The organism is Streptomyces sp. NPDC028419, assembly GCF_055565515.1.
On sequence record NZ_JBVHUE010000034.1, the window covers coordinates 55,620 to 100,310 of the forward strand.

44 protein-coding genes, 1 tRNA gene and 4 pseudogenes (1 of these 49 cut by a window edge) are annotated in these 44,691 nt (G+C 70.4%); 23 read left to right on the plus strand and 26 right to left on the minus strand.

Going from position 1 to position 44,691, the window contains the following annotated elements:
* The 4 genes and pseudogenes from ACZ4UB_RS31710 to ACZ4UB_RS31725 all read left to right on the plus strand — a co-directional run.
* Positions 1-82: the 3' end of a hypothetical protein gene (locus tag ACZ4UB_RS31710; RefSeq protein WP_468075504.1), read on the plus strand. It extends 134 nt beyond the left edge of the window; the window shows 82 of its 216 coding nt (coding positions 135-216); the start codon falls outside the window, past its left edge; it ends in the stop codon at positions 80-82.
* 159 nt (positions 83-241) lie between these two features.
* A complete protein-coding gene (locus tag ACZ4UB_RS31715) occupies positions 242-1,240 on the plus strand; it encodes a hypothetical protein (RefSeq protein WP_468075506.1) in 999 nt (332 codons plus the stop codon).
* A 117-nt stretch (positions 1,241-1,357) separates the two neighbouring features.
* Positions 1,358-1,583 (plus strand): annotated as a pseudogene (locus tag ACZ4UB_RS31720) (Tn3 family transposase); the annotation flags it as partial.
* 114 nt (positions 1,584-1,697) lie between these two features.
* Positions 1,698-2,405, plus strand: a complete 708-nt coding sequence (locus ACZ4UB_RS31725; protein WP_468075508.1) for a Tn3 family transposase — start codon at positions 1,698-1,700, stop codon at positions 2,403-2,405.
* Positions 2,406-2,461: 56 nt separating this feature from the next.
* Here ACZ4UB_RS31725 and ACZ4UB_RS31730 read toward each other — a convergent pair whose 3' ends face one another.
* Complete coding sequence (locus ACZ4UB_RS31730; protein ID WP_468075510.1) at positions 2,462-3,088, minus strand: DUF1120 domain-containing protein; 627 nt, start codon at positions 3,086-3,088, stop codon at positions 2,462-2,464.
* A 413-nt stretch (positions 3,089-3,501) separates the two neighbouring features.
* Between ACZ4UB_RS31730 and ACZ4UB_RS31735 the strand changes: the two genes are divergently transcribed.
* Positions 3,502-4,479, plus strand: coding sequence for a recombinase family protein (locus ACZ4UB_RS31735; RefSeq protein ID WP_468075511.1), 978 nt, complete (start codon positions 3,502-3,504; stop codon positions 4,477-4,479).
* A 237-nt stretch (positions 4,480-4,716) separates the two neighbouring features.
* Positions 4,717-5,145, plus strand: a complete 429-nt coding sequence (locus ACZ4UB_RS31740) for a YidB family protein (RefSeq protein WP_468075513.1) — start codon at positions 4,717-4,719, stop codon at positions 5,143-5,145.
* 259 nt (positions 5,146-5,404) lie between these two features.
* Here the strand turns inward: ACZ4UB_RS31740 and ACZ4UB_RS31745 are convergent, their stop codons facing one another.
* The gene (locus ACZ4UB_RS31745) at positions 5,405-5,671 is read right to left on the minus strand and encodes a MoaD/ThiS family protein (protein ID WP_468075515.1); all 267 of its coding nucleotides are present in this window, start codon (positions 5,669-5,671) and stop codon (positions 5,405-5,407) included.
* A 15-nt stretch (positions 5,672-5,686) separates the two neighbouring features.
* On the opposite strand from ACZ4UB_RS31745, the gene ACZ4UB_RS31750 reads away from it, so the two are divergent.
* Together ACZ4UB_RS31750 and ACZ4UB_RS31755 are read left to right on the plus strand one after the other, a co-directional pair.
* Complete coding sequence (locus tag ACZ4UB_RS31750; protein ID WP_468075517.1) at positions 5,687-5,839, plus strand: hypothetical protein; 153 nt, start codon at positions 5,687-5,689, stop codon at positions 5,837-5,839.
* Positions 5,840-5,848: 9 nt separating this feature from the next.
* A complete protein-coding gene (locus ACZ4UB_RS31755; protein WP_468075519.1) occupies positions 5,849-6,502 on the plus strand; it encodes a class I SAM-dependent methyltransferase in 654 nt (217 codons plus the stop codon).
* A gap of 32 nt (positions 6,503-6,534) precedes the next feature.
* Here the strand turns inward: ACZ4UB_RS31755 and ACZ4UB_RS31760 are convergent.
* Positions 6,535-7,083 (minus strand): annotated as a pseudogene (locus ACZ4UB_RS31760) (IS630 family transposase); the annotation flags it as partial.
* A 387-nt stretch (positions 7,084-7,470) separates the two neighbouring features.
* Here ACZ4UB_RS31760 and ACZ4UB_RS31765 point away from each other — a divergent pair.
* The 4 genes and pseudogenes from ACZ4UB_RS31765 (at position 7,471) to ACZ4UB_RS31780 (ending at position 10,198) form a co-directional block, all read left to right on the plus strand.
* Positions 7,471-7,851 (plus strand): hypothetical protein, encoded by a 381-nt coding sequence (locus ACZ4UB_RS31765; RefSeq protein WP_468075521.1) that lies wholly within the window; start codon positions 7,471-7,473, stop codon positions 7,849-7,851.
* A gap of 382 nt (positions 7,852-8,233) precedes the next feature.
* Positions 8,234-8,566, plus strand: coding sequence for a CBS domain-containing protein (locus tag ACZ4UB_RS31770; protein ID WP_468075523.1), 333 nt, complete (start codon positions 8,234-8,236; stop codon positions 8,564-8,566).
* Between the two features lie 251 nt (positions 8,567-8,817).
* The gene (locus ACZ4UB_RS31775) at positions 8,818-9,576 is read left to right on the plus strand and encodes a MerR family transcriptional regulator (protein ID WP_468075525.1); all 759 of its coding nucleotides are present in this window, start codon (positions 8,818-8,820) and stop codon (positions 9,574-9,576) included.
* 188 nt (positions 9,577-9,764) lie between these two features.
* Positions 9,765-10,198, plus strand: a pseudogene (locus ACZ4UB_RS31780) (response regulator transcription factor).
* Between the two features lie 12 nt (positions 10,199-10,210).
* Here ACZ4UB_RS31780 and ACZ4UB_RS31785 read toward each other — a convergent pair.
* The 4 genes from ACZ4UB_RS31785 to ACZ4UB_RS31800 form a co-directional block, all read right to left on the minus strand.
* Complete coding sequence (locus tag ACZ4UB_RS31785) at positions 10,211-11,941, minus strand: sensor histidine kinase (RefSeq protein WP_468075527.1); 1,731 nt, start codon at positions 11,939-11,941, stop codon at positions 10,211-10,213.
* Between the two features lie 42 nt (positions 11,942-11,983).
* Entirely contained in the window at positions 11,984-12,103 is a 120-nt protein-coding gene (locus tag ACZ4UB_RS31790) for a DUF1918 domain-containing protein (protein WP_468075529.1), read from the minus strand.
* 114 nt (positions 12,104-12,217) lie between these two features.
* Positions 12,218-13,081, minus strand: a complete 864-nt coding sequence (locus ACZ4UB_RS31795; RefSeq protein WP_468075531.1) for a universal stress protein — start codon at positions 13,079-13,081, stop codon at positions 12,218-12,220.
* The gene (locus ACZ4UB_RS31800; protein WP_468075533.1) at positions 13,078-13,986 is read right to left on the minus strand and encodes a universal stress protein; all 909 of its coding nucleotides are present in this window, start codon (positions 13,984-13,986) and stop codon (positions 13,078-13,080) included. Before ACZ4UB_RS31800 ends, ACZ4UB_RS31795 begins: the two co-directional genes overlap by 4 nt.
* 253 nt (positions 13,987-14,239) lie before the next feature.
* On the opposite strand from ACZ4UB_RS31800, the gene ACZ4UB_RS31805 reads away from it, so the two are divergent.
* The 4 genes and pseudogenes from ACZ4UB_RS31805 to ACZ4UB_RS31820 all read left to right on the plus strand — a co-directional run bounded on the left by ACZ4UB_RS31805 (position 14,240) and on the right by ACZ4UB_RS31820 (position 17,219).
* Positions 14,240-14,905 (plus strand): CBS domain-containing protein, encoded by a 666-nt coding sequence (locus tag ACZ4UB_RS31805; protein ID WP_468075535.1) that lies wholly within the window; start codon positions 14,240-14,242, stop codon positions 14,903-14,905.
* Between the two features lie 33 nt (positions 14,906-14,938).
* The gene (locus ACZ4UB_RS31810; RefSeq protein WP_468075537.1) at positions 14,939-15,808 is read left to right on the plus strand and encodes a universal stress protein; all 870 of its coding nucleotides are present in this window, start codon (positions 14,939-14,941) and stop codon (positions 15,806-15,808) included.
* Between the two features lie 283 nt (positions 15,809-16,091).
* Positions 16,092-16,200, plus strand: a pseudogene (locus ACZ4UB_RS31815) (universal stress protein); the annotation flags it as partial.
* A gap of 26 nt (positions 16,201-16,226) precedes the next feature.
* Complete coding sequence (locus ACZ4UB_RS31820) at positions 16,227-17,219, plus strand: Acg family FMN-binding oxidoreductase (RefSeq protein WP_468075539.1); 993 nt, start codon at positions 16,227-16,229, stop codon at positions 17,217-17,219.
* A 23-nt stretch (positions 17,220-17,242) separates the two neighbouring features.
* On the opposite strand, the gene ppk2 is transcribed toward ACZ4UB_RS31820, so the two are convergent.
* Complete coding sequence (gene ppk2 / locus ACZ4UB_RS31825) at positions 17,243-18,037, minus strand: polyphosphate kinase 2 (protein WP_468075541.1); 795 nt, start codon at positions 18,035-18,037, stop codon at positions 17,243-17,245.
* Between the two features lie 268 nt (positions 18,038-18,305).
* Here ppk2 and ACZ4UB_RS31830 point away from each other — a divergent pair, with 268 nt between their 5' ends.
* Entirely contained in the window at positions 18,306-19,988 is a 1,683-nt protein-coding gene (locus ACZ4UB_RS31830; protein ID WP_468075543.1) for a sensor histidine kinase, read from the plus strand.
* Between the two features lie 14 nt (positions 19,989-20,002).
* Here the strand turns inward: ACZ4UB_RS31830 and ACZ4UB_RS31835 are convergent, their stop codons facing one another.
* Both ACZ4UB_RS31835 and ACZ4UB_RS31840 read right to left on the minus strand, forming a co-directional pair.
* The gene (locus ACZ4UB_RS31835; protein ID WP_468075545.1) at positions 20,003-20,500 is read right to left on the minus strand and encodes a pyridoxamine 5'-phosphate oxidase family protein; all 498 of its coding nucleotides are present in this window, start codon (positions 20,498-20,500) and stop codon (positions 20,003-20,005) included.
* A gap of 127 nt (positions 20,501-20,627) precedes the next feature.
* The gene (locus ACZ4UB_RS31840; protein ID WP_468075547.1) at positions 20,628-20,954 is read right to left on the minus strand and encodes an STAS domain-containing protein; all 327 of its coding nucleotides are present in this window, start codon (positions 20,952-20,954) and stop codon (positions 20,628-20,630) included.
* Positions 20,955-21,211: 257 nt separating this feature from the next.
* Here ACZ4UB_RS31840 and ACZ4UB_RS31845 point away from each other — a divergent pair, with 257 nt between their 5' ends.
* Positions 21,212-21,919 carry a response regulator gene (locus tag ACZ4UB_RS31845; protein WP_468075549.1) on the plus strand — a complete coding sequence of 236 codons (708 nt, stop codon included), beginning with the start codon at positions 21,212-21,214 and terminating at the stop codon, positions 21,917-21,919.
* A gap of 60 nt (positions 21,920-21,979) precedes the next feature.
* Here ACZ4UB_RS31845 and ACZ4UB_RS31850 read toward each other — a convergent pair whose 3' ends face one another.
* Complete coding sequence (locus ACZ4UB_RS31850) at positions 21,980-22,867, minus strand: universal stress protein (protein WP_468075551.1); 888 nt, start codon at positions 22,865-22,867, stop codon at positions 21,980-21,982.
* A 236-nt stretch (positions 22,868-23,103) separates the two neighbouring features.
* Here ACZ4UB_RS31850 and ACZ4UB_RS31855 point away from each other — a divergent pair, with 236 nt between their 5' ends.
* A complete protein-coding gene (locus ACZ4UB_RS31855) occupies positions 23,104-25,464 on the plus strand; it encodes a phosphoketolase family protein (protein ID WP_468075553.1) in 2,361 nt (786 codons plus the stop codon).
* A 368-nt stretch (positions 25,465-25,832) separates the two neighbouring features.
* On the opposite strand, the gene ACZ4UB_RS31860 is transcribed toward ACZ4UB_RS31855, so the two are convergent.
* The 8 genes from ACZ4UB_RS31860 to ACZ4UB_RS31895 form a co-directional block, all read right to left on the minus strand.
* Positions 25,833-26,333, minus strand: coding sequence for a flavodoxin domain-containing protein (locus ACZ4UB_RS31860; RefSeq protein ID WP_468075555.1), 501 nt, complete (start codon positions 26,331-26,333; stop codon positions 25,833-25,835).
* Positions 26,334-26,376: 43 nt separating this feature from the next.
* Positions 26,377-26,712, minus strand: a complete 336-nt coding sequence (locus tag ACZ4UB_RS31865) for a hypothetical protein (RefSeq protein ID WP_468075557.1) — start codon at positions 26,710-26,712, stop codon at positions 26,377-26,379.
* Positions 26,657-28,168, minus strand: coding sequence for a pyridoxal phosphate-dependent decarboxylase family protein (locus ACZ4UB_RS31870; protein ID WP_468075559.1), 1,512 nt, complete (start codon positions 28,166-28,168; stop codon positions 26,657-26,659). Before ACZ4UB_RS31870 ends, ACZ4UB_RS31865 begins: the two co-directional genes overlap by 56 nt.
* 205 nt (positions 28,169-28,373) lie before the next feature.
* Entirely contained in the window at positions 28,374-28,823 is a 450-nt protein-coding gene (locus ACZ4UB_RS31875; RefSeq protein WP_468075561.1) for a universal stress protein, read from the minus strand.
* Positions 28,824-28,906: 83 nt separating this feature from the next.
* A complete protein-coding gene (locus ACZ4UB_RS31880) occupies positions 28,907-31,306 on the minus strand; it encodes a glycoside hydrolase family 65 protein (protein ID WP_468075563.1) in 2,400 nt (799 codons plus the stop codon).
* Positions 31,303-32,061 (minus strand): HAD family hydrolase, encoded by a 759-nt coding sequence (locus ACZ4UB_RS31885; RefSeq protein ID WP_468075565.1) that lies wholly within the window; start codon positions 32,059-32,061, stop codon positions 31,303-31,305. The genes ACZ4UB_RS31880 and ACZ4UB_RS31885 overlap by 4 nt, the downstream gene beginning before the upstream one ends.
* Entirely contained in the window at positions 32,058-32,486 is a 429-nt protein-coding gene (locus ACZ4UB_RS31890; RefSeq protein WP_468075567.1) for a hypothetical protein, read from the minus strand. The genes ACZ4UB_RS31885 and ACZ4UB_RS31890 overlap by 4 nt, the downstream gene beginning before the upstream one ends.
* 14 nt (positions 32,487-32,500) lie before the next feature.
* Complete coding sequence (locus tag ACZ4UB_RS31895; protein ID WP_468075569.1) at positions 32,501-33,577, minus strand: zinc-dependent alcohol dehydrogenase family protein; 1,077 nt, start codon at positions 33,575-33,577, stop codon at positions 32,501-32,503.
* Positions 33,578-33,754: 177 nt separating this feature from the next.
* Here ACZ4UB_RS31895 and ACZ4UB_RS31900 point away from each other — a divergent pair, with 177 nt between their 5' ends.
* Positions 33,755-35,182 (plus strand): MBL fold metallo-hydrolase RNA specificity domain-containing protein, encoded by a 1,428-nt coding sequence (locus ACZ4UB_RS31900; protein ID WP_468075572.1) that lies wholly within the window; start codon positions 33,755-33,757, stop codon positions 35,180-35,182.
* 400 nt (positions 35,183-35,582) lie between these two features.
* Here the strand turns inward: ACZ4UB_RS31900 and ACZ4UB_RS31905 are convergent, their stop codons facing one another.
* The 5 genes from ACZ4UB_RS31905 to ACZ4UB_RS31925 form a co-directional block, all read right to left on the minus strand.
* Positions 35,583-36,170: a pentapeptide repeat-containing protein gene (locus ACZ4UB_RS31905; RefSeq protein ID WP_468075574.1), complete on the minus strand. Its 588-nt coding sequence runs from the start codon at positions 36,168-36,170 to the stop codon at positions 35,583-35,585.
* 198 nt (positions 36,171-36,368) lie between these two features.
* Positions 36,369-37,112, minus strand: a complete 744-nt coding sequence (locus ACZ4UB_RS31910) for a polysaccharide deacetylase family protein (RefSeq protein ID WP_468075576.1) — start codon at positions 37,110-37,112, stop codon at positions 36,369-36,371.
* A 98-nt stretch (positions 37,113-37,210) separates the two neighbouring features.
* Entirely contained in the window at positions 37,211-37,987 is a 777-nt protein-coding gene (locus tag ACZ4UB_RS31915; protein WP_468075578.1) for a polysaccharide deacetylase family protein, read from the minus strand.
* Positions 37,984-39,306, minus strand: a complete 1,323-nt coding sequence (locus tag ACZ4UB_RS31920) for a glycoside hydrolase family 10-like protein (protein WP_468075580.1) — start codon at positions 39,304-39,306, stop codon at positions 37,984-37,986. The genes ACZ4UB_RS31915 and ACZ4UB_RS31920 overlap by 4 nt, the downstream gene beginning before the upstream one ends.
* A gap of 76 nt (positions 39,307-39,382) precedes the next feature.
* Positions 39,383-40,120, minus strand: coding sequence for a polysaccharide deacetylase family protein (locus ACZ4UB_RS31925; RefSeq protein WP_468075583.1), 738 nt, complete (start codon positions 40,118-40,120; stop codon positions 39,383-39,385).
* A gap of 144 nt (positions 40,121-40,264) precedes the next feature.
* On the opposite strand from ACZ4UB_RS31925, the gene ACZ4UB_RS31930 reads away from it, so the two are divergent.
* On the plus strand, positions 40,265-41,083 hold the full coding sequence (locus ACZ4UB_RS31930; RefSeq protein ID WP_468075585.1) for a polysaccharide deacetylase family protein: 819 nt from the start codon (positions 40,265-40,267) through the stop codon (positions 41,081-41,083).
* Positions 41,084-41,125: 42 nt separating this feature from the next.
* Here the strand turns inward: ACZ4UB_RS31930 and ACZ4UB_RS31935 are convergent, their stop codons facing one another.
* Both ACZ4UB_RS31935 and ACZ4UB_RS31940 read right to left on the minus strand, forming a co-directional pair.
* On the minus strand, positions 41,126-41,668 hold the full coding sequence (locus ACZ4UB_RS31935) for a hypothetical protein (protein ID WP_468075587.1): 543 nt from the start codon (positions 41,666-41,668) through the stop codon (positions 41,126-41,128).
* A gap of 1,080 nt (positions 41,669-42,748) precedes the next feature.
* Positions 42,749-42,822, minus strand: a tRNA-Pro gene (locus ACZ4UB_RS31940).
* Positions 42,823-42,979: 157 nt separating this feature from the next.
* Here ACZ4UB_RS31940 and ACZ4UB_RS31945 point away from each other — a divergent pair.
* Together ACZ4UB_RS31945 and ACZ4UB_RS31950 are read left to right on the plus strand one after the other, a co-directional pair.
* A complete protein-coding gene (locus ACZ4UB_RS31945; RefSeq protein WP_468075589.1) occupies positions 42,980-43,681 on the plus strand; it encodes a transketolase in 702 nt (233 codons plus the stop codon).
* A gap of 7 nt (positions 43,682-43,688) precedes the next feature.
* On the plus strand, positions 43,689-44,603 hold the full coding sequence (locus tag ACZ4UB_RS31950; protein ID WP_468075591.1) for a transketolase family protein: 915 nt from the start codon (positions 43,689-43,691) through the stop codon (positions 44,601-44,603).
* Positions 44,604-44,691 lie beyond the last annotated feature (88 nt).

Here is a 44,691-nt window from a genome sequence, read left to right on the forward strand (position 1 = left end):
CGAGAGCAAGCTGACCCAGATCGACGCCGAGGCGAACCGGCGGACCGCGGTCGTGAATCTCGGCATGCCGTCACTCGGCTAGAAAGCGGGACGGACTGTCGATGGCCAGAGCTCCGAGTCTTGGCAGTAGCAGATGCACGGGTCGTGAAACCCACATGCCGGACAGCTCCGTCGCTCACTACCGTAGTGCCTGCTCGGTCCCGTGGTAGGGGCGGTCGATGAGCCGGAGAGACGGGGACCGATGAAGCAGCTTGAGCTGGTGATCGTGCAGTTTGAGGAGGTCAAACGCCTGATCGAAGTAGGCCGAGTGCCGCAGCTCAGACTCGCGTTCATCCTCCTTGACAGCGCCGTCGAATTGATCATGCATCGTCAGATTCAGGATGTATTGGCTCTCGAGCATTGGGATTTTCGGAGGCTGGAGAGCTGCCGCAGAGCCGAGGCTGACGGCCGTGGCAACGACGCGATCAGGGCTGAGATCAAGGAGCTCGAAGGGCAGGTGACCTCGAAGACAAAGAGGAGGGACATCGATCGCAATTTTCTCGACAAGATCGACTTCCTGCTTAAGCGGGGCAGCCTCCCGAACGAGGTCGGTCCGGTACTCAAGCGGCTACACGAGTACCTCAACGAGACCTATCACCGTGATCGCCACCGCCTCGAAGTGATCCGTCCCGCTGTGCTGATCTACTTCGACACAGCCTGCACCGTCCTTTCCACATACAGTCCCGGATCAGTCACCGACGAGGACACGGGGCCTGAACTCGATCGATTCATTGAGGGGCCCGACGGCTACTGCGACCCCTTTGACCTGCCCGAGCGAGCAGCGAACCAACTCCGGGACGAGGTGGGGCTGGACCTCGAAGTCGTCCGCGACGCGCTGACCAAGCATCTGCTCGGGCGTCTTGAAGAGCTCGAAGAGAGCATCCGAATTGTCGAGGGCTTCCTCCCCGATCTCCTCCCTGGCGATGCCCTCCGCGTCATCCAGATGGCCGAACACGACATCGATGCGATCTTCAACCGCGATGTGATGCGGAGCCGGACCTACCCGCACGACGAGGGCGAACTCGTGACCTGGCGCGAGCAGGCGGCGTCCCTCTCCGGGATCGCGGAGAAGCATGCGCTCTTCACGGAGTTCACCGCCATCGAGACGTCCTTCGAGAAACTCGAAAAGCAAGCGCTGTTCTCCGTCGAGCAGATCGATGACCAAGTTCAGATGCAGCTGGACGCCCATCGCGGGAAGTGAGCCCCACGCAGCTGCCACCGACTTCTGAACCTCTAGTTCAGAGAAGGGACCATCGACCTGCTGGACATTCTGAAGTACGCCGAGTTCGACACCGGTTTCATCGAGGAGTTCACCTCGGTGGCCACCCGGGAGATGCTGTCGAAGGACGTGCCGCGGCGCCGGCTGCTGCTGGTCCTGTTCGGCCTGGGTACGAACATGGGGATCAAGCGGGTCGCGGTGACCTGCAAGCACAGCGAGACGGAGGCGACACTCCGGCGGGTGCGGCACCTGTTCGTCAACCGGGCCAACATGCGCGCGGCCCTGCGGAAGCTGGTGAATGCCACCTTCGCCATCCGCGATGAGATGTGGTGGGGCACCGGCACCGCATGCGCCTCCGACAGCCGCAAGTTCGGCGCCTGGTCCTCGAACGTACACCGACACCCACGGCGCGTCGATCGTCGGGTTCGCCTTCGCGCACATGCTCGACTTCAAGCTGATGCCGCGGCTGAAGAACATCGGTTCCACGAAGCTGTACCGGCCGGCGGCCGGTCAGGACGACCAGTGGCCGAACCTGGGCCCGGTGCTCTCCACCAAGACGATCGACTGGGACCTGATCGCCCAGCAGTACGACCAGATCGTGAAATACACCACCGCCCTGCGCCTGGGCACCGCCGAGGCCGAGCAGGTCCTGCGCCGCTTCACCCGGGGCGGGCCCAAGCACCCGACGTACCGGGCGATCGAAGAACTCGGACGGGCGGTACGGACCTCGTTCGTCTGCGACTACCTCGCCGACGTCGAAATGCGGCAGGAGATCCACGAGGGGTTGCAGGTGGTGGAGAACTGGAACTCCGCGAACAAGGACCTCTTCTACGGCAAGGACGGCGACCTGGCCGGTGCGGACAAAGAGTCCCAGGAGGTCAGCATGCTCGCGCTGCACCTCCTCCAGTCCGCGCTGGTCCACGTCAACACACTGCTGATGCAAGAGGTCCTGGCCGACCCGAAGTGGGCGGACAAGCTCACCGAGGCGGACCGCCGGGCGTTGTCGCCGCTGTTTTGGACGCACGTGAATCCGTACGGCCGGTTCGAGCTGGATATGAACAGACGCCTTGATCTCGACCTGTCCCTCCGGGCGACGCTGCCCGGCCCGCGCACCCCACAGGGGCAGGCAGCCGGAGCCCCGGGGTGAAGACGACGGTGCCCGGGACGCTTCAGCGTCCCGGGCACCGTGTCCCTGTCGATGCGTTACAGGTACTTCACTTCCAGGGCGGCGGATCCGTCAATGGAGACTTCGTTGCTCAGGTCCAGGCTCCCGGTGGGGGCAATGACGCTGCTCACGACCAGATCCGTTTTCAGGTCCTTGAAAGGCAGCGGAGTCCTGTCGTTGTCCACGGATGCCACCGACATGAGCATGCCCGGCTGCCAGAGGTCATCGCCGCTCCAGGTGAGGCCCTGGTCAAGGGAGACGATGGGGCGTACCGCCACGCCGTCGGCGAACGCATTGTGCAGGGTGACGGTGTACCAGCCCAGCCTCTGGGTGCCGTTGATCAGCCCGAGGCCATAGGCATCGTATGCCTGGGCTGAGCTCGCGGCGCGGTTGTCGATCGACTGCAGCGCAACCAAGGTTGGGGCATCGCAGACCACCGTCATCTGCAGCGTGCGGTTGCCGATCACCGTCGAGCTCTGCGGGTTCAAGTCCTTGCCGGAAACCTTGCCACAGTCGATCACACCACCACCCGACAGGGTGAGAGTGGCGGCGCTGGGGGTAATCAGGCCCGTGACCGTCAGGTCGACCCTGGATGCCCGAACACCGAGCAGGCGGGGGGTGGCGGCGCTGGGATTGATCAGGCCCGTGACCGTCAGGTTGTTCATGGTGAAGAGCTCCTTTTTATTTGCCCTGTTTACGGCGATATAGGCCCGTTCATGCTCCTGGCAGCCGTCTTCAGGACGGCAAACCTTGGCCGGAGCCCCGTTGGGGCTGGCGGTGTCGTCGGCCTGAATCGGGTCAGACCCGTGGTGCGAACCCGGTCTTCTACTTGGCCGTGATCGATCCTCTTCCGGCCGTCGACGGATGATCAAGCTATCGGCCTCGTGGCACCGGACGGGGGTGAATCACCAACTTCGCATCACTGAACGACTGCTCTCACAAACGGTCCTTTGCCGGAGAGCCCCCGCCGGAGGCCCGCATAAGGCCCCGGAACCCGGAATCGGTTCTCACAACCCGTTCTCACTCAGGTCGGGGCGGAACACCCTTCTGAGAACTGGGTTGTGAGAACATCCCGGTCATGACGGACCCTCACGAACCCGCCCCGGCCGACGCGGACCACGTCGAACGCCACCCGTGCCCGCGGTGCGCGGCCGAGCCGGGCTCGCCGTGCCGCTCGCGCGCCGGCGCGGTCGCTGGGACCTACCACACCGGCCGGTTCACCAAGGTGCCCCGCCTCGCGAAGCTGCTGCGGGTCCAGACCCCGGCCGACCGCGGCCCCGGCCAGCCCTGGCGGCCCGGCACCCCACCGCCGGCGCCGCTCGATCCGGACACCCCGACCGCGGACATCCGCATCGGATACGCCCGCTGCTCGACCCTGGGCCACGAACTCGACTCCCAGCTCGACGCCCTCGCCAAGCACGGTGTCCCCCGGGAGAAGGTCTTCAGCGAGAAGATCAGCACCCGCATCCGGGTCCGTCCCCAGTTCGAAGCCGCGCTCGCCGCGGCCCGCGAGGTCAAGGCGCACGCCCCGCACTGCCGGGTCATCCTCACCGTCTACGAGATGAAACGGCTCGGCCGCGACGCAGCTGAACTCACCGCGCTCGCCGACCACCTCACCGCCCACGGCCTGGTCCTGGAGATGCTCGCCGGGCCCCTGCCGGGGATGTACGACCCGAGCGGGCCCGGCCGGCTGCTGTTCGCGTTCTTCGCGGCGATGGCGGAGACCGAGCGGGAGAACATCCGCGAGTCCACCCTCGAAGGCCTCGACACCGCGGCCCGCAAGGGCAAGCACGGCGGCCGTCCCCCGGTCATCACCGACGACATGCTCCACACCGTGATCCGCCGCCGCACGGCAGGCGAGTCCGTCGAGCAGATCCAGCCCGACCTGATCATCCCCACCGGCAAACGCAAAGGGCAAAGCCCTTCCGTCGCGAGCATCTACCGGGCCCTCGCGGAGTACCAAAAGGCACAGGCATACCCCGAGGCCGTCGAGGCGGCCCAGGCCGACTTCGCAGCGCTACGCCAGCGGTCAGCGACTACGCCCACCAGCTCGTAGAGAGTCGCTACTGACAGTTCAACGGGACGACGGTGGTGGATGGGTACCGGCACTCGATGAAGCCGGAAACACCAAGTTGGCCACCTCGCCTGCCGCCACCGGTCAAGATCCTTCTTGGAGGCAGCGATGGCTGCCGCCCGTGGCGCCAGGGAGATGAGCTCATCCCAAGATGACACGTCGTCGTCTTGACCAGGAGACGACTTCCCGTCACGCGGAGAGACGGAAAGGATGTACAGAATGAGCAACTTTGAGACCAGCATCGACGGTGGGAACGTGGAGCCGACGACCCTGACGATCTCGGGAGCGAGCCTGGTGAATGCGGGTTTGGACTCCCACGTCCAGTCGTGGATTGGCAGCGGGCACAACGAGTCAGTCACTGCTGACCAGGTCACTTTGATCTTTGGCCCGGAACAGCTCGACCGGGCCGCCGCGAGTCTTGGAAGCGACCCTGCTGAGCTGGCTATGGACCTCGCGGCTGCACTCCCGCAGGTCATTAATGCGACTTCCGATGAGGCCCGAGCCGAGGAAGGCGTCCCCGATTCCATCCAGTTGCGGATCGCGCCGAAAACCGCAAGCATTCCCGCTTCCCTCGACTTCGACTACTCCGCTGGCGACAAGATCGAGCAGCCGTGGGGGGCCAACGTCGGGGTGCGCTACTCCTGGTGACGGGAAGGCCGCCGGGCCGGACGGGGCCCAACCAAGACTGCCCGGCCCGGTAGCTAGACGGGCAGGCCGGACGCCGCAGACAGCATCCGACCTGCCCGTCACGGACCACTTCCGGCCCACCTGGCCCGACCGATGTTCCCCGAGGCCGTGTACGCCAAGTACTCACGCCCCGAGTTCAAGTCTCAGAAAGGCGAGGCCGCAGCCATCAGGCCGCAGCGACCTCGTCCCATCTCAAACACCCGCTGACGCGGTGGCCGCCTCAGCCGCCGACGACGGCAGTCTGAAACTCAATCCGGTCGTCGTCACCGAGCGGCATCGCCCCGTCGGGACGCAAGATCACCTCGCCGTTGCGTACGACCTTGTGAGCCCTGAGCAACTGTCCGTTGTTGTCGAGCAGGAGAGGCTTCAGCTGAGGGAACTTTACTGTCACCTCGGCCAGGGCGTCCGAGAGGGTGGTGGCCGCGATTGAGACCGTCCGCTGATAGTTGGTGCCGCGGAGGAGTACGCCGGTGAATTCAAAAGTCATGGCACGGATCTCTCCATGATCGGGCTCATTGAACCGCTCCTTCCTGGGTTTTCCTCTCTTCTCGCGTGGGCCGGAACTCTCCGCCCCTCCCTCCCCGAGCACGAGAAGGCCCAGGCGTACGCCGAGGCCGCCAAGGCGGCCCAGACCGACTTCGCCACCCTCCGCTAGCCTTTGGCCATGAGTGATCAATTGGCCCCCACCGGGCACGGCATCAGCCCAGCCAGGGGAACCACCGGGTATGCCGAGACGGCGGACGCGCTGGCCGTCCAGTACGAGGACGTCACCTTCGACGAAGTCCACTGCGACGTGCTTCAGCTGGTTCCTGCCGAGCCCGGCCGCATCCTGGATGTGGGCGCAGGGACCGGACGTGATGCCGCCGCGCTGGCGGTACGCGGGCACAGCGTCGTGGCTGTCGAGCCGACTACGGAGCTGCGGGCGCACGGACAGCGAATCCACGCAGATAGAGGTATCGATTGGGTCGACGACGTTCTTCCGGACCTGAAGCTGAGCCGACACACAGGCCGGTTCGACGCGATCTTCGCCACTGCAGTGTGGATGCATCTGGACGCCGAGGAACGCCGACACGCGATGGCCAGGATCGCAGCGTTGCTGGTGCCTGGTGGCCGGTTCTTCGTCAATCTGCGCCACGGCCCTGTGCCCGATGGCCGCCACATGTTCACCGTGTCCGCTGCTGAGACAGTCGAGCTGGGTAGTACGTACGGCCTGCAGACGGTCCACCACAGCGAGCGTCCCGATCTTCACGGCCGTGACAGCGTCCGGTGGAGCTCTCTGGTGCTCCAGATGAATGACGCCGACAACTCACCCAACTGAACACGAGCTCCTGATGTCGGCCTACTGCGCGGTCAGTCGTCGAGAGTCATACCGGTGCCGGTGAGGCAGCCGTCGATCAGGTGGGGGCGATACTGGATCATCTTGAGCTTTCGCTTCACTACTCGGGTGATCTGTCTGAGGTCGACGGCGACGAGGTTTCCGATGTCGCGCTTGACCAGGGACCAGACCCTTTCTTGCGGGTTCAGGTCGGGGGCGTAGGTGGGCAGCTGGAAGACGGTGAGCCAGTCGGCGTTCGCGGCGATGAACTCGCGCAGCGACTTGGTCAGGTGCAAGCGGACGTTGTCCCAGACCAGGACGATGGGGCCGGCGAGTTGGATGCGGGCTCGAACCAGCAGGCCGCGGAGATCGCTCCAGCCGAAGCCCTTCGGTTGGTCTTTGCGTCCGGTGTATTCGCGGACCGCGTAGATCAGCCGGGACCGCTCGCCAGGTTTGTAGCACGTCATGCCCGTCATCGAGACCCGGCCTGAGCCGCGACCCCGCACGCGGATGACTGGCGTGCAGCCCTTGCGGCCCCACGTCCTGGCACGCGGCGGCGTCAACGATTGTCCGGCCTCGTCCTCGAGACCCGCAGCGCAGCGGCGACAGCCGTGTTCGTCTCGCCTGCCTCGAATCGGGCCACAGCATCCAGGCGGACCCGCTCCCGGACCGCCCTCTCCGCGTCGGTCAACCCGCCGCCCTGCGCATACCTCACCCAACCAGATCTACAGCCCCACTGTCCGCCGCTCAGCCGAACGCCCCGACATCACCCATTCAAGTTCAGTAGCGCTCAGCGACTGCGCACAGACGCTCAAAGCGGAGTCGCTACTGGCCGGTCCGATCCTCCCCAAGGGCCGGTGTGTGCGCCAGCGTCGGGTTCCGGCCGTTCTCACGGGAGTTCCGGCCTGGTGGTGATCTTCGGTGTAAGGCTCTGACCAGGAAGGCAGCGTGCCGTCCTGTGAGGAGAGACCATGTCCGATGAAGTGACCGACCTCGGCGCGATCCCGGGATCCGGAGACGGTCCCGCGGCGCCTGCTCCGGGATCGATCCCGGTGACCGAAATCCACCCGGAGGCCGACAGCGGCCTGACCGTGGTCGCCCCGGCCGACGTGAAGGCGGAGGAGGTGGGATTGTTCAGCATCCGGTACAGGGGACTGGTGCCCACGCTCGTCCTCACCGGCGGCACGATCGTCCCCTCCCTCATCACCGTCGTAGACGGATCCGGGAACGTCCTGGCCGAATATGAGGCACGCCCCGCCCCGAAGCGGATCGCGAGCCGGATGCTTCCCGAGGACCAGAACGATCTCGTCTGCGCCACCCCCGACTGCAAGCCCATCAGCCTGACCAGGTAGGCCGGCCAGGGGCCCGACCGCCCCAGAGCAGCTCTGGGGCGGGACTCGCCCGCCGCGCCCAGTCGATTCCCGGGTCGGTGAGTGCCTGGGAGCTGAGCGGGACGGTGCCAGTCACGACGCACATCGCCCACGACCAGGCACCCATCACTGGCCGCGAAGCCCTACCAGCCGCTCGTCGGACGTCAGCTCGTACTACCTCGTACAGGCTTCCGCACCTCGGTCCTGTGCCTCGGATACAGGTTGCTGGCGAGGTCGTTGAGTCGCTACTGGTCGGTCGGATCCTCCCCAAGGGCCTCACTCAGCGCTACACGCCACTTGGCGGTAGCTATACGGGAAGAGGGCCGAGGAGTTCCGGCGTACGGACCCCGCGCTGCCCGAGCGGTTGGAGGACGCGTCGAAGGCCGGCGCGGTCCTGGCCGAGGAGCTGATGTCGAGCCCGGCGTTCACCGTGCACCCCGACGCGCTCGTCGCAGAAGCCGCCCGGATCATGGCGCGCAGGCACGTCAAGCGCCTGCCCGTGGTGAACGCGCTCGGCACCGTTCTCACCGAGCTGGCGCCTGGCGTGACCTTGGACTTCGCCGTACAGGACGGCGTCGTCACTCTGCGCGGCCCGCTGCGGGACCGGGCCCTGGTCCCCCCGCTCGCACGGGCGATCCGCGCGGTCGAGGGCGTCGTGGACGTCCGGATGGAGCTGGAAAGCACCATCGCTGTCTAGCGAGCCTTCTCGTTGGCTCTGTTCACGAGAGGCGACAGCGTTTCTACGGGGATTCGGGAGGCGTCGGCGCCCTGGGCAGGTTCAGATGTTCACGAGTTTCGGCAGCGGGCGGAGGCCGTTCCGCCTGGGGTGCAGACCGCGCCTGTTCGATTGGGAGGGTCTTGGGGTTGAAGTTGCCGTTGCGGCAGCTCCTACCTTCGTGACCAGGGCCGGAGACACCGGCCCGGCGACACACACGTGCAGGAGTGGTGATGGACTGGCCGATCGCGGAGGTGGCCCGGATGTCGGGCGTTACCGCCCGGACACTGCGCCACTACGACGAGACCGGCCTGCTGCCGCCGGCCCGGATCGGCGCCAATGGGCACCGCTACTACGAGGAGCGCCAGCTCCTGCGGCTGCAGCAGATCCTCGTGTTACGGGCGCTAGGCGTCGGGCTGCCTGAGATCGGCCGGATCCTGTCCGAACAGGTCGACGAGGTGGATGCCCTGCGGGGCCACCACCAGCGCCTCCTCATGGAACGGGACCGGCTCGACGCCCTGGCCGGCACCGTCTCCCGCACGATCGCCGAACTGGAGCAGTCCAGGAAGGACGGCAACCCCATGACCATCAACCGACCGGAGAACCTCTTCGAAGGCGTGACGCCCTCCCAGTACGAGGGGAACACGCACGACTTCCCCGAACTCGCCGAAGCGGTCGCACGACGCGCTGCCACGATGAGCCAGGCGGACGCCGACGCCGCGCACCGTGAGCGCACCGCGCAGATGATCCGACTGGCCGAACTCATGGCCGCAGGCCACCCGGCCGACGCCGACCCGGTCCAGGCCGAAATCGACGCCCAGTACCGGGCGCTGACCGAACTGCGCGCCGTCTCCGCCGAGGACTACCGGGCCATCGGACGCTCCATCGTCGACAACGAGACGTGGCGCGCCGCATACGAGGCCATCGCCCCAGGTCTGGCCGCATACCAGCGCGATGCCATCGAGGCCCATGCCACCACCCGGCTGAACTGAGACACGACGCAACCGCCATCGGGGGAAGAGCCGCGATGGCGGTTGCGTCGTGTCACGGCGGGCCGGAGATGTTCGATCCCGAGGACCGTCCGCGGCCCCCTCAGCAGGGTGCTGCCCGTTCTCATGAACAACGACTTCCCTGACGAAAGACCGCCTCCCGACGAGCTTCACAATCGCTGTCGGAAGTCGTGAACAAAGCCATCTCGTCGGCCACAGGTGCGTGTGCGTCTCCCTGGCGCGGGCTGCGGGACCTCCTGGACGCAGAGCCGGACATCACGGTCGTAGGCGAAGCCGGAACTGCCGAGCAGGCGCTCGCCCGCGGGCCGGCGCTCCGTCCGGACGTAGCCGTACTCGACGTGCGGCTGCCCGACAGCGACGGGATCACCGTCTGCCAGTCGATGCTGGACCCTGCGACCCCCGCCCGCCTGATGCACTCCCTGCGCGACCCGGAGTCGGCGAGGGTCTCACCAACCGGCAGATCGCCAAGAAGCTCTACCTGTCCGAGAAGACGGTCAAGAACCACATCTCACGGTTGCTGGGCAAGCTCGGAGTAGAGCGGAAGGTCCTGGCGGCCGTGATCGCCGCCCAAGTGCACGAGCACGACGCCGGGACGGCGAAGTAGCGGCAGCGAGGGTCAGCGCGGTGGCGGGGCCAGAGGTACCCGCCACTCCAGGCGAGTGCCCCGCTCGCCATCGACCCTCGCCGCGGCCTCCATACGGCCGCTGAGCCTTTCGGCACGCTCTGCCAGGTTCCGCAGTCCGCTGCGCCGACCGCCTGCGGGCAGGCCGATCCCGTTGTCGGTCACGGTGAGGGTCAGGTTCCCGTCGGCCGCGACGATCGAGACCTCCACCCGAGTGGCCTCGGCATGGCGAGCGACGTTGGTGAGAGCTTCTCCCACCACGGCGAGGACCTCGTCGGCGACGGCCGACGGTACGTCGGTGTCGATCAGTCCTTCCATCCGCAGGGCCGGGGCGAAGCCGAGGGCTGCGGCCGCCTCGTCCAGGGTCTTGACGGCGCGGGAGCGCAGCTTGGGCGCCTCACCGGGGGCTTCGTGCTCGCGGAGTCCGAAGATGGTCGATCTGATGATCTTGATGGTGGCGTCGAGGTCGTCCACGGCGCGCGCGAGGCGTTCGGACGCCTGGGGGTGGTCGACGAAGCGCTGGGCGCTCTGGAGGGTCATGCCGGTGGCGAAGAGGCGCTGGATGGCCAGGTCGTGCAGGTCGCGGGCGATGCGGTCGTGGTCCTCCAGCAGGCTCATCTGCTCGGCGTCGTGGCGCCGGTCGGCAAGCTCCAGTGCCAGGGCGGCCTGGCCCGCGAATCCCGGAAGCGCGGCGATCTCCGCGGTGGCGAACACGGGGCGACCGTGCCGACGGGCGAGCATCAGGACGCCCCTGAGTTTTTCCTTGGTGCCGACGGTGACGGCCACGGCCGGGCCGAAGCCCGTCCACCGCTCGGATTGCACGGTGACGCGCTCGTCGGTCGCCAGGTCGGGGACCGTGATGAGGCCGTTGCGGGCCAGCGCGGCCTCGGCGAGGGTGCCCTGGGTGCTGGGCAGGACGATCCCGCGGTGCGCCTCGGCTCCCTCTCCTAGGGCGAGGGAGCCGCGCAGTTCACCGCTGGAGCCGAGCAGGTAGAAGACGCCCATGTCCGCGCCGGTGATGTCCTTGGCCCGCTCCAGCATGCCTTCGAGGACCTCGTCCTCGGGCGCTCCGGACAGCAGGGCGCTGGTGATGTCGGAACTGGCCTCCAGCCAGCGCTCCCGCAGCCTGACCTCCTCGAAGAGCCTGGCGTTCTCGATGGCGATGCCGGCCGCGACGGCGAGGGTGGACAGGACCGCTTCGTCCTCGGCGTCGAAGTCGGCTCCGCCGCGCTTCTCGGTGAGGTAGAGGTTGCCGAAGACCTCCTCGCGAATGCGGATCGGGACACCGAGGAAGGAGTGCATCGGCGGGTGGTGGTCCGGGAACCCGTACGAGGCGGGGTGCTCGGACAGCTCCGACAGCCGCAGCGGTTCGGGGTGGCGGATCAGCTCGCCGAGGATGCCGTGCCCGGAAGGCAGGTCTCCGATCTGTGCGCGGAGGGCGTCGCTGATGCCGACGGGAAGGAACTCGGCCAGTTTCTTGTCGTTCCCGATGACTCCGAGGGCTCCGTATTCGGCGTCCACGAGCACCACGGCGGCCTCTACGATGCCTTGCAGGACCTGCGGCAGGTCGAGTTCCCGGCCCACGGACATGACGGCTTCGAGCAGACCGTTCAGCCGGTCCCGGGTGCCCCTGACCTCGTCGATCCGTACCTGCAGCTCGTCCAGCAGTTCGTCGAGCCGCAGTCGAGGAACACCGCTCCGGGTGGGCTGTTCCCCTGCGCTCATGCCCACCTCCGGCCGGACGTGATGGCGAGATGGCCATCACTTCTACGGTATCTCCGGCCGGAGGCACCAGCCCTCCCGGTCGGTGTCGTGGTGCAGGTGGCGGACGTGGGCGTCCGGGCCGGGGAAGAACACGGTGGTGCGGCCGGTGTCGGACCAGCGCACGTCGTACGGCGGGGTGCCGTCCTCATGGTGCAGGGCGATGACTTCACCGTCGCGGCCCGTCGTTCCGACGGTGGGGCCGGCGGTATTTCGGTCGCGCGGCTGGTCATGGCGGGCTCATCCGGTGGGGACGGTGATCACCGGGCAGTGCGCACGGTGCAGCAGGCCGTGGACGACGGATCCGATCCGCATGCCGGTGTAGCCGCCGCGACCGCGGCGGCCCACGACGACGGCCAGGGCGTGCTCGGCGGCCCGGGCCAGTTCCTCGACCGGGTGGCCGGTGAGGACTTCGTGCGTCACGTGCACGTCCGGGTACTTCTCGGACAGACCGGCGGTGGCCTCGGAGAGCAGGGTGCGCTGGGCGTGCAGCGCCACCTCCTCGTCGTCCAGCATGATGAGCGGCGGCTGCCACACGCAGACGACCCGCAGCGCCGCTCCCCGGAGGTCGGCCTCGTCGAAGGCGAAGTCCAGCGCCGCCATGGCCGACGCGCTGCCGTCGATACCCGCGACGACGTAGGGCGGCTGCTGGCTGATGTGCTCGGCGTCGCCCACGACGACGACCGGGCAACGGGCCTGGGCGGTGATGGGGACCACGAGCGAGCCGGCGCTGAAGAACTCGGCGGTGCGGCTCAGGTGCCGGGAGCCGAGGACGACCATGCGGGCCTCGCGCGCCGCGCCGCCCAGAACGGGGGCGGGAAAGCCGCTCAGCAGATCACCGGTGACGGCCACCTCGGGGTGGCGGTCCCGCACCCAATTGCACGCTTGTTCGAGTCTGTCGGATCCGGCCTGCCGCAGGGCCGTCTGGCCGGGGGTGTCGTCCAGGTGATGGGTGTCGTGCTGGGGCGGTACGGCGAGTACGAGGCGCAGCGGGAGCCGCCGGCGTTGCGCCGCGTCGGCGGCCCAGGCCAGGGAGAGGTGCCAGTCCCTCTTCGGGTCGATGCCCACGACGATGTCACGGCTCGCTGACGGGTGGCCGGTCATGACTGGCTCCCGAATTCGCTGCCGGTCCGGGGGATGAGGAGGACGGGGCAGTGGGCGTGGTGCAGCAGGCTGTGCGTGGCCTTGCCCAGGCCGGGGGCGAGGCCGAGGGGCCCTGGGACCCGGCGGCCGCCCATGACGAGCAGATCGGCGTATCGGGACGCCTCGACCAGGACACCGGCCACGGAGATGCTCTTCTCCGCATCGGCCCGCAGCTCCAGGTCGGGAAACTCGTCGTGGATCATGTTCGTGACGGCCCGCAGGGTCTCTTCGTGCCCGCCCGCGATTTCGTCGACGCCGTCGAGCATGCTGACCACCTCTCCGACGGACTGGAGCACGTTCCACACGTGCAGCAGCCGCAGCGAGGCCTTGTGCAGCTGAGCTTCCCGGGCGGCGTACCGGGCGATCAGGAGGTCGTGCTCATCGCGGACCGCTGCGAGGACCGTGCCGGTCTCCTCGGCCCCGTCGATGCCCCGGACGACGATGACGGGGGTCATGGCGGTGGCCGCGACGTCCATGCCGACCGAGCCGAGCATGAGGGAGTCGAATCCGCCCAAGCCGCGGTTGCCGACCACGACCGTGCCGTGGCGCCCGCCGGTCCGGTGCAGTGCGTCGACGGCCCCGGCGCGGCTGAACTCGGTGGTCACGTTCAGCCCGGGGTACTCGGCCCACACGGCCTTCGCCGTGTCGTCCAGGAGCGCCCGACCGTTGGCGCGGACCCGTTCGATGGTCTCCGCCGACAGGTACAGGGCCCTGCCGTCGGTGTCGGCGCCGTAGACGATGTGCAGGGGACGGTCACGGCGTACGGCCTCCTTGGCCGCCCACAGGGCGGCGGTGCGCGCCGGCTTCGAGCCGTCCACGCCGACGGCGACCGAGCTGGTGTCCGGGGTGCGGAAGGTGCTTTCCACGATTCCTCCCAACCGAGGAGCTGATGAGGGACACCCCTCACGCTGGCACCGTCGGCGCTTCGGGAAGAGGGCCGCCCGGGACCGCCGACGGGACCACATGGTCCCCATCCGTCCGCGCCCGGCGACCCCGGGCCCTTACGGCCCCTGGACGGGACCGTTCGGCCCTCGATCACCAGCGGTCACCGGCGGATGGTGGGGGCACACCCAACAGCGGAGATCAGCCTCGCGTGACACCGCGGGGCAGGAGGGCCTCATGAAACACCTCAAGGTGGCGGATCTGATGACCGACGAGGTCGTATCCGTGGCCCCGGGCACCGGCTTCAAGGACGTCACGAAGCTCCTCGCCCAGTACGACATCTCAGGAGTCCCCGTCCTGGACGGCGAGGACCGTGTGGTGGGCGTCGTATCGCAGACGGACCTGCTGGCCCACACGGCGTCGGAGCCCCGTCCCTCCGAGCAGGGCGCCGCAGTGGCTGTGCCGCCCACCGCGGGCGACGTCATGTCCGCGCCCGCCGTCACCGTCCACCCCGAAGAGACAGTGGCCGACGCCGCCCGGCTGATGACCCGCCGGAGCATCGAACGCCTCCCCGTCGTGGACGTGGAGGACCGGCTCGTCGGCATCGTCACCCGCCGGGACCTGCTCCGCACGTTCCTGCGCCCGGACTCCGAGATACGCCGGCGTATCACCGATGAGGTCCTCACGGAGGTGCTCGACGTGCCGGCCGGTGACGTCGACGTCCACGTGGTGGACGGCATCGTCACCCTGGAGGGCCATGTCGAACGCCGGAGTCAGCTCGCCGCACTCCTCAGCCTCATCGAACGGCTCGACGGGGTCGTCGCCGTGGCATCACACGTCACCGCCCGCACCGACGACACGGCAACCCACGCGGATCATGCCCGGCACGCGATGCCGTGGTGAGGGGCGCCGGACCGTACGAAGGGAATCGCAGCCATGAAGAACCACGTGACCGTCGGAGTCGACGGCTCCCCCGAGAGCCGGGCAGCAGCACGCTGGGCCGCGCACGAGGCCGTCCTGCGGCAGGTGCCGCTACGGCTCGTGCACGCCGTCGACTGGCCACTGGACCCGGCGTTCCCCGGCCTGGGCCGCCAGGACGTGGACCGCTGGGCGGACCAGGCCCTGACCGAAGCCACGCAGGAGCTGCACGGACGCCACCCGCACCTGGAGATCACGACCCGCTGCCTGACGGCACGGCCGGCCGCCGCCCTCGGGGCCGAAGCCGCCGACGCCGGGCTGCTGGTCCTGGGATCGCGCGGCCTGGGCGGCCTCGTCGGCTTCATCGTCGGCTCGGTGGCCCTGTCCACCGTGGTCGCGACCGACACCCCGGTCGTCCTCGTTCGCATCGCCGACGACCCGGACGGCCCGGGCACCGGCTCCGGCGCCGAGGTCGTCGTGGGGGTCGACATCCACGAAGCATGTGACCGGGTACTCGCCTTCGCCTTCGAAGAGGCAGCCCGGCGCGACTGCACCTTGCGGGCCGTGCACGGCTGGAAGATGCCGGCCGCCTACAGCTACGTCCCCTTCTTCGACCCGGACAACGAACGGGACATCGGCAGGAGCGTCACACACATGGTGGACGACATGCTGCTGCCCTGGCAGCACAAGTTCCCCGACGTGAACGTCAGCCACCACGTGTTCATGGGATCCGCGGGCGATCATCTCGTCCGGGCCTCGCAAGGAGCGGGCCTCGTCGTCGTGGGACGCCATGCCCGCCGCTCCGCCCTCGGCGCGCACTTGGGCTCGGTCGCCCACGCGGTCCTGCACCACGCAGCAGCCCCCGTGGCCGTCATCGCCCACGGCTGAAGGAGCGGCACCGGGGACCGGACCGCCGAGCGGAGCTGAGCAGGCAATGAGGGCCGATCGGTCCCGGGGTTGCGCCGCTCGGTCCTTCCCGCAGGCCCCGCAAGCGCAAGAGCCTGGAAGTGGCGACCATCCGACCCAGGAGGGACACCATGTCGACCCTGATCACGGCACGAATGGACTCGCGGCCTCCAAGGCCCTCACCTCGTCCGCAGCGGTCGCGGACCTGCTCGTCCCCGGCTCTCGTGGTCTCGGCGCCGTCGCAGGGTTCATCGTGGGCTCGACCGTGGTCGGCCGGCGGATCCGCCGTCCAGCTCGGCGCCCGCATCGGCCCCATCACCCACGCGGTGATGCACCACGCCACCTCACCGGTCGCCGTCGTGGCGCACGACTGAGGCCGTGCGCAGACAGGAGCAGTCCAGTGACCACTACCTACCTTGACCCCGACACCGTCATCCGGCTCGTCGGCGACGCCGTCACCGCCCCGTCCATGCACAACGCCCAGCCGTGGAAGTTCGTGTTCCATGTCGGCGGCGGTGCCCTCGCCCTGTACGGCGACCCGGAACGCGCCATGACCCGCACCGACCCGAACCACCGTGGCCTTCACCTGAGTTGCGCCGCAGCACTGTTCAACCTGCGCGTGTCCGCGGCCTGGATCGGTCTCCCGGTTCGCGTGCGGCTCTTGCCCGACGACGCCGAACCATGGCTGTTCGCCACGGTGACCATCGACGAATCCACGGGCGCGGACCGCGAGCTGGCCTCCCTGCACGACGCCATCCGGCGCCGGCACACCAGCCGGTACCCCTTCAGCGAGGAGCCGGTGCCGACTGCACTGCTGGACGGTCTGTGGGCCGCGGCCCACTTGGAGGGCTGCCGGCTCACCGTCCCGGACACCTGGCACATCGACACCGTGCTCGGGCTGGTACGGGACGCGGAACACCGCGAGGAGATCGATCCGCTCGCCCAGGCGGAGACCAGGGCCTGGACCTCCCACACGCAGAGCGCTACGTACGCACGTCGCGACGGCATCCCCACCGCCGCATTCGGGCCCAAGGCTTCCGGCGGCCCCGCCCCCGTGCGCGACTTCGGCTGGGCCAACCCGATACCGGATCGCGGCTGGGCCGTGTTCGAGAAGCGGCCGCAGCTGGCGCTGCTGAGCACCGAGGGGGACACGAGAGCCGACTGGCTGCGCGCCGGCCAAGCGATGGAGCGCGTCCTTCTCCAGGCCACCGCCGATGGCCTGGCCACTTCGATGACGTCCCACCCCCTGGAATGGCCGGAGCTGCGATGGACGGTGCGCGACCCGGTCGCGGCCATGGGACACGTGCAGATGGTCTTCCGCCTCGGCTACGGCCCCGCGGGCCCCGACACGCCCCGCCGCCCGTTGACCGAGGTACTGGAAATCCGGGAGTAGGCACCACCGGCACCTACCGCGGGTCAGTCCTTCCCGAGGGTGGCTGCGTGGTCGGGTACGGCGGTCTGCAGTTCCTTGGACGGACGCTCGTAGCCCGTGGACCGGGGCCTCGGCGGCAAGGTCAGCGACGGTACGGCCACGTCCGCGTAGGGAACCGAGGACAGCAGATGGGCCATCATGTTGATCCGCGCGCTGCGCTTGTCGTCGCTCTCGACCACGTACCAGGGGGCGTCCGCCGTGTCCGTGTGGACGAGCATCTCGTCCTTGGCCCTCGAATACGCCTCCCACCGTGTGAGGGACTCCAGATCCATCGGGGAGAGCTTCCAGCGACGCAGGGGGTCCTGCGCACGACGCCGGAACCGCTCCTCCTGCTCAGCGTCGCTGACGGAGAACCAGTACTTGCGGAGCAGGATCCCGTCCTCGATCAGCATCCGCTCGAAAACCGGGCACTGGCGCAGAAACCGCTGGTGCTCCACGGGTGTGCAGAACCCCATGACGTGCTCCACGCCGGCACGGTTGTACCAGCTGCGGTCGAAGAGGACGATCTCGCCGGCGGCGGGCAGATGTTCGACGTACCGCTGGAAGTACCACTGGGTACGCTCCCGCTCCGTCGGCGTGGGCAGCGCCGCGATGCGTGCGACGCGGGGGTTGAGGTGCTCGGCGACCCGCTTGATCGTGCCACCCTTGCCCGCGGCGTCACGACCCTCGAAGACGACGACCAGGCGGGCGCCTTCCGCCCGCGTCCACTCCTGGAGCTTGACCAGCTCCGTCTGGAGCCGCAGCAGTTCTCTCTCGTAGACCGCCTTCTTGAGACCCATCGCCGTCCCCGCCCCTCTGCCGTCCGGTTCTGCGATCAAGTCAGTCACGGCCGGCCGCCGTACGCAACGACGCCCCTCACAGATCGGCGTGTCGCGAGCCCTCGCCCTGCCGGCGTTCCCGCTCTCCGCATCCGCCCCGGCCGCGGCGAACCCCGGCCCGTCGCTCCCCGCCCCGCAAGGCCGGGCTGTCGATACGCTGACTCCGCACGGGGCGGCGGCGAAGGGGAATCACGTGGGTGTCGGGGATCCGTTGACGCAGGTGCCTCGGATGCGGCTGGACGAGCTGCTCGACGAGCTCCAAGTCCGTATCGATGCCGTGCGCGGCACCAGGGACCGGGTGCACAGCCTGCTGGAGGCCGTCGTCTCGGTAGGTCGGGAGCTGGACCTGGCGCAGGTGCTGCGGCGGATCGTGGAGGCCGCGGCCCTGCTCGTGGACGCCGACTACGGGGCGCTCGGGGTCATCGGGCCCGACGGCCGCACCCTGTCACAGTTCCTGACCGTGGGGCTCGATGAGGAGGCGATCGCCGAGATCGGTCCCCTGCCGGCCGGTCACGGCCTGCTCGGGGAGGTCATCCACCACCCGGAACCCTTGCGCCTCTCCGATCTCGGCGCCCACTCCTCGTCGTACGGCTTTCCACCGCACCACCCGCCGATGCGCACCTTCCTCGGTGTACCGATCCGGGTGCGGGACGAGGTGTTCGGGAATCTCTACCTGACCGACAAGCGGGGCGGGGTCGATTTCGACACCGAGGACGAGACGGTGATCTCCACCCTTTCGGTGGCCGCGGGTGTGGCGATCGACAACGCGCGGCTGTACGAGGGGTCGCAGCGCCAGCAGCGGTGGCTCAAGGCCAATGCGGAGATCACGGAGAGCCTGCTGTCGGGCAGTTCCCGTCCGGTGGTGCTGGAGCTCATCGCCTTGCGGGCCCGGGAGATCACGGGGGCCCGGATCTCGGACATCTGCGTGCCGGTTCCCGGCGCCGAGGGGTTGTTCGTGGAGTTCGCGGTCGGGGCGGACAGCGGGGCCCGGCAAGGACTCCTCGTCCCCTTCGCGGGATCCCTCTCGGGAACCGCTCACCGGACCGGGCAGCCCGTCACGGTCGTTCACGCCTCGGACGACGACCGCTATCCGGCCGATGCCCAGACGCAGAACGGGCTGGGTCCCGCCGTCGCGGTCCCGCTGGGCACCGCCGGCGGGGAGAGCAGGGGCGTACTCCTCCTCGCGCGCGCCGCCGGCGAGCCCGCCTTCGGCGAGAACGAGTTGGAGCCGCTCGTCGCCTTCGCGGGGCAGGCGGCCATCGCCTTGGAGCTCGCGGAGCGGCGGCGTGACGCCGAGCAGATAGCACTGCTGGAGGAGCGCGACCGGATCGCGAGGGACCTGCACGACCTGGCCATCCAGCGGCTCTTCGCGACGGGCATGACCCTCCAGAGCGCCGCACGGCTCGTCGAGCACGAAGGGGCCGCCGAGCGCGTCAGCCGCGCCGTCGAAGATCTGGACGAAACCATCAAGATCATCCGTTCGACGATCTTCGGTCTGCGTACCAAGGACCGTGAGGGCGGACCGGGTCTGCGGGCCCGCGCGGCCCGGGCCGTGGGTGACGCGGCCACCGCCCTCGGCCATCCGCCGCGCCTGAGCATGGAAGGCCTGCTGGACACGGACGTCCCGTCCGAAGTGGCCGATCACGTCATGGCGGCGCTGGGCGAGCTGCTGAGCAACGCCGCCCGCCACGCGGGGGCGACCAGGGTCGCCGTGGCCCTGAAGGCCGAACCGGGCGAGGTCGTACTCATGGTCTCCGACAACGGCAAGGGCATCCCGGCACAGGGCCGCAGGAGCGGCCTGCGCAACCTCGAGGACCGGGCGCAGAGCCTGGGCGGATCCTTCACCGTGGACAACCCCGGCGAGGGGGGCAGCCGGCTCGTCTGGCGGGCACCCCTGCCCACCGGGAGCTGACGGCCCCGACGCGATCACCCCAGGCCGGCCGGCTCCGGCAGCGTCCGCTCCGCCTCCAGCCGGAATCCGGTGACGAGGTCGGGGCGGATCCGCAAGGCCCCGGTCATGGGGTGTCCCACCCAGGGACGCAGCCGGGAAACGAACCGGGCCACCTCGTCGGCATCGGTCACCGGGCACGCGTAGCCGGTGACGACGACGCTCCAGCCGAGGTGGGTGACGGGATCGATGGCGTCCGCTTCGTAGGCGACGACCACACCGGGGGCATCGGCCGGGCCGACGAGGGAGGCGAGCGCGCCGTCGTCGTGGATCCGCACGATGATGTCCTCGCCCTCGACGAGATGGTTGACCGGTCGGACGGCCGGCAGGGCGTGCTGCGTGAAGACGATGCGCCCCAGGGACACCGTCGCCACCAGTCCGAGCGCCTCCGCCCTGTCGAGCTCGCGCATGCGCCGGGTGGCCGTCACATCGCCGTCCTGACCATCTGTGCGCCGTATGCCGCCTGCCTCGTCCATGCTGCGCACCTTCATCCCCTGTCGATCGGTCCTTGCGACCTCCGAATCACCAGCCTCTCTCCCGATCACCAAGAGAACCAGGGCCCAACGGTCCCGAACCGGGCACCGGTTTCGGACAGGGCCCTGGTCAGGCAGCCACGAGCCACAGCATTCGGTCGGCGCCGAGCACCCGCATCGACTTGGCCACCAGAGGCGGTACGTCCATCAGCCGCAGGCGGGTTCCGGCCGAGTGGCAGCGGTGGTGCACGCGCAGGAAGAGATCGATGCCCGCGCTGTCGCAGAAGGAGATCCCGGACAGGTCCAGGACGAGGCTGCGGTGCCCTGATGAGGCGAGAGCGGTGAGGCGGGGCTCCACCTGCCCCGCCGTGTGGAAGTCGAGCTCTCCGGCCAAGGTGACGCGCACGTCGCCGTCGCTCCTCACCGCGGTCTTCAGGTCGATCAAGGTGGTCGTCATGGAACCTCCACGCTGCCTGCGGCTCGGCGGTCGAGCCGCCCCTTTCCCCGTGCGGCACCAGCTCACCGCAGGCGGTCCGGCCCCGGGAAGGTCCACATGCCCCCCGCGCAGGGCCGAAGGTCCCTGCTCCCCGGGCGCCACTTCGCGCGCGAAAGGCGCCGGATGAGGGCCGATCGGCCCTGTCCGTTCGGCTCCTTCGGCAGGCAGGATGCGGGAGTTCGTGCTCCCGGGACGAACCCAGGCGAAGGAGTTGCGTCATGACCGACAGCGGTGCCCCCTCCCCCACCAGGACGCCGATCACGGTCTTCCTTCTCGACGACCACGAAGTCGTACGCCGCGGGGTGCACGACCTCCTGGACGCGGAGCCCGACCTGAACGTGATCGGTGAGGCGGGCACGGCGGAACAGGCCCTGATCCGCATCCCCGCGCTCCGCCCCCAGGTGGCGATCCTCGACGTACGGCTCCAGGACGGCGACGGCGTCAGCGTGTGCCGTGAGCTGCGCTCGCGGATGCCCGACCTGGCCTGTCTGATGCTCACCTCGTTCGACGACGAGGAAGCCCTGCTGGACGCCGTGATGGCGGGCGCCTCCGGGTACGTGCTGAAGCAGATCACCGGAACCGACCTGGTCACCGCCGTCCGTACGGTCGCGTCCGGCCAGTCCATGCTCGATCCCGGAGCCACGACCCGGCTGATGGCCCGTATGAGGGGTGACGTGCCCAAGGAGGAGCAGGTCCCGGGACTGCCCGGCTTCACCGACAGGGAGAAGGAGATCCTCGTCCTGGTCAGCGAGGGACTCACCAACCGGGAGATCGGCAAACGGATGTACCTCGCGGAGAAGACCGTCAAGAACATCATCTCGCGCCTGTTCACGAAGCTGGGTGTGGAGCGCCGCGTCCAAGCCGCCGTGATCGCCAGTCATACGCTGATCCCACCGAGCCAGCACCCCGTCCCCACCACGGAATAGCCGACGGCCGGACACGCCGTACGGTCGCGTGCCCGGCTCCCTCCGGCCCCGGGCCGGGGGTCAGGCGTGCGGGACCACGGCGACAGGACAGACCGCGTGGTGCAGGACGGCATGGGCCACGGACCCGATGTGCGCCCCTACCGTCGATTCGCGGACCCGGCGGCCGACGACGAGCAGCTGCGCGTCCGACGCCGCGGTCAGCAGCACGTGACCACCGCTGCCCTGTTCCACGTGCGCGATGACTTCGACCTCCGGGTACTTCAGCCGCCACGGCTCCAACGCCTGCTCCAGCGCGGCCCTCTCGTACGGCTCCAGGCCACCGAACTGGTCGGCGATCCACATCGACCCGGGGCTGTAGCCGTAGACCGGGGGCAGGCTCCAGGCGCGGACCGCACGCAGCGGTACCCTCCTCGCCACGGCAGCCTCGAAGGCGACGCGCAGCACCTCGGCGGACTCCTCCACGCCGCCCTGCTGCCCGACGACGACCTCGCCCTCCGCCGGCACGGCCACCGGCCTGCCGTCCGCGGAGCGCACGGAGACGACGGGGCACTCGGCGGCGGCGATCACCTGCCGCCCGTAGGAGCCCAGCAGGAACCCGACCAGGGCTCCGTGCCCGCGAGTGCCGATCACCAGCAACTCCGCGTCCTTGGCGGCCCGTAGGAGAGCCGGCACGGGTGCGTCGGAGAGCACTTCCGCGGTGAGGTCCAGCTCCGGGTACCGGTGCGTGAGCTCGTCCTCGACCTCGTTCAGGACGTCATCGGCGCGGTGGGCTTCGGTGTCGCGGTCCTGGGCGATCGGGCCGGCGAGCGGGCCGGCGAGCGGCTGCCACAGCCAGGCGTGGACCACGTGCAGGGGCACGTCACGCCGTACGGCCTCCCGTGCGGCCCAGTCCGCCGCGGCCCGGCTCTGAGGGGAGCCGTCCACTCCGACCACCAGGGTGCGCTTCACGAGTCTGTCCTCCGTACCGATGCCGGGGCATCGAGGTCGGTCGTCAGGGGAGCGGCGCCGGCCGGGGGGACCGGCGCCGCTGACCTCACTCTCCAGGCTGGGCGCCGTGGCACACAGGGGCCAACGGTCCCTCCCCCAGGGCCGGTCCTCCCCTCGCGGCGCCGACTCGGGGAGGGCAGTGTGGGGGCATCGGCTCAGTCGACGAACGTCCCGGACCGTCGCACTCAGGAGCGGGCATGACCGCGTACCCCATCTCGGAGCTCGACGCGCACTGGCGCGCCGCCAACTATCTGGCCGTCGGCCAGATCTACCTCATGGACAACCCCCTCCTCACCGAGCCGCTGAGGCCCGAGCACATCAAGCCGCGGCTGCTCGGGCACTGGGGCACCTCCCCCGGCCTGAACCTCGTCCACACCCACCTCAACCGCGTGATCAAGGACCGCTCGCTGAGCGCCCTGTGCGTCTGGGGCCCGGGCCACGGCGGTCCCGCCGTCCTCGCCAACTCCTGGCTGGAGGGCACGTACACCGAGACCTACCCGGACATCACGCGGGACGCGGTGGGCATGGGCGCGCTGTTCCGGCAGTTCTCCTTCCCCGGAGGCGTGCCGAGCCACGTGGCGCCCGAGACACCCGGCTCCATCCATGAAGGCGGCGAGCTCGGGTACTCCCTCGCCCACGCCTACGGAGCCGCCTTCGACCACCCCGGCCTGCTGGTCGCCTGCGTCATCGGGGACGGCGAGGCCGAGACGGGGCCGCTGGCGGCGTCCTGGCACTCGAACAAGTTCCTCGACCCGGTCCACGACGGCGCCGTCCTGCCGATCCTGCACCTGAACGGCTACAAGATCGCCAACCCGACGGTGCTGTCCCGGATCCCCGAGGACGAGCTCGACGGGCTGCTGCGCGGATACGGGCACGACCCGCTGTACGTGACCGGCAGCGACCCCGCCCAGGTGCATCACGCCATGGCCCGCGCCATGGACCACGCCCTGGACCGCATCGCGCTCATCCAGCGGGAAGCCCGGACAGCGGGCACCGGCGCGCAGCGCGAGCGCGCATGCTGGCCGGTGATCGTTCTGCGCACCCCCAAGGGCTGGACCGGCCCCGCGACCGTCGACGGCGACCCGGTCGAGGGCACGTGGCGGGCCCACCAGGTTCCACTCGCCGGGGTGCGCGAGAACCCCGCCCACCTCAGGCAGCTGGAGGACTGGCTGCGCTCGTACCGGCCGCAGGAGCTCTTCGACGCCGACGGATGCCCCACCGCGCAGGTCCTCGCCCGTGTCCCCGAGGGCGATCGCCGCCTGGGCGCAGTCCCGTACGCGAACGGCGGCCGGCTGCTGCGGCCGCTGCCGATGCCCCCGCTCGACGCGTACGCCGTCCCGGTCGACAAGCCGGGAGCCACCCTCCACGAACCGACCCGCGTCCTGGGGCGCTTCCTGACCCGGATCATGCACGACACCGCCGAGCGGCGGGACTTCAGGGTCGTCGGACCGGACGAGACCGCCTCCAACCGACTGGACGACCTGTACGACGCCACCGGCAAGGCCTGGCAGGCCATCACGGAGCCCACGGACCGGAACCTGTCGCGGGACGGCCGGGTCATGGAGATCCTGTCCGAACACGTCTGCCAGGGCTGGCTGGAGGGGTACCTCCTCACCGGCCGCCACGGCCTCTTCTCCACCTACGAAGCCTTCGCCCACATCGTCGACTCCATGGTCGCCCAGCACATCAAGTGGCTGAAGACCTCGCGCGAACTGTCCTGGCGGGCCCCTATCGCCTCCTTCAACTACCTGCTCACCTCGCACGTCTGGCGCCAGGACAACAACGGCTTCTCCCACCAGGACCCGGGATTCGTCGACCACGTCCTCAACAAGAGCCCCGAGGTCGTACGGGTCTACCTGCCGCCGGACGCCAACACCCTCCTCGCCGTGGCCGATCACGCGCTGCGCAGCCGCGACCAGGTCAACGTGATCGTCGCCGGGAAACAGCCCTCCTTCGACTGGCTTCCGCTGGACGAGGCCCGCACCCACGTGACGCGCGGCGCCGGCATCTGGGAGTGGGCGGGCACCGACCACGGCTCCCGCGAACCGGACGTCGTACTCGCCTGCGCCGGCGACGTGCCCACCATGGAAACGCTGGCCGCGGCGGCCCTGCTCCGCGAGCACCTTCCCTCACTGGCCGTCCGCGTCGTCAACGTCGTCGACATCGCCCGGCTCATGCCCCACGAGGAACACTCCCACGGCATGTCGGACACCGAGTACGACGCGCTCTTCACCACCGACCGGCCAGTGATCTTCGCCCATCACGGCTACCCCTGGCTCATCCACCGCCTCGCCTACCGCCGCACCGGCCACCCGAACCTGCACGTGCGCGGGTACAAGGAGTCCGGCACCACGACCACCCCCTTCGACATGGTCGTGCGCAACGACATGGACCGGTACCGGCTCGTGATGGACGTCATCGATCGCGTCCCGGGCCTCGCCGGCCGGGCCGAGGGGCTGCGCCAGGCCATGGCCGACCAGCGCATCCGCCACCACGACTGGATCCGCGAGCACGGCACCGACCTCCCGGAGGTCGCCGACTGGACCTGGCCGTACTGAGCCCCACGCCGGACCGCGGCGCCCTACGGCCTCGGCCGGAAGTCGACCGGCGCTGCGGCCGACGGCGCGAGCGGTCGTACAGGCCGACCAGTGACGAGCAGGTGCAGGTCCCGCTCGGCGCCCTGCCGCTGCGGCGGTGCCGCTGTGCCGGGCGGCGCGGCGACCGCACTGCCGGTTTCATCGCCACCGGACGAAGGGGACGCGGGCCAACCCGCTCAGGCGTGATGCCGACCGCGCCCGGACCCGTATGCATGCCGCCTTCGCGCTGACCTGCCTGCTGGCAGTCATCGCCGGTATCGCCCTCGGGCGGGCCGCTCGGATGGCATGGCACGCCTGCGTGTCGGTGCGTGCCGAGCCGGGTCGTCCCGTCAGGCGGCGACGAGCTCGGCGCTGATGTGGTGGGCCCACTTCTGGATCCGCTCGGGGTTGCGGTAGTCGCCGCCCTTGCCCTCGTGGAGCAGGGCCTTGGCGAGGAAGCCCGGGGTGCGGGCCGTGATGCTGCCGCCGAAGGTCATGTGCTCGCGCGCTCCGACCAGCTGCATCTCCCGCGCGACCGCGGAGACCGGGGGGATGTCGTGTTCCTCGGCCGAGCGGTCGAGCGGGCCGCTGCTGAACATCCACACCGGGCGGTGCCGCAGGGAGTCGGCATGGCGCTCGGCGCAGTGCTTGGCCTTGCTGCTCCAGTGGCCGGCGTAGAGGGAGCCGCCGAGGACGACGGCGTCGTAGGCGCGGACGTCGTGGACGTCGTCGGCGGGCAGCACGACGGCGTCGAGACCGTCCTCGCGGAGGGTCTTGCCGATCTGTTCGGCGATGCCTGCGGTGGCTCCGTGGTTGGTCCCGTAGGCGACCAGGACTCGCTTGGTGCTCATGGCGGGTGCTCCTCGGTTCCGTGGTGCGGGGCTGGTGCCACTGTCACGCGGTCGACGGCTGGTCCGCTTGGGCCGGACGGATCCCTACGGGGGCCGTTCGGCCCTCCCTGGAGCGGCGCTCCTCGGCGGCGGCGACGTGCTGCTTGACGGCCGCGAAGCTGTCGGGGGCGACGGAGATCGAGTCGATTGCGACGCGGACGAGGAAGGCGGCGTAGGCCGGGCCGTCGCCGGGCCGCTGTCCGCGCGGGCCCACCGGACGTCCCAGGGTCTGGACCCGCGGGAGGAGGATCCGGATGAGGTCGGTGACGGCCGGTGTGGGCGTCCTACTGGACGGTCTGGAGATGGTCAGCAGCGGCCAGGACCTCGCGGAGGAGGACATCCACGTGGTCGGTGGTGGTGAGGTGGTTGCAGACGCAGGCGCGCAGGATCGTTTGTCCGTCGTGGCTGACGGTGGCCAGATAGGCGTGGCCGCGGGCCTGGACGCGGGCGGCCACCGCCGTGTGCAGGTCCTCCTGCCCGGGTCGGCCCGGTTCCGGGCGGGCGGCCAGGCGGAAGCAGACCACCGGCAGCGGACCGCTGCTGCACAGTTCCAGCTGGGGGTGCTCCTGGACGCGGTGGCGCAGGTACCGGGCGAGGTCCTGGTAGTGCTGGAGGAGAGCGACCACGCCTGAGCGGCCGAGGTGACGCAGGGTGGCCCAGAGGGTGAGGGCGCGGGTGCCGGGGCGGGTGAGTTCGATGGTGTAGTCGGACATCCAGGGCCAGTCCTGGTCGCCTTCGAGATAGGAGGCGCGGAAGGTGAACGCGTCACGCAGCCGGGAGGGGTCCGTGACCAGGGCGGCTCCGCAGCCGACGGGCACGGACAGCGCCTTGTGCGGGTCGACGGTGAGGGAGTCGAGTCCGGCGACGCCCCGGTAGGAGGGGGCCAGCTCGGGGACCAGGGAACCGAGTCCGCCCCAGGCTCCGTCGCCGTGGTGCCACAGGCCCGCCCGCTGGCAGACCCGGGTGATCGCTTCGATCGGGTCGATGCCGCCGGTCGCGGTGGAGCCGAGGTTGGAGACGACGCAGAAGGGCAGCAGGCCGGCCCCGCGGTCGGCGTCGACCATGGTCCGCAGGGCGTCGACGTTCATGGACCGGTCCGGCGTGGTGGGTACGGCCCGCAGCCGCCAGGGCGGCAGGCCGATCACGGCTGCGGCCTTCGCGACCGACATGTGGGCCTGGTCGCTGTGGTAGGCGACGAGACGCGCGTGAGCCTGGTCGTACGCGGGGCCGTCGGTGGCGCCGTGCCGGCGCAGGAACCAGGTGCGGGCGGCGCCCAGGCAGAGCAGGTTGGCCATCGAACCGCCGCTGGTCAGCACTCCGCCCGCGGTCGGGGCCAAGCCGGCCAGGGAGGCCAGGTCGCGCAGGACTCCGCGTTCGAGGTCCATCAGGGCGTGCTCGCCCATGCCGCAGGTCGCGTTGACCGCGGTGGCCAGCAGTTCGGCGATCACCCCGGCCGGGGACGGCGGCGAGTTGATCCAGGCGAAGAAGGCGGGATGACCGTTGCCGGTCGGGTACGGGGCGACGGCCCGGTCCACGAACTCCAGCAGGACGCCGAGGTCCTGGCCGTCCTGCGGCAGCGACCCGGTGGCCATGGCCCGCCGATGCGTCGGCGGCATCGGCCGGGTCACCGGACGCTGCCCGATCCCCTGGAGATAGTCGGCAACCCACTCGGCGGCAGCCGCCAGTTCGTCCCTGAAGACCTTGGGGTGCACGGCCAGTGGCTCGGCGCCGCCACCGCCCTCCGCCCGGGCCGGGGCCAGGTGGGCCGGGTAGTCGATCTCTGGCAGTGCGGGCATGGGCTGGCTGCGCCTTCGCTCGGGGTGTCGGCCGGACGGCCGTGATCCAGAACGAGGGCTGCGTACGAAGGTAACGTCCGGACGTTCCCGGACCGTTGTCCAGCGAGGAGCTGGTCCTACGGTGGATCCGAGCGCACGCCTGCGCCCGGGTATGCGGCCTGCCGTGGCCCATCGCCCGTAACCCAGGGTGCCCGGGGCGGCGGGATCACTCGACGGGGATGTCCGCCCGGACGATGGTGATCGGGCACGGCGCGTGGAGCACCGCCTGCTGGCTCACCGAACCGAGCAGGGCCCGCCTGAAGCCGCCTCGGCCGCGGCTGCCCACGACCAGCATGTCCGCACCCTCTGCCGCGTCCACCAGGACGTCGACCGGATTGCCGCGCACCAGGCGCTGGTGCACGCTGGCGGCGCCGTCCTCACCGAGAACCGTGCGGACCTCCTCGACCAGACCTCGCTCGGCCTCCTCCTCGTCGAAGGTGGCGTCGACCGCCGGAGCGGACCACGACGCGGCACCGGGCAGGTCCCACGCCGCGACCGCCTCCACTCGGCCGCCCACCAGCCCTGCGTACCGGACCGCCCAGCGCAGCGCGGCCTGGGACGAGGGCGATCCGTCGACACCGACCACGATCCGCGGAGCCTCCTGCTGCCTGTCCATCCCGTTCACCCTTCCAACGGCTATACATCCACAGTGTGCGCATCGGGAGCGCACCGCCACGCGGGCATGCGGTGGTTGCCGTGTCAGCTGTTGGGCAGCCGGAACCAACGCTCCTGACCTGCGGAAATGTATTCGCACCGGTCGCCGGGCAGGACCAGGGGCACCGGACCCAGGAGCGACGGGGGGACGCTGATGCCGAGCCGGCCGGGCCGGAACCGGATACGGATGTCCCGGTGCCCCAGGTAGGAGATCGAGAACGAGGAACCGGGCACTTCGGAGAGGGGCACCGGGTCGATGTGCAGGCCGTCACCGTGGGGCTCGAGTCCGACGATGCCGCGCTCGACGAGGTCGAGGGTGCCGCCCATGGCACCGAGGTGGATCCCTTCACCGGTGGTGCCGCCCTGGACGTCGGTGATGTCACTGAGCAGGGCTTCCTGGCAGTAGCGCCAGGCGTCCGGGCCCTGCTCCCGGGCGAGGACCCAGCCGTGGACGAGGCTGCTGAGCGTGGAGCCGTGGCAGGTGCGCCGCAGGTAGTAGTCCACCGTCCTGCGCCAGAGGCCGTCGTCGAGGCGATGCCCGAGCCGAAGGAAGAGCTGTTCGAGCTCTGCCGGGCGGAAGAGGTAGCCGAGCATGAGGGTGTCGGCCTGCTTGGACGCCTGGTAGCGGTTGGGCGTGTCGCCCTCGGCTTCCAGGATGCGGTCCAGGCGGCGGATGTCGCGGTAGCGGGCGCGGTAGCCGTCCCAGTCGAGCTCGGCGAGATCCCCGTACCCGTGGAACTGGCTGATCACATCGCGATGGAACGGCACGTACAGGCGGTGCGAGACGTCCTCCCAGGCGCGGAGGTCGTCGGGGCCGATGCCCAGTCGCGTGAGGAGCTCGGCGCGTCGGGCGGCCGGGAGTTCTCCGTACAGGTCGAGGGCGCGGGCCAGTACCCAGGCGGCGGTGACGTTGGTGTAGGCGTTGTCGTCGATGCCGGGAGCGGCGGCGTCCGGGTAGGCATCGTGGTACTCGTCCGGTCCGACGACGCCGCGGATCCGGTAGCGGTCGAGGCCGGCGTCCCACTTCGCCGCGTCGGCCCAGAAGTGGGCGATGTGCAGGAGGAGTTCGGCGCCGGGGCCGTGCATGAAGCCGGCGTCGCCGGTGGCTTGCCCGTACTGCCACACGTTCCAGGCGATGGCCGACCCCACGTGGTGCTGGAGATGGGAGTGGTCCGGCAGCCAGCGGCCGGAGCGCGGGTTGAGGTGCAGCCGTTGCGTCTCCTCGGTTCCGGAACTGCCGCTCTGCCAGGGAAACATCGCTCCCTTCGCCCCAGCCCGGCGGGCGGCCTCGCGGGCCGCGGGGAGCCGCCGGTGCCGGTACATCAACAGGCCGCGAGCGGTCTCGGGGAAGTGAAGCGCGAGGTAGGGCAGGACGAACAGCTCGTCCCAGAAGACGTGCCCCCGGTACGCCTCCCCGTGAAGGCCGCGGGCGGGGACGCCGGCGTCGAGCTCCGCGGTGTGCGGCGAGAGGGTCTGCAGCACGTGAAAGGCGTGCAGCCGCAGAACCTTGCCCGTCTCACCGGTGACCTTCAACTCCCCGTCGTTCCAGAGGCGTTGCCAGGAGGCGCGGTGGGAGGCGAGCAGGGAGGGGAAGTCCGGGGCATGTGTGGCGCAGTCGATGCTCCGCCGCAACGGATCGACCGAGGGACGGTCGAGCGAGGTGCACAGGGCTACGGTCTTCACGACGACGACCGGGGCGCCCCGCTTGATCGGCAGGACGCATGTCTGTGTGGCGCTGGTGGCCGTGCACGCCCTGCCCACCGGCGCCAGAGGACGTGCTGACGTCCGGACCGCGAGCCCGATCCGTACCCGGGTGGCGCTGGTGGCGCAGGAGAGCCAGGCGGTACCCTCCCCCTCCACTCCGGCCCGGTGCTCGACGAGATGCCGCCCGGCCAGGGCGCGGTAGCGGTCGACTCCGGCGTTGGTGACGTCTCCGTCGAGCACGGACTCGATCTCGATCCCGCCGCGCCAGCCGTACGCCCTGAACACCGTGTTCTGCGCGGCCAGGGTCGGGTCGCCCATGTGGACGAGGCGAGTGTGGGTAACGCCCAAGCGGCGGCCTTCGGTGTCATGGAAGAGCATGCGGCGGGTGAGCGTTCCCGCGCGCAGGTCCAGCGACACGCGGCTGTGGCGCAGGGCCGGGTGGTCGGGGGTGAGCCAGTCGCCGGGCGGTGCGCCCTCGGGCAGGCAGCGGTACCGCAGGGCGGTCCAGTCCGGCAGCCGGACCAGGTCCTCGTTGGAGACCGTTCGTCCGCCGATGGTGGAGGCGAGCCGGTTGTAGCAGCCGGCGAGGTAGGTGCCCGGGTAGTGGATGCCGTCGGCGATGCTCTCCGGGGCTGAACCACGGGTGGCGAAGCGGCCGTTGCCCAGGGTGCACAGGGACTCGACCAGCCGCTCGGTCTTGGGGTCGTAACGGGGGTACTCCCAGCCCCAGGCGGTGGTCATGTGCGGTCGCGTTCGAGTGCGGCGGGCAGTCCGCCGAGGTCGGGGAGGACGAGGTGAGCGCCATGAGCGCGCAGGGCGTCCGTCATGTGCGGGTCGCCTTCGCGGTTGAGGCCCACCACCAGGCGGAGAAGGCCCCGGTGTCCGGCCTCGACGCCGGCGAGTGCGTCCTCCACCACGGCGGTGTGCGCGGGGGTCGCGCCGAGGCGGCCGGCGGCTTCGAGGAAGAGGGCGGGGTCGGGTTTGCCCGGCAGGGCGAGTGCGGCCGCGTCCTGGCCGTCCACCAGGGCGTCGAAGTAGCCGATGAGCCCTGCGGATTCCAGGAGGGAACGGGCGTGCCGGGAGGCCGAGACGGCTGCGCACCGGATCGTCCTCTCCCGCAGTTCCCGGAGTGCGGGCCGTACGTCGTCGAAGGTACGGACGCCGTCGGTCCGCAGCATTGCGGAGAAGACCTCCTCCTTGCGTGCGGCGACCGCGTGAACGGTGGCGCAGCCGGGCGGATCCTCGGGCGTCCCGGGTGGGAGGTCGATCTGTCGGGCAGTGAGGAAGGCGCGTACGCCGTCGAGGCGGGAGCGGCCGTCGACCAGGTCCCGGTACTCGCGGACGGCGTCGAACGGGCGCGCTCGTGCACCGGCGTGCGAGGGCTGCCACTCGGGCAGGCAGCCGTCGAAGGTCTCCTTCCAGGCGGCCGCGTGGCGGTCCGCCGTGGCGAGGAGCACTCCGTCGGTGTCGAAGACGACCGCGCGTAGGTCGTTCATGAGGCGTGCACCACGCGACGGCCGGTGATGCGGGCGGAGGTGCGCTTCATCCGGTGGGCGCGCTGGCCGCCGGCCCAGGGCTGGGAGCGGGCCGCGGTGCTGAGGTGGTGCATCTCGTCCGGGTCTGCGACGGCTGCCAGTTCGCCCACCGCCAGCACGCTCCAACCCGTGGCGGTCACGTCGTCGACGTTGTCGATCTCGACGCCCACGCCGTGCGTGTTCAGCGGCTGCCGGCATTCGGTCTCGTCCAGCGGTACGAGCGCACTGTCGCGCCGGGCGGTGGACCGGCCCGCGACGCGAGGGGCGCTGGCTCCGGTCAGGGCGTCGACGGTGAGGCCGAGGGCTTCGCGGCGGGCCGCCAGGCGGCGGCCCAGGTCGGTGTGTCCGGCCATCTCGCCGGACCGCTGCGGGTGGGTACTCGGCATGCCCTTCACGGCAATCACTGCTCCTGGGGCGGTACGGCGACCGCGTCGTGCTGCGGTCCGCCGAGCACGACCTTGAGGGCGCCGGTTTCGCCGGCGCGGGAGAAGACGTCGTACGCCTCTTCCATCTGGTTCAGCTCGAAGCGGTGGGTGACCATCGCGGCCCCGGGCAGGCGGCCGGCGGCCATCATGCGCAGCAGCATGGGGGTGGAGTGGGTGTCGACGAGCCCGGTGGTGATGGTGACGTCCTTGATCCAGAGGTCTTCGAGGTGGAGGACGGCGGGCTTTCCGTGGACACCGATGTTGGCGACCCGGCCGCCGGGCCGGACCATGCGGGTGCACATCTCGAACGACTCGGGCACGCCGACGGCCTCGATGACCGCGTCCGCCCCGAGCCCGTCGGTGAGGTCCTCCACCAGCCGCTCGGGCTCCTCGTCCGCACGCGCGGTGGCGTCGGCGCCGAGGTCGCGCGCGGCAGCGAGCCGGGACGCGTCGAGGTCGACGGCGATGATCCGCCCGGGGCTGTAGAGCTGCGCCGTGGCGATGGCGGCCAGTCCGATGGGTCCGGCGCCGACCACGACGACGGTGTCGCCCGGGCGCACGTTGCCGTTGAGCACGCCGACCTCGTACGCGGTCGGGAAGATGTCGGCGAGCAGTACGGCGTCGTGGCTGGCCAGGGCGCTGGGCAGCGGGTGGACGGAGAGGTCGGCGAAGGGGACGCGGACGTATTCGGCCTGGGTGCCGTCGATGGTGTGGCCCAGGACCCAGCCACCGCCCCCGCGACACTGTCCGTAGTGGCCCTCGCGGCAGAAGCGGCACCGGCCGCAGGCGGAGATGCAGGAGATCAGGACGCGGTCGCCGGGGCGGACGCTGCGGACGTCGCCGCCGGTCTCCACGACGGTGCCGACGGCCTCGTGGCCCAGGATCCGTCCGGGGGTCACTTCGGGGACGTCGCCCTTGATGATGTGCAGGTCGGTTCCGCAGAGGGTGACGGCGTCGACCCGGACGATCGCGTCGGCGGCGTCCTTGATCGAAGGGTCCGGAACGTCCTGCCAGGAGGTCTGTCCAGACCCGTGGAAGACGAGTGCCTTCATGGCGCGGCCTTCTCTCTGTGCGCTGTGCGGAAGGGGGTCACCGCCAGGCTGTGCCTTTGCCCCTCTGTCCCGCTTGGGCCGGTCGGCCCCTACCGAGGACCGGTAGGGCCCCAGCGGGCAGGGCGTTCCGGTGCGACGGTGGAGACCGGCATCCGTTCCGAAAGGAGGGCTGCTGCCATGTCCCAGTCAGCCCCGACCCCGTCTCCTGCTTCCGCCCGCCCGGCCCTGCTCCGCTTCCTCGGCGGGGTGCGGACGGTCACCGGCAGTAAGTTCCTGGTCGAGAGCGACCACGCCCGGATCCTCGTCGACTGCGGACTCTTCCAGGGTGTCGCGGACCTACGGCGCCGCAACTGGGACAAGCTGCCCTGCGACGCCTCCGACATCCACGCCGTCGTCGTGACCCACGCCCACCTGGACCACTGCGGGTACCTGCCCAGACTGGTCCGGCACGGATTCCGCGGCCCGATCCTGACCAGCGCCACCACGGCCCGTCTCGCCGAGATCGTGCTCCGTGACAGCGCCCGCCTCCAGATGGAAGCCGCCGAGCACGCCAACCAGCACGGCTGGTCCAAGCATCGGCCTGCCAAGCCGCTCTACGACGATGACGACGTCGACCACACGATCAAGTACTTCGACCCGGTTCCGGTGGGCAGTGAGGTCGAGATCATGGCCGGCACGAAGCTGATGCTGCACCACGGGGGGCACATCCTCGGCTCCGCCTGGGCGCACCTGACCCTGGAGGACGGCCATACCCTCGCCGTCAGCGGTGACCTCGGCCGCCCCGGCCACCCGCTCCTCCTGCCGCCCGAGCCGTTCTCCGGCGCCGATGTCCTGCTGATGGAGTCGACGTACGGCAACCGCCGCCACGACCACGAGAGCGCACGCCGGGAATTCGCGTCGGTGATCACGCGGACGTTGTCCCGTGGCGGGACCGTCGTCATCCCGGCCTTCGCGATCGACCGCACCGAGGTCGTCCTGCACGAGCTGGCCACCCTGCGCAGCGACGGTACGCTTCCCCGCCACGTACCCGTCTACGTCGACAGCCCCATGGCCCTGGCCGCACTGGACGTCTACCGCGACGCCGTCCGGGCCCACTCTCCCGAGCTGCGCCCCGAGATCCTCGCCCAGGGCGAGGCGGCGATCAGCCCGGAGCCCTTCCTGGCCGCCCGGACCGTCCAGGAGTCGATCGACATCAACAATTCCACCGGACCGGCGGTCATCGTCTCCTCCGCCGGCATGGCCACCGGTGGTCGCGTCCTGCACCACCTCCACCGGATCCTGCCCGACCCCCGCAGCGCCGTGGTGATCGTCGGCTTCGCCGCGGCCGGCACCCGCGCCCGCGACCTCGTGGACGGCGCCCGCACGATCAAGATGTTCGGCGAGTACGTCCCCGTACGCGCCGAGGTCGCCGATGTCCCGCACTTCTCCGCGCACGCCGACGCCGGCCAGATCATCGACTGGCTGCGCGCCGCCCCGCCGCCGCACACCACCTACCTCGTCCACGGCGAGGAGACCGCCTCCGAGACCCTGCGGGACCGGATCGACCACGAGCTGGGCTGGACGGCCGTAGTACCCAAGTCCGGGGAGGCCGTCCTGGTCCGCTGACCGGGGCCGGACGGTCCCGGCGGTGTGCACCGCGCGGCCCTCCCGGGGCCCATGGCCGACGGAGCAGGGTGAGGCCAAAGGGTGGGAGGCACTCCATGAGCACCCTGCACAGCTTCCTCGAAGCGATGGCGCCAGAAGCCCGCGAGGCCCTGCTCGCCCACTCCCACCGGGTCACCTTCCCGGCCGGCACCCCGCCCGCATCGACCACGAGGAGCCGTACTACGCGAACACCGCGGCCAAGGAACTGAGTCGGTACGGCTTCACCGTCGAGATCGAGTCGGCCCTCCACGACGACATGGCCCACGCGTTCCTGGCCGCACTCCACCGACGACCAGTGGATCTTCTACGGAGGCGACGACCCCAACCGGCATGCCCGGGCCATGTCGCAGCCGCCTTACGGTCACCCGGCAGGGGTGGACGTGCACTGGGGGTGGTTGATGCAGCTGAGATCGGCGCCTTCGAGGTTGGCGCCGGTGAGGTCGGCCTCGGCGAGGTCGGCGTCTTGGAGCTTGGCGCGCATCAGGTTGGCGCTGGAGAAGACCGTGTGACGGGCCTTGGCACTGGAGAGGTCGGCGCCTTCGAGGTTGGCGCTCTGGGCGTCGGCGTTGTCGAGGTTGGCACTGAAGAGGAGGACGCCCGTCGCCTTCACGCCTTTGAGCTTGGCGTCCGCGAGGTTCGCCTCGGTGAGGTTCGTGTCGGTGAGCGTGGCGTCGGTGAGGTCCGCGGCAGAGAGGTCGGCCCCAAGGAGGTTCGCCCCGGCGAGGTCGGCCTCGGTGAGGTCGGGCTTGATGCTGGGGTTGTCCGTACGCCACTGGTTCCACTCCGCCACGCTCCTTTTGAGGAGCGCGACTTGGTCGGCATCGGCCCGCTGAGAGGCGACGGCCATGCTGAGGGTGGGGGTGGCGTAGGCCGCAGGGACGGCCAGCGCGCAACCGGAGAGGACGAGGACGGCGATGAGGGTACGGCGGACGGCGGTGTTCGTTCGCATCCTGAAGTCTTTTCGCTTGGGCGAGGTTCCCGTCGGATGACGTGAGCAACCCCAGGCCTCCCCCTCCGTAAGGGCCCCTCTCACCTTTGAGCGAGGGGAGGCACTCTTTTGGCCGCGCGTCCCCGGGGCTCTCCACCCTGGCATCGACGCCCTACGCCACTCAGCGTCACCGCCGGAGGGGAGGCAGGGCCGTCCGTTCTACAGACCCGCCACCGGTGCGGGGTCCAGGAGGGTGCGCAGGTCGACGATCCTGTAGCCGCGGGAGCGGACCTCGTCGATGATCTGCGGCAGTGCCTGAGCGTCAAGGACCGCGCCCTGGCCGTCGAGGGAGCCGACGTGCATCTGGACGATCTCGCCCGGCCGCAGGGCGTTCAGGGCCCGCAGGACGGCCCTCTGCACCGTCATCCCCCTCGCGGTGCCCTTGTACCCGTTGGTATCGGTGGTCCATTCGATGTCGGCGTATCCCAGCCGGTTGACCTCCGCGATCTCGGCCCGCGAGGTGGCGCCGTACGGGAAGCGGAAGAACGGCAACGGCTCGGTTCCGGTGGCCCGGCGGATGGCCCGGTCGGCGAGGATGACCTCCCGGGCCCGCTCGGCGCCGGTCAGCTCGCCGAAGCGCGGGTGACTGTGGGAGTGGTTGCCCACCCCGTACCCGGAATCGGTGATCGCCCGGGCCGCGGCCGGATGGCGTTCGGCGAAGTGCCCGGTGAGGAAGAAGGTGGCCGGAGCCCGCCGTTGACGCAGCACGGTGAGCACCGTGTCGAGGCCGTCCTCGTTCCAGGCGGCGTTGAAGGTCAGCGCGACCACCTTCCCGGTCGTCGGGATCTTCCGGACCGCGCTCCCGTACAACCGTTCCACCGGCGCGGACGCGGCGCCCTGTCCGGCGGCGGACGCCCCCGCCCCGGCCAGCAGCACCACGGCGGCGGCCACCGCGGCAGCCACGGCGGACAGGTACCTGCCGACGACCGACCGTACGGGCCCTGGCCATGCGAGGGGAGCCCGGATCGGCGCGGGCGGGGTGGCGGGCCTCGGGGCTTCGGTCACGGTCTGATGTCCCAGGAGGTCGGAGCGGCGGGGGCGGGGGCGGGGGTGGTGAAGCGGTACCCCGCGCCGAGCAGGTGCGGCAGGTAGGTGCGCAGGGCCGTGACCGTCTGAGTACGGTCGGCCCGGCCTTGGTGTTCGGGGACGGCGGATCGGCTGAGGAAGCCGTCGTGGTGCAGGACGATCGCCCCGCCGTGGGCGCGTTCCACGACGGTGTCGGAGATCCTGTCGGCGCCCGGGTTGAGCCAGTCCCCGGTGTCCAGCGACCAGGAGACGGGCTGGAGATGGAGTGTGGCGCACACCGTCAGGGCAGCGCGCGTGAACCGGCCGCCAGGGGCGCGGAAGAGACCCGGGGGACGCCCGCCGCTGAGGCGGCCGAGGATGGCCTGGGTGCTTTCGATCTCGTCCCGTACCTGTACGTCGGTCAGGTGGCGGAGGGTCGGGTGGGACCAGGTGTGGTTGCCCAGGACGTGCCCTTCGTCGACGACCTGGCGCACGGTTTCGGGGTACTTCGCCGCGTTGGCTCCGAGCATGAAGAACGTCGCCCTCATCCGGTACTGGCGCAGGACGGCCAGCACCTGGGGGGTGTAGATCGGGCTGGGGCCGTCGTCGAAGGTGAGGGCCAAGGCCATCGGTCCGCCTTCCACCCGCTTCTCGGGCACCGGCAGTTCCGTGGCCGAGGCGGGCCACTGCGGGCTCGCCAGCGCCAGCACCGAGGGGCCCGCGGCGGTGAGGAGGCGGCGCCTGGAGAAGACGGCCCGGGCGCCGGTCGTCACCGCGACCCGGCCGGGGTCCGGACGCGGGTGGGGTAGTGGTCGGCCACCACGCGAGTCATCGCCCCGATCGGGTCGGCGGCCACTTCCCTCGCCGCGAAGTAGATGTTGCCGCGCACCTCGGGGAAACGTCGGGCCAGGGTGAGGTGGCGGGAGAGCTCGGCGGGATCGTGCCAGGACTTGCCCTGGGCCGGGTTGCCCGCCTTGTACAGGGCTTCGCCGACGTACAGGTGGGTATCGGTGCCCCGTACGGTCTCGGCCCACCAGGCCACGAGTTCGGCGTAGTCGGCGTTGTCGTTGCCGATGTGCCAGTAGATCATCGGGGCGATGTAGTCGAGCCAGCCCTCGCGCACCCAAGTGCGCGTGTCGGCGTAGATGTCGTCGTAGGACTGGGCGGCGCCCCGGGTGGCGGACCCCTGGGGGTCGGTGGTGTCGTTGCGCCAGACCGCGAACGGGCTGATGCCGAAGCGCACCTGGCGGGGCGACGCACCACCCCGGGCCGGGGAGCGGTTCACTTCCCTGATGCGCCGTGCGGTTCCGCGCACCAGCTGGTTGATGTTGTCCCGCCGCCAGGCGGACCGGTCGGGAAAGCCCGCGCCGTACCGACGGAACGCCTCGTCGTCGTCGAACGCCCGGCCGCGGGTCGGGTACGGGTAGAAGTAGTCGTCGAAGTGGAGGCCGTCCACGTCGTACCTGCTGACGGCATCGAGCATCGCCTCCTGGACGAACGCGCGCACCTCGGGCAGACCCGGGTTGTAGCACAGCAACTTGCCGTACGTCACGACCCATTCGGGGTGCAGGCGGGCCGGATGGGTGGGCGCCAAGAGGGCCGGGTCCGCGTGCGTGGCGATGCGGAAGGGGTTGGCCCAGGCGTGGAGTTCCAGCCCGCGCAGATGCGCTTCCCGTACGGCGAACTCCAGCGGGTCCCAGCCCGGATCGCGGCCCTGGACTCCGGTCAGGTACTGCGACCACGGCTCGTACGGTGACGGCCACAGGGCGTCCGCCAACGCTCTGACCTGAAGGATCACCGCGTTCAGCCGGCGTTCGGCGGCGACGTCGAGCAGGCGGAGCAGGTCCGCCCGCTGCTCCTGCGGTGATGTGTTCGCGGCGGGCCAGTCGCGGTTGAACGCCGTGGTCAGCCACATCCCGCGGAACTGCCTGCGCCCGGTGTCCGCCGTTGCCCCCGTGGGTCCTGGCGCCCGGGGCGCCGGGTCGTTCTCGGCCGCGTACGAGGTGGAGCGACCGCTGGTGACGGGGCCGAACGCCGCTGCCGCGGCAACGGCCGCTCCGACGGTCAGGACCCTGCGGGAGATGGTGCCCATGCTGCTCGATTCCGGGGTGGGGGGGCGGAGGTGGTGGGGCCGGGTCTGGTGGTCGGCGGCGGATCGCGTGGGATCGTCAGGGCGCGGCGAACAGGTCGAGCGGAGTGGTGAAGCGGTATCCGCACCGGTCGATGGCGTCGATGAGACCGGGCAGCGCGGTGGCGTCGACGCCGGAACGGTCCTCGGGAGCCGCGCCGCAGCGGCCCATCCGGACGATCGCCCCCGGACGCAGGGCCCGCAGGGTGCGGTCGATGACCGTCGCCGTGCTCGCGCCCGCGTCCGTACCCCGCCAGCCCTCGGTGTCCACGGTCCAGCGGACGGGAACGTAACCCGCGAGGTTGACCTCGGTGACGCACCGAAGGTCGCCCCTGCCGAAGGGGAAGCGGAACAGCGGCTCGGACGGTCTGCCGGTGACCGCCTCGATCGCTTCCGCCGCCGACTGGAGGTCGTCGGCGCGCTCCTGAGGCGAGACGGCCGGGAAGTCGCGCTGGTGCATGGAGTGGTTGCCCACCGGGTGGTGGTCGGCGATGTCCCGGGCCAGTGCGGCGTGGGCGAGGACGAACTCCCCCGTCAGGAAGAACGTCGCCGGCACTTGCCGTGCCCGCAGCACGTCCAGGACCGCCTCGGCGCCGTCAGGTCCGGCGGCGCAGTCGAAGGTCAGCGCCACCTTCCGCTCGCCGCCGGGAAGCACCCCGAAGTCCCGCCCGGCGAGCGCACCGGTGACCGGCGGTCGCCAGGGGAAGTCGAGTCCCCAAGCAGGCGCGGGGCCGGGCGGATCGGCGTGCACCACATCAAGAGGGCTCAGGCCGAGCACCGAACCTCCAGTGAGGGCACCTGACCACGACGGGCTGATCCATCCGTGTGACTACCGTGGCCCGGGGTGGCAACTGCCGGGCGAAGGCGCACTACGTTCAAGGTCAACCGCACGCGACAGGCCCGAGGCCAGGAGTGAACAGGCATGGTTTTCCGATCAGTTGACAACCAGTGGGGCGAACAGCCGCGAAGGCGGCAGGTGTTGTCGGGTCTGGCGAGCGCCGCACTCGGTGCGACCGCTCTCGGCATCGCGAGCGGGAGCGTGGCGCACGCCGACGCGCCGCTCACACGGGCGCGCGGCGGGGCACCGCGTCCGCCGGTGACCGGCGCTCTCGCGGGCCGGCGTTTCCTGTCGTTGCCCATCACCGAACAGGAGGTGGCACTGACCTTCGACTGTGGGGCGGGACCGGACGGCGCCGAGCAGATCCTTCGGACCCTGTACGCCCGTCGGGTGCCCGCGACGTTCTTCATGACCGGGCGCTTCGCCGCGGACCATCCCGCTCTGGCCCGGTACATCGGGAACCGCTACCCGGTGGGCAACCACTCCATGACGCACCCGGCGTTCCCCCACATCACCCCCGAGCGGCGCGCCGAGGAGGTCCGGTCGGCGGCCGACGCGATCGAGACGGCCATCGGCAGGCCGTCCGAGGCCTTGTTCCGCTTCCCCTTCGGACGCTCCACCCCGCAGTGCGTCGAAGAGGTCAACGCCGCCGGATACCTCCCCGTCCACTGGGCGGTGGACACCCGGGGCTGGAAGGGGAGGGTGGGCGGGGCGAGCACGGCCTCGGTCATCGACCGGACCCTGCACGCCCTGCACCCGGGGGCGATCGTGCTGATGCACCTGGGAGCCACCGAGGAGGACCGGTCCGCCGTCGACGCCGCCGCGCTGCCCGACCTGATCGATGCCCTCAAGAGCCGCCAGTACGGCTTCACCACCCTCCGCGGCCTGCTCACCGCCGGCTGATCAGCCTGGCGGTGAACCGACACCCTCCGTGCCGAGTCGTTGCTAGGGGATGCGGAGGGTCTGGGTCCCCGTGAGGGTGGTTTCCGCACCCGGCGCGAGGGTCGTCGGAGTGTTGACGATCGCGCAGTTCTCACGCGGGAAGATCCGGGCGGGCGTGTCGGTGTTGTTGACGACCTTCAGGTCGCCGGAGCCGATCTTGTCGCGGTGGTAGCAGCCGACCGGGTCCGCGTAGTCGACGGAGCCGATGGTGAGGGTGCCGGTGGGCGGGACCATGACGGCCTTGTCCGCGCTGACGTACGCCTCCGCACCTACCGCGACGCTGGAGAAGGTGCCCCCTCCCTGATCACCGCACCCGAACTCTTCCCAGATGGTGACGGCCTTGCCGGTGTTGTTCTTGACCAGCACGTCATCCGGCGTCTCTTCCTCGTTGCCGGTGGAGAGGTTGAAGCAGCCGACCGGGTTGGAGTGTTCGACCTCGCCGAGGGTGAGGGTGCCGGTAGAAGCCATGGCCGAACCGGGGACCGAGACCGTGAGCAGGGCGGCGGTGGCGAGGGCGCCCAGGGTGGTGAGCATGCGGGATCGCATGGTGACTCCAATGTGGTGATACCGCCGATGGCGGTGAAGGGGTATGTGTGCGTCGCGCCGTTGAAGGCGACGGCGGGGCATGTGCCGGTGTTGCAGGTGCCGTAGGGGTGGAGGAGGGCCGCGCCAGGCGGGCGGGCCGACTTCCGGGGGGGGGCTTCCTGCGGTCCCGGCGGGCGGGGGGCGATCACGGGGTCTGGGTGATCATTGAGCGGCCGCGGTACCGGCGCCGAAGGGACTGCGCGTCGCATGCGGGAGGCACCGACGCTCAGCGCGAACGGGGCGGTCAGCGGCTGAACAGGATCGATACTGCCAAGGGTCCCGGCCCTGCCGCGACCGCGGCCCGGGGCATTCACACGAATGCCCCAGACGTAACGATTCCTCGGATTTCCGTCGCCCACGGAACCTCCTGGCCCGACGCTGGGCGGGCGCTCGCTGGCGTCGGTACGGGCCGGGATCCCGCGGACCGGTTCGCCGGCGAGGTTCGCGGCCCCGGCCGATTCGCGGCAGCTCCCGGACACGAGGTCCGTCTTCTGCTCACCCTCATGCGCGGCGCGGGCGGTGACCAGGGCAGCGCCCGGGGCCGCCGGCCGGCCCGGGGCGCCTTGATCTCGACCGCGTCCGAGCCGCGCGCAGAGGCACGCGTGCTCCGCGCGGCGGTCGTCCGGGGTGAAGGTGACGGCGGGCCCTCGGGGGCGGCCGTGCCGTGCGCATGAGGTCGACTGTCCCGCCGCACGCGCGTAGCCGCCCCCGCGGCTGGGCCCCGCGGCCCGGGCACTACGGCACCGGCCCGCCGTAAGCACTGGCGGAGATCGCGAAAGGGTTTCCGGCAAAGGCAGTTGTGGCCCAGGAGCCCCTGAAGGGGTCCGACCCATGGCCACCCGACGCCGACCAGAGCACGGCAGCTGGCGCCGCGCTGGCCGGGCGCCTCATGGTGCTCCGCGCACCTCGTTCGCTGCCGGTCACGGCCATTGCCGCCGCCTGACCCGCCCCGACCGCCCTGGTCCCCGTCTGGTCCCAAAAACGATCAAGGGGCCGTTTCAGATTGCTCTGAAACGGCCCCTGACCTGCGACTTCGAAAAGTCGGGACGACAGGATTTGAACCTGCGACCCCTTGACCCCCAGTCAAGTGCGCTACCAAGCTGCGCCACGTCCCGCTACTCGCTGACCTGCGACTTTCGCCGCAACCGCTCGTGCACGAGAACGATACCGCACTTCGGGTGGTGGTCGCGCGCACCTTTCGGCGACGGGTCCCGGCCTCGCCGGAGAGGGCGGGGTTGACCTCAAGCGCGGTTGAGGTTGCACGATCCGTGTATGACACAAACGACCGCGGACACAGGGTTCCGCTTCCAGGATCTGGACCGGCTCATGGGGCTCATGACCGGGGACGAGAAGCACGGGCCGGCCGCCACCTCCACGCTGGACGTGCTGTGGGTGCTCTACGACCGGGTGCTCCGCGTGGACCCGGCACGCGCCGCGGACCGGGACCGGGACCGGTTCCTGCTGTCCAAGGGGCACGGGCCGATGGCCTACTACGCCGTACTCGCCGCCAAGGGGTTCTTCCCCGTCGAGTGGCTCCCCGGCTTCGGCGGGTACGCGTCCCCGCTCGGGCACCACCCGGACCGCACCCTCGTCCCCGGCGTGGAGATCGGCAGCGGCTCCCTCGGCCACGGGCTGCCCCTCGCCGTGGGCAGCGCGCTCGGGCTGCGGGCCCAGGGGCTGGCCGATCCCGCGGTGTGGGTGCTGATCGGTGACGCCGAGCTGGACGAGGGCAGCAACCACGAGGCCATCGCCTACGCCGGCCCGGCCGGCCTGGACCGGCTGCACACCGTGGTGATCGACAACGACTCCGCCACCCACGGCTGGCCGGGCGGCATCGCGTCCCGGTTCGAGACGGCCGGGTGGTCGGCCGTCACGGTGGACGGGCGGGACCACGAGGCACTGCACGCCGCTTTCACCGCTCCGCATCCCGGGCGGCCGCACGCCGTGGTCGCCCGCGTCGAAACGAAGGGCTGAGGAATCCATGGACATCGTGGCGGGCAACTCCATGCGGGAGCGCTTCGTCTCCTTCACCACGCGCCGGCTCGACGAGGACCCGCGGCTGGCCGTGGTGCTCGCGGAGATCACCATGGACGGGTTCCGCCCCGCCCGCTCGCGGCACCCGGACCGGGTGATCAACGTCGGGATCCGCGAGCAGCTGCTCGTGGGCGTCGGCGGCGGGCTGGCGCTGACGGGCCTGCGACCGGTGGTGCACACCTTCGCGAGTTTCCTCGTCGAGCGACCGTTCGAGCAGATCAAGCTGGACTTCGGGCACCAGGGGACGGGCGGGGTCCTGGTCAGCGCGAGCGCGTCGTACGACTGGCCCGCCGGCGGATTCACGCACATGGCGCCCGGGGACGTGGCCCTGCTCGACACCCTGGACGGCTGGACCGTCCACGTCCCCGGGCATCCGGACGAGGCCGAGGAGCTGCTGCGCCGCGCGTACGACGCCGGGGACGACAAGGTCTACGTCCGGCTCTCCCAGCAGTCCAACGCCGCCCCGCGCCCGGTCGACGGCGGCCGCTTCCTGACCGTGCGGGAGGGGAGTGCGGGCGTGGTCGTGGCCGTGGGGCCGCTGCTGGACAACGTCCTGGCGGCCACCGAGGGGATGGACGTGACGGTGCTCTACGCGACGACCGTACGGCCCTTCGACGACGCCGCCCTGCGCGCGGCCGTCGGCTCCGGCCCGGCCGACGTGGTCCTGGTCGAGCCCTACCTCGCCGGTACGTCCGCGGGCCCGGCCGCCGAGGCCCTGATCGAGGTCCCGCACCGGATCCTGGGCCTGGGCGTGGGCAGGGCGGAGCTGCGGAGGTTCGGCACGATCGACGAACACACCGCCGCCCACGGCCTGGACCCGCACGGCCTCCGCGACCGGATCGCCGCCTTCCTGAAGGACTAGGTGTATTGCCCTGTGAGGTTGGGGACGCGGCTGGCGGGTGGTTTGCCTGCGAGTGCGGTGTGTCCGCGGTGGTGATTGTAGGTGTGGA

What these genes read in the sequence shown, in the direction of transcription:
- ACZ4UB_RS31715 (WP_468075506.1), top strand. Translation starts at nt 242, where the DNA reads ATGAAGCAGCTTGAGCTGGTGATCGTGCAGTTTGAGGAGGTCAAACGC.
- ACZ4UB_RS31725 (WP_468075508.1), top strand. Translation starts at nt 1,698, where the DNA reads ATGCTCGACTTCAAGCTGATGCCGCGGCTGAAGAACATCGGTTCCACG.
- ACZ4UB_RS31730 (WP_468075510.1), bottom strand. Translation starts at nt 3,088, where the DNA reads ATGAACAACCTGACGGTCACGGGCCTGATCAATCCCAGCGCCGCCACC.
- ACZ4UB_RS31735 (WP_468075511.1), top strand. Translation starts at nt 3,502, where the DNA reads ATGACGGACCCTCACGAACCCGCCCCGGCCGACGCGGACCACGTCGAA.
- ACZ4UB_RS31740 (WP_468075513.1), top strand. Translation starts at nt 4,717, where the DNA reads ATGAGCAACTTTGAGACCAGCATCGACGGTGGGAACGTGGAGCCGACG.
- ACZ4UB_RS31745 (WP_468075515.1), bottom strand. Translation starts at nt 5,671, where the DNA reads ATGACTTTTGAATTCACCGGCGTACTCCTCCGCGGCACCAACTATCAG.
- ACZ4UB_RS31750 (WP_468075517.1), top strand. Translation starts at nt 5,687, where the DNA reads ATGATCGGGCTCATTGAACCGCTCCTTCCTGGGTTTTCCTCTCTTCTC.
- ACZ4UB_RS31755 (WP_468075519.1), top strand. Translation starts at nt 5,849, where the DNA reads ATGAGTGATCAATTGGCCCCCACCGGGCACGGCATCAGCCCAGCCAGG.
- ACZ4UB_RS31765 (WP_468075521.1), top strand. Translation starts at nt 7,471, where the DNA reads ATGTCCGATGAAGTGACCGACCTCGGCGCGATCCCGGGATCCGGAGAC.
- ACZ4UB_RS31775 (WP_468075525.1), top strand. Translation starts at nt 8,818, where the DNA reads ATGGACTGGCCGATCGCGGAGGTGGCCCGGATGTCGGGCGTTACCGCC.
- ACZ4UB_RS31785 (WP_468075527.1), bottom strand. Translation starts at nt 11,941, where the DNA reads ATGAGCGCAGGGGAACAGCCCACCCGGAGCGGTGTTCCTCGACTGCGG.
- ACZ4UB_RS31795 (WP_468075531.1), bottom strand. Translation starts at nt 13,081, where the DNA reads ATGACCGGCCACCCGTCAGCGAGCCGTGACATCGTCGTGGGCATCGAC.
- ACZ4UB_RS31805 (WP_468075535.1), top strand. Translation starts at nt 14,240, where the DNA reads ATGAAACACCTCAAGGTGGCGGATCTGATGACCGACGAGGTCGTATCC.
- ACZ4UB_RS31810 (WP_468075537.1), top strand. Translation starts at nt 14,939, where the DNA reads ATGAAGAACCACGTGACCGTCGGAGTCGACGGCTCCCCCGAGAGCCGG.
- ppk2 (WP_468075541.1), bottom strand. Translation starts at nt 18,037, where the DNA reads ATGGGTCTCAAGAAGGCGGTCTACGAGAGAGAACTGCTGCGGCTCCAG.
- ACZ4UB_RS31830 (WP_468075543.1), top strand. Translation starts at nt 18,306, where the DNA reads ATGCGGCTGGACGAGCTGCTCGACGAGCTCCAAGTCCGTATCGATGCC.
- ACZ4UB_RS31835 (WP_468075545.1), bottom strand. Translation starts at nt 20,500, where the DNA reads ATGGACGAGGCAGGCGGCATACGGCGCACAGATGGTCAGGACGGCGAT.
- ACZ4UB_RS31840 (WP_468075547.1), bottom strand. Translation starts at nt 20,954, where the DNA reads ATGACGACCACCTTGATCGACCTGAAGACCGCGGTGAGGAGCGACGGC.
- ACZ4UB_RS31845 (WP_468075549.1), top strand. Translation starts at nt 21,212, where the DNA reads ATGACCGACAGCGGTGCCCCCTCCCCCACCAGGACGCCGATCACGGTC.
- ACZ4UB_RS31855 (WP_468075553.1), top strand. Translation starts at nt 23,104, where the DNA reads ATGACCGCGTACCCCATCTCGGAGCTCGACGCGCACTGGCGCGCCGCC.
- ACZ4UB_RS31860 (WP_468075555.1), bottom strand. Translation starts at nt 26,333, where the DNA reads ATGAGCACCAAGCGAGTCCTGGTCGCCTACGGGACCAACCACGGAGCC.
- ACZ4UB_RS31865 (WP_468075557.1), bottom strand. Translation starts at nt 26,712, where the DNA reads ATGTCCTCCTCCGCGAGGTCCTGGCCGCTGCTGACCATCTCCAGACCG.
- ACZ4UB_RS31870 (WP_468075559.1), bottom strand. Translation starts at nt 28,168, where the DNA reads ATGCCCGCACTGCCAGAGATCGACTACCCGGCCCACCTGGCCCCGGCC.
- ACZ4UB_RS31875 (WP_468075561.1), bottom strand. Translation starts at nt 28,823, where the DNA reads ATGGACAGGCAGCAGGAGGCTCCGCGGATCGTGGTCGGTGTCGACGGA.
- ACZ4UB_RS31880 (WP_468075563.1), bottom strand. Translation starts at nt 31,306, where the DNA reads ATGACCACCGCCTGGGGCTGGGAGTACCCCCGTTACGACCCCAAGACC.
- ACZ4UB_RS31885 (WP_468075565.1), bottom strand. Translation starts at nt 32,061, where the DNA reads ATGAACGACCTACGCGCGGTCGTCTTCGACACCGACGGAGTGCTCCTC.
- ACZ4UB_RS31890 (WP_468075567.1), bottom strand. Translation starts at nt 32,486, where the DNA reads ATGCCGAGTACCCACCCGCAGCGGTCCGGCGAGATGGCCGGACACACC.
- ACZ4UB_RS31895 (WP_468075569.1), bottom strand. Translation starts at nt 33,577, where the DNA reads ATGAAGGCACTCGTCTTCCACGGGTCTGGACAGACCTCCTGGCAGGAC.
- ACZ4UB_RS31900 (WP_468075572.1), top strand. Translation starts at nt 33,755, where the DNA reads ATGTCCCAGTCAGCCCCGACCCCGTCTCCTGCTTCCGCCCGCCCGGCC.
- ACZ4UB_RS31905 (WP_468075574.1), bottom strand. Translation starts at nt 36,170, where the DNA reads ATGCGAACGAACACCGCCGTCCGCCGTACCCTCATCGCCGTCCTCGTC.
- ACZ4UB_RS31920 (WP_468075580.1), bottom strand. Translation starts at nt 39,306, where the DNA reads ATGGGCACCATCTCCCGCAGGGTCCTGACCGTCGGAGCGGCCGTTGCC.
- ACZ4UB_RS31930 (WP_468075585.1), top strand. Translation starts at nt 40,265, where the DNA reads ATGGTTTTCCGATCAGTTGACAACCAGTGGGGCGAACAGCCGCGAAGG.
- ACZ4UB_RS31935 (WP_468075587.1), bottom strand. Translation starts at nt 41,668, where the DNA reads ATGCGATCCCGCATGCTCACCACCCTGGGCGCCCTCGCCACCGCCGCC.
- ACZ4UB_RS31945 (WP_468075589.1), top strand. Translation starts at nt 42,980, where the DNA reads ATGACACAAACGACCGCGGACACAGGGTTCCGCTTCCAGGATCTGGAC.
- ACZ4UB_RS31950 (WP_468075591.1), top strand. Translation starts at nt 43,689, where the DNA reads ATGGACATCGTGGCGGGCAACTCCATGCGGGAGCGCTTCGTCTCCTTC.